Below are 57,671 nucleotides of genomic sequence, written 5' to 3'. Positions count from 1 at the left end.
GCCGCAGCTTGCTTGAAGAAAAATTGCGGGATGAAGTAAATCCTAAAAATATACTGATGATCGGCCCAACTGGAGTCGGAAAAACTGAAATTGCGCGCAGAATGGCTAAATTGGTCGGTGCCCCATTTATTAAAGTGGAGGCAACCAAATTCACGGAAGTCGGATATGTGGGAAGAGATGTTGAATCCATGGTCAGGGATCTTGTGGAAACATCCGTCCGATTGGTTAAAGAAGAGAAGATGGCCAGTGTAAAGGAAAGAGCAGAAGAAAGTGCCAACCGCCGCATCCTTGAACTGCTTGTGCCGGGTGCCAAAAAGGCAGCTAACTATAAAAATCCTCTCGAAATGCTATTTGGCGGAGGTAATGATCAGCAGCAGGATACGTATCAGACAGAAGATTTAAACCTCCAGGAAAAGCGCAAGATTGTAAAAGAGAAGCTTGCACTTGGCGAATTGGAAAATGAAGTTATTACCGTTGAAGTAGAGGAGCAGCAGCCTTCCATGTTTGACATGCTGCAGGGCTCAGGTATGGAGCAAATGGGCATGAATATGCAAGATGCTCTGAGCAGCCTTATGCCGAAAAAAAGGAAGAAAAGGAAACTGACTGTACGGGAAGCAAGAAAGATCTTAACAAATGAAGAAGCCCAAAAGCTGATTGATATGGACGAAGTCGGCCAGGAGGCTGTATTCCGTGCTGAACAGTCAGGAATTATTTTCATTGATGAAATCGATAAAATAGCCAGCAAAAACAGCGGGGGTTCTTCAGCTGATGTTTCAAGGGAAGGTGTACAAAGAGACATTTTGCCAGTGGTAGAAGGTTCAACAGTAGTAACCAAATACGGTTCTGTAAAGACAGACCATGTATTGTTTATTGCTGCCGGGGCATTCCACATGGCAAAGCCTTCCGACCTGATTCCTGAATTACAGGGACGTTTTCCGATCCGTGTGGAGCTTACGAAACTAACTGTTGAAGATTTCTACAAAATACTCGTTGAGCCCGATAATGCATTAATAAAACAATATGAAGCATTATTGGTAACTGAAGGTATACAAATTGAATTTTCTGACGATGCTATTCGTAGGATTGCTCAATTTGCTTTCGAAGTTAACCAAAATACAGATAATATCGGTGCTAGGCGTCTTCATACTATCATGGAAAAACTGCTTGAGGATTTATCGTTTGAAGCACCGGATATCACAATGGAAAAAATCACAATTACCCCTCAGTATGTTGAGGAGAAACTGGGAGCCATTTCCCGCAATAAGGATTTAAGCCAGTTTATCCTATGACCCATAGTTTAAAGAACCATGTCATAGGGTACACGAGAAATGAATCTTAAATTTTTTACGAATGTTCATGAAGTAATAAGTTATTTAATCTTAACAAAATATATGTTTATGGGTTGTAGCAAATAGGAGGAAATACAATGGATTTATTAACAAAAACAAGAAAAATTAATGCAATGCTTCAAAGAGCGGCCGGAAAACCGGTTAACTTCAAGGAAATGTCAGAAACACTAAGTGATGTAATCGAAGCAAATATCTTCGTAGTGAGCCGCAGAGGCAAACTGCTTGGATTTGCTGTAAACCAGCAAATTGAAAATGAGCGCATGAAGCAAATGCTGGCAGATCGTCAATTCCCTGAGGAATACACTAAAAATTTATTTAACATCCAGGAAACTTCATCAAATCTGGATGTAGAAAGTGAATATACTGCATTCCCGGTTGAAAACAAAGATCTTTTCGAAAGTGGTTTGACTACAATTGTTCCTATCATCGGCGGCGGTGAGCGTCTGGGTACATTAATTCTTGCCAGATTGCAGGAACAGTTCCATGATGATGATTTAATTCTTGCTGAATATGGTGCTACTGTTGTTGGTATGGAAATCCTTCGTGAAAAAGCGGAAGAAATTGAAGAAGAAGCACGCAGCAAGGCAGTTGTACAAATGGCAATCAGTTCTCTTTCATACAGTGAGCTGGAAGCGATCGAGCATATCTTTGAAGAGCTTAACGGCAACGAAGGGCTACTTGTAGCATCAAAAATTGCTGATCGTGTAGGCATTACGCGCTCTGTAATCGTAAATGCCCTAAGAAAACTGGAAAGTGCAGGAGTTATTGAATCCCGTTCTTTAGGTATGAAAGGTACTTATATCAAAGTTCTTAACGATAAGTTCCTGGTTGAATTAGAAAAACTTAAATCAAACTAATATAGCCGCTAAAAAACCCGTCCTTTAAAGACGGGTTTTTTTTACAAATAGATTACATATTTTATTGGTAAATTTATGTATTTTTATCATTTTTTATAAGGATTTTAGTCTTATATTACATAATTAGTTATTGCGGTGTTTATATTGAATGATCCAAATTACCTACCAGTGAAATATATAATAAAATTAGATAGGAGAACGAATTCTTGTATTATTGGTAATTATTAGAAAAAACATTATAACTTTCAGCATATTTAAAAGATTTGTCGAAAATAGGACAAAAGAATCATTAAAATTAACCTTATGTTCATAGACATATTATTTCATATTCATTACAATAATGTTTATGATGACATAATTTGTCCATTATCACCAAATTTCTACAATAATTACCAAAATAAAATTGTTTTTATATGAGGTGTTATGATTGAAACTGTTTTCAGGCACTATATCAACTTTAGAACAAGCATTGGATTACTCTTCGCTTAAGCAAAAGGTAATATCTCAAAATATTGCGAATGCGGATACTCCAAACTATAAAGCAAAAGATGCAAGCTTTAAAGAGGCTTTTCAGAGCGCTCTAAATGGATCAATGGAAGCAAACAAAAGTGATTTCAGGCATTATGACTTTAAGTATGGATCTACCTCAGGACAAGGTGTAGTTACAAAACGCAATGCTTCGTACAATCATAATGGCAATAGCGTAGATGTAGATAAGGAAATGGCTGATCTGGCTGCAAATCAGATTTATTATAATGCAGTGATTGAACGAGTAAGCGGTAAGTTTTCTAGTCTGCAAAATGTATTGCGGGGAGGCAAATAGTAATGTCTATGTTTCATAGTATGAATAATACAGCATCGGCTCTTACTGTCCAAAGGCTCCGCATGGATGTGATTTCTTCGAATATGGCCAATGCGGACTCTACCAGAAGTGTGAATGGAGATGGACCCTACAGAAGGAAGTCAGTAGTATTGGAACCGAAAGAAGGTCAATTTTCTTCTTTTTTAAATATGGCAATGAGCCGAAAAGGCGGAAGCTCTGCAGGAAACGGTGTAAAAGTGTCAAGAATTGTAGAAGATCGAGAGACGCCAACTAAAATGGTTTATGATCCAACACATGTCGATGCTAATGAGAATGGATATGTTGAAATGCCAAATGTGGATCCTTTAAGAGAAATGACGGATCTAATGAGTGCAACAAGATCTTATGAAGCCAATGTAACTGTTTTTAATGCCTCTAAAGGCATGATGATGAAAGCTTTGGAAATCGGCAAATAAGGAGAATGTTAAATGAATACTGTAACTTTTATGCCAGTGAATGCTTTAATGCCTGCTGAAAATCAAAAGACTCATACATATACAGCATTCGATGCTCAGCAAAGTTTTTCGTCCGTTTTAAAGCAATCAATTGAAAAAATAAATAATGCGCAGATTCAGTCAGATGTTATGACTGAAAAGCTTGCAAAGGGAGAAAACGTCGACCTTCACCAGGTGATGATTACATCACAGAAAGCGAGCATTACAATGCAGGCTGCGCTGGAAATTAGAAATAAAGTAATTGAAGCCTATCAGGAAGCGATGAGAATGCAAGTCTAATTCTTTAATTTTAAAAAAATTGAAAGAATCCACTGAATGGTGAGGTTTTTTCAATTTTTTAATGAATGAAAATGATTAAAGCTAAAAACTAGTTAAGGCGGTTATTAGCTTAGACAGAATAACCGGAGGATTGTGATGAATGAGACACTACAGAGATATATAGGTAAAGTGAAAGAATACTGGGGCAGCAGGACAAAGAAACAGAAGACGGTTATGATTGGTGCTGCTGCAATATGTATATTGCTGATTGCGGCTGCCGCGATCCTAAGCACCAGGACTACTCTCGTTCCACTATACAGCAATTTAACACCCTCTGAGACTGGGACGATAAAAGAAAGTCTAGATACCAGGGGCGTTGTATCGGAAATCGCAGATGGCGGAACAACGATCAAGGTTCCTGAAGAGGTAGTAGATACTCTGAAAGTAGAACTGGCAGCAGAAGGAATTCCGAAATCCGGAAGCATTGATTATTCGTTTTTCAGCCAAAATGCTGGCATTGGCATGACTGAAAATGAATTTAATGTCCTAAAGCTGGAAGCAATGCAGACTGAACTTGCGAATTTGATGAAAGGGATCGATGGAGTAAACGATGCCAAGGTAATGATAAACCTTCCAGAGAAAGGCATTTTTGTAAATGATTCTTCTGAGGAAGCATCTGCCTCTATTGTTCTTAACACCAAACCAGGATACCAATTTGAAGAATCGCAAATCCAGGCGCTTTATCACCTGGCTGCGAAAAGTATACCAAATCTTCCCACTGATAATATCGTCATTACTAATCAGTATTTTGAGTATTTTGACTTAAAAAATAAACAAAATTCTTCACCTGAAAGCACCTTTGCAGCACAGCATGATATTAAAAAAGAGATAGAACGCGATGTACAGCGGCAGGTGCAGAATATGCTGGGCACTTTAATGGGGCAGGATAAGGTTGTTGTATCTGTAACCGCCGATATTGACTTTACCCAGGAAAACAGAGAAGAAAACCTCGTTACACCTGTTGATGAAGAAAATATGGAAGGTATAGCTATTAGTGCTCAAAAGATTACGGAAACGTTTACTGGCAATGGCGATGCTGCTGGAGGATTTACTCCGGCTGGCGGCAGCGATGAACCTGCAGGCACTGATTCGGCTACTTATCAGGAAAGCGGAAATTCTAATGGGGATTATGAACGGATAGAAGAGACTATTAATAATGAAGTAAATAAAATCCGCAGGGAGATTGTCGAAAGTCCTTATAAAGTCAGGGACCTGGGCATTCAGGTTATGGTGGAACCGCCGACAGCTGATGATCCTGCATCACTTCCGCAGGAAAGAATTAATGATATTACACAAATACTTGGGACTGTTATTCGTACAACCATTAATAAGGATGCTTCATCCGATGCTGAATTAACAGATGAAGCAATTCAGGATAAAATTGTCGTCTCCGTACAGCCTTTCAATGGTAAAGTTGAGTTTTCTAATGAGACTAGCACCAGAATTCCTTGGTGGATATATGCAATCGGCGGCGTACTGCTTTTAATCATTGCTCTATTAATCTTCCTTTTTGTTAAAGCGAGAAAGAAGCAGAAGAAAGAAGAAGAGATGGAAGCACAAACTGCAGAGACATTCAATCTTCCGGATGTAAATGACGAGCATGAAACAGAAAGTACAATGAGACGCAAGCAGCTGGAAAAAATGGCGAAGGAAAAGCCTGAAGACTTTGCAAAACTGCTTCGCACTTGGATCGCAGAAGACTAAGGAGGATGAAAAATGCCAAAAAAAGAGCAAAGAGAACTAACAGGTAAACAAAAAGCGGCAATTCTTCTTATTTCACTCGGTCCTGATGTTGCATCCTCTGTTTATAAACATTTAAGCGAGGAAGAAATTGAGAAATTGACTCTGGAAATCTCCGGGGTCAGAAAAGTTGATTCGTTTGCTAAAGAAGAAATACTTGAAGAATTCCATCAAATTGCCCTGGCACAGGACTATATCACTCAGGGCGGGATTGGTTATGCAAAAACAGTTCTCGAGAAAGCACTCGGTACCGAGCAGGCTTCGGCCATTATTAACAGACTGACGTCTTCTCTGCAGGTAAGGCCATTCGATTTTGCCAGAAAGGCAGATCCGGCACAAATCCTGAATTTTATTCAAAATGAGCATCCTCAAACAATCTCATTGATATTGTCCTATCTTGAGCCAGCGCAGGCCGGGCAAATCCTGTCAGAGCTGCCGCAGGAAATGCAGGCGGATATTGCAAGAAGGATTGCCGTTATGGATAGCACATCTCCTGAAATTATCAATGAAGTTGAACAGATTCTTGAGAGAAAGCTGTCTTCTACTGTAACACAGGATTATACTCAGACCGGCGGCATTGAATCGGTTGTGGATGTTCTTAATGGGGTTGACCGGGCGACAGAAAGGACTATTCTGGATGCACTGGAGATTCAGGATCCAGAGCTTGCTGAGGAAATCAAGAAGAGAATGTTTGTATTTGAGGACATCGTTACCCTTGACAGCCGCGCCATACAGCGTGTTATCCGCGACTGTGAAAGTGAGGACCTCATGCTTTCATTGAAAGTGTCCAGTGATGAAGTTAAGGAAATCGTCTTTAAAAATATGTCATCCAGAATGGTTGAAACCTTTAAGGATGAGATGGAATACATGGGTCCTGTGAGATTAAGAGATGTTGAGGAAGCCCAATCAAGAATAGTCGGCATTATCCGAAGATTAGAAGAATCAGGAGAGATCATCGTCGCTCGCGGCGGAGGGGATGATATTATTGTCTAGGCTTATTAAATCATATTCTTCCGCAGTGCCAAAAGAAGAAAAGAAAGTCATTTCTATCAGACTGCTGCAATGCAATTTAAACCATATTGAAGATGCATCTGAGCAAAACGCGGCTAGAACAGATGTAGAGCTTCAAGCCATGCTGAACAGTGCCCGTGAGGAAGCTGAGAGGATTGTAAATGCTGCGAGAATAGATTCAGAAAATAAAACTCGGCAAATGGACGAGCAGCTCGAAGCGCTGAAACAGGAAAAACAAAAGGTTCTTGAGGAAGCCCGCTCTGAAGGATTTGCTGCTGGCGCTGATGAAGGCAGACAAAGCGGTCTCCGGGAATACAGTGAACTGATCCATATGGCAAGAGAAGTTGTAAACTCAGCCAAACATGATTACCAGCAGCATATCGAATCATCAGAACAGACCATTCTAAATTTGGGATTAAAGGTTGCAGGAAAAATTCTTGGAGAAGTGCTTGATCAAAATAGTGACCAATTCCTTTCCATTGTAAAAAGAGCACTAAAGGAAGCGAGAGAGTACACTGAGATTCAGCTCCATGTACACCCTATGCATTATGATTTGATTCTATCCCATAAGGATGAACTAATCCGGGTATTTCCAAAAGAGACAGATTTATATATTTATCCAGATGAAGAACTAAGCGATACAAGCTGCATAATTGAATCAGGAAATGGACGAATTGAAGCCAGTGTTGACAGCCAGCTTGAAGAAATAAAAAGAAAACTCTTTGAGATGCTGGAGAGTGAGCCAAATTGAAACTTGAACAGCTGATCAATGAGGTGGATAAAATTGATAGCTTTAAGCGTTTTGGAAGAGTAAAAAGAGTAGTCGGTTTGATGATTGAGTCTCAGGGCCCGGAAAGTTCTATTGGGGATGTATGCATTATTCATATAGGCAAAGGACGCACAAGAAGGATCCAGGCGGAAGTAGTCGGCTTTAAGAATGAGAATGTGATTCTTATGCCTTTTACAGATGTACAGGATATTTCACCAGGCTCTCTTGTCGAGACAACATCTAGACCTCTTGAGGTGAAAATTGGTCCAGCTCTTATTGGACAGGCAATAGACTCACTGGGACAGCCTCTCGATGAGGCGAATTTGCCAAAGGGTTTGACGCCAGTCCTAACTGAACAAACGCCTCCTAATCCGCTGAAAAGGCCGCCAATCTCAGAACCTATTGAAGTAGGAGTAAGGATGATCGACAGCCTGCTGACAGTAGGAAACGGGCAGCGGGTCGGGATATTTGCCGGAAGCGGTGTAGGGAAAAGTACACTTCTTGGAATGATAGCCCGGAATACCAATGCAGATTTAAATGTGATCGCTCTTATTGGCGAGAGGGGCAGAGAGGTAAGGGAGTTTATTGAGAGGGACCTCGGACCGGAAGGTTTGAAGAGATCCATCGTAGTTGTAGCTACGTCAGACCAGCCGGCACTCATGAGAATTAAAGGGGCATACACGGCCACAGCAATTGCTGAGTATTTCAGGGACAAAGGCTTAAATGTCATGTTAATGATGGATTCAGTAACCCGGGTGGCTATGGCCCAGAGGGAAGTCGGCCTCGCAGTCGGTGAACCGCCAACAACAAAAGGGTATACGCCTTCTGTTTTCGCGGTCCTTCCTAAGCTGCTTGAAAGAACAGGAACAAACGAATATGGCTCTATAACTGCATTTTATACCGTATTGGTCGACGGTGATGACATGAATGAACCAATCGCTGATACAGTCAGGGGAATACTGGATGGACACTTTGTTCTGGATCGTACATTAGCGAACAAAGGACAATATCCGGCTATAAATGTCCTGAAAAGTGTAAGCCGGGTTATGAACCATATTGCAGATGCCTCCCATATAAAATCAGCTGAAAAAGTAAGGGAAATGCTGAGCACATATATTAATGCAGAGGATTTAATTAATATTGGAGCTTATAAGCGCGGGTCATCGATAGAAATAGACGAAGCCATTCGATTATATCCTTCGATTATCTCTTTCTTGAAACAGGAAACGAATGAAAAAATTTCTATCTTGGAAAGCATTGGACAATTAAAAGGATTAGCTGGAAAAGGGGAATAAAAATTGCAGTATCAATTTAAGTTCAATAAAATCCTGAAGATAAAAGAAAGAGAAAAAGATCAGGCGATTGATGTATACAATCAGGCTGTCAAACGATTTGAAGAAACTGCCAGGAAACTGTACGAACTTCTCAAAAAGAAAGAAGATCTGGAAGAATATCAGCAATCAAGGCTGGCTGAAGGTCTTCCGGTTCAGGAAATCAGGCATCATCAGCATTTTGTGAGCAGCCTTGAGAAGACAATTGACCATTATCAAAAGATGGTCGCCAATGCACGTACTCAAATGAATTTCCAGCAGGAAAAACTAATGGAAAAGAATATTGAAGTAAAGAAATATGAAAAAATGCAGGAAAAAGATTTAGCTGGCTTTTTGGAAAGCATGAAGCAAGCAGAAGGAAGGCAAATGGATGATATCTCGATTCAGCTGTATATGAATCGAGGAAATTAGGTGGTTAAATGGAAAGAATGCCAGAAGAACAAGAGACACCCAAAACAAGCAGGTTTCAATGGTTTATATTCGCTTTCTTGATCCCGATCCTTTTTGGAATAACTGTAGCCCTGCTCGTTTTCACATTATCAGGAAACAACATTTTTGAAACAGCCAGAGAATATAGCCAAAAGGTGCCATTTTTAGCTGCCATTTTTGATGAGAAAAACTCCCGTTCACAGGAAGTGATGGAGGAGCAGCTTATCGGACTGCAGGCAGAAGTTAAAGATCGTGAAGTAAGGATATCTCAGCTGGAAAGCCAGCTTGACAGCAAAGACTTGGAAATTGAGAGAGCAGGTCTTGAAAAGCAGAGGCTGGAAGACGAAATCAGCGAGCTAACGGCTATAAAGGAAGAAAACAAGCGGGCATTTAAAGATATCGTAAAGACCTATGAAAATATTTCCGCTAAAAAAGCAGCACCCATTTTAACTGAGATGAAGGATGAGGAAGCTGTAAAAATATTATCAAATGTTAATTCTGACGCGCTGGCTGCCATTATGGAGAAGATGAACCCGGAAGATGCCGCACGGTATACAGCACTCCTGACCGCAGCCAAAGAAAAAAGCGGATCGGATGATTAACACCAAGTTTTGAGAGGAGGTGAAACTAAGTGCAAATTGGAGGATTAGGATTTATTCAGTCACAATATTCATCCGAAGATAAAATATCTCTGCAAGATACAGGCAGCACTGGTTTTGGAAGTCTCTTCTTTGCTTTAACCGGTACCGCCAAACGGCAAGCAGAAAGCTTACCTGCAGCAGCTGATGGGGAGAAGAACGAACAGTTAAAAGAAATAATGGAGTTTCTTAAAGTGAGTGAGATCACCGAATTAGAAAACGGAAGAGAGCTGCTGGAGAAGATTTCCTTTCAAACAGAAACTGACATCATAGAGGTCATTTCAGAGCAGCTGAATCTTTCACAGGAAGAATTGGTGCAGATGCTAGAGGGTTTTATTGACCAGGTTCTGCCAGGTGTAAAGCTTGAAGATGTATATTCTATAGAAGATTTAGAAGATGTTGACAAAATCCAATTATTAATTTCAGCAATCTCAAATTTTGATCATAAAGAAGGTATGATCCTTCAGGGTAAAGATACTATCGGAGCATTAAAAGCTTTGAAATTGTATGACATTCTGTCTGCAAAGAAGGATTTTTTCAGCAGCAAAATAAATCTGAAGGAATTTCTAAATCATGTACAAGTAAAAGTTGAGGGGCTAATAAACAGTATTTCTGTTGATAAAGGCAGTATTATACAAAAAGTTTTTACCCCGCTAGCAAAGGAATTAAACACTATAAACCAACAAAATAACTCTGCTAATGAAATCTCGAGTCAGGCAGCCTCTAAAATCAATAACAGAGCAGAAACTGGTTTGCAGGGATTTATTCAGTTTCAATCATTCTCAAAATCGGAGCAGATGGCTCTGCTGAATCCGCTGGGAAGGACAGTAAGCGCAGATCAGCTTATGCAGCAATTTGAAAACATTTTATCCAAGAGCAGCTTTCTCAAAACGGGAGGAACACAAAAGTTATTTATCAAGCTGAATCCCGACCATCTTGGAGCGCTGCGCATAGAGCTTATTCAAAAGGAATCTGCGATGATTGCCAGGATACTTACATCAACTGGCTCAGCCAAAGAAATTCTTGATTCACATATAAATGGTCTAAAGCAGGCCTTCAGTTCACAAAACATTCAGATTGAGAGAATTGAAATCTCTCAGCAAATGACGCAGCAGGATCGCTCCTTTAACAGGGATCCCCAGCAGCAGGAACAGAGGCAGCAGCAGAACAAGGATGAAAATAATCCGCAGCCTGAGAGAGAATTTAACAGCTCGTTTGAAGAAGCTCTTCTTAATACAGAAGCATAGGAGTGATAGTAATTGGCAAACATAATAGATTCTTCCCTAATGCTATCAAACTACCAAAGCCAAACTCGAAAAACCGGCTCAGATATATTAGGCAAAGATGATTTTCTTAAGATTCTAATGACACAGCTGCAAAACCAGGATCCAATGAATCCTATGCAGGACAAGGACTTTATTGCGCAGATGGCAACCTTTTCGTCTTTGGAGCAGATGACTAATATGAATAAGACGATGGAGAAATTATTGGCTTTTCAGGAGCAGAACCAGCTAATGACTTACAATAACTTTTTAGGCAAAAATGTCACCTGGCATAAATTGACTGAATCAAGTGAACCAAACCAGGATCCAATTATTGAAGAAGGAACTGGAAGAGTAGTTTCTATCCAATATAAGAATAATTCAGCAGTATTTATTTTGGATGATGGAACGAAGCTTGAACCTGCAAATATTTCTCAACTAAATGAATAAAAGGAAGTGAGTGGGTGGATAAACTTATTTTTCGTCCGATCCACACCCAGCCGGTAATTACACCAAAAGGGAATGCAGTTCAAACTTCTAAGCAATCACATACTAAATTCTCTGCCCACCTCCAAACAGCCTTGCAGACTGAAGGCAATTTAATTGTCAGCAAACATGCAAAGCAGCGGCTTGAACAGAGAGGTATACATATAAGTGCAGAGCGGTGGAAGCAAATTGAAGATAAGTTACAGGAAGCCAAGGAAATGGGTGTTAAAGAATCCTTGGTATTGCTCGATAACGCAGCACTTGTAGTCAGTGTTAAGAATAATACAGTAATCACTGCGATGGATCGTAAAGAATCTCGAACACAAATATTCACTAATATTGATGGAACTATAATTCTGGATCAATAAAAACAATGGCTGGACCTTTTTAAGGAAGCCTTAGCTGCCGACTGACAGAAGCAGCATAAAAGAGAGGAGCAAAATTAATGCTACGTTCAATGTATTCAGGTATAAGCGGGATGAAAAACTTCCAGACAAAGCTGGATGTTATTGGGAATAATATTGCAAATGTAAATACATTTGGATATAAAAAAGGTCGCGTGAATTTTAAAGATATGGTAAGTCAGACTATTTCAGGTGCAACAGGAAGTGGAGATAACTCGGGCGGTATAAATCCCAAGCAGGTAGGTCTTGGTTCGCAATTATCCTCTATAGATACAATTGATACACAGGGGAGTCTGCAAACCACTGGCCGTGTATTGGATATAGGGATTCAAGGGGATGGCTACTTGATGGTTCAGCGAGGGAATAACACCTATTATACCCGCGCTGGAAATCTGTATCTTGATGATGATGCTAATCTCGTTACGGCATCAGGAGATAAAGTAAAAGGAGCTGATGGGGCAGCTATCCAATTAAACGGTGGGGATGCTACCGTTATTAAGAGCTTAAGTATATCGAATGACGGAACTATAAACTTCTTAATAGACGGGAACGATACACTGCAGTCTGCCGGACCAATTGGAATAGCACGCTTTAATAATAATGGAGGTCTTGAAAAAATTGGAGACAATCTATATAAGGACACTGTAAACTCAGGCGATGCAGTCCCATTAACCCCTGGAGAAGACGGTGCAGGAGTACTGGTTTCTGGGACCCTGGAAATGTCCAACGTAGACCTATCAGAGGAATTCACTGAAATGATTACAGCACAGCGCGGGTTTCAGGCAAACACACGGATCATTACAACATCAGATGAAATCCTGCAGGAGCTTGTTAATTTAAAACGATAATCTAAAGGAGGGTCAGGGCTGGAGGCACAGGATCTTTAGCCCTGAAAATGAACATTGATTAAAGTATCTCGCCTGAACGGCAAATCTTTTGTATTAAATGCTTTGTACATAGAAACAGTAGAGTCTTTTCCAGATACGACGATTACGCTCACTAATGGAAAGAAGTATGTTGTAAAGGAATCTGAAAATCAAGTCATGCAATCGATTTTAGGATTCTATCAATCTGTTAATCTTCTGGGGCAGCAGCTGGCGGAGGGAAATGAAAATGAAGAACAATAAGCTGTTAATGATAATGTTAATGATGCTTGTAGCGATCACACTTGTAGGAGCTATTGCCCTGGTGATTGTAATGAAATTTTCGGGTGATGATGAAACAAAAGAGCCAACCATTGATGAAGTGCTGGAGGCCTCTGTTGATATCCCGCAAGTTACAGCCAATTTAGCGAGTGATGATTATATCAGGATATCTTTTAAAATCCAGACTGAAAACAAAAAAGCTAAAGAGGAATTACAGAAAAGAGATTTTCAGGTGAAAAATCTCATCATTCAGGAATTGTCTGAAATGAAAGCAGAGGATATACAGGGGAAAGAAGGCCAAATCAAGCTGCAGGAAGATTTGAAAACCAAGATAAACGGTTTAATGCAAGAAGGAAAGATCGTTCAGGTGTACATTACTGAATCTCTCCTCCAGTGATAACCAATTAACTAACTGCAATAGATGGAGGTGAGGATTCATGTCAGGTGAGGTTTTATCGCAAAGCGAGATTGATGCACTGCTTTCCGCTCTATCTACCGGAGAAATGGATGCAGATGAACTGAAAAAAGAACAAACAGAGAAAAAAGTAAAAGTTTATGATTTTAAGAGAGCATTAAGATTCTCAAAAGATCAAATTCGCAGTTTAACAAGAATACACGAGAATTTTGCCAGGCTCTTAACCACCTTTTTTTCTGCCCAGCTGAGGACATATGTGCAGATATCGGTTGCTTCTGCAGATCAGATACCATATGAGGAATTTATCCGGTCCATCCCGAAAATGACAATACTTAATGTAATTGAAGTGCCGCCTCTGGATGGAAGAATTCTAATGGAAGTGAATCCAAATGTCGCATATGCCATGATGGACAGGCTGATGGGCGGCAGGGGGACAAGCATAAATAAAGTTGATAATTTAACAGAAATTGAAACAAAAATCATGTCTGCTACTTTTGAAAGGGCATTTGAAAACCTAAGGGAAGCCTGGAGCACAATCGCGGATATTGATCCGCTTTTGGCTGATTTTGAGGTGAATCCGCAATTTCTGCAAATGGTCTCTCCAAATGAAACAGTCGTAGTTATTTCATTAAATACGACCATTGGGGAAACGAGCGGGATGATTAATATATGTATACCTCACGTCGTTCTCGAGCCCATTATTCCCAAGCTGTCTGTACATTATTGGATGCAGACGGACAAAAAGGAAAGGGAGCCGGAGGTCATTGCCCGGCTTGAACGAAATATTCATAAAGCGGAAGTTCCAGTCATATGTGAACTCGGCAGTTCCGACATAGCCATTCAGGATTTCTTATCTCTTGATGTTGGAGATGTCATTGAGTTAAATCAGGGGATTGACCAGGCGCTCACAGTAAAAGTCGGGAATATTCCAAAATTCATCGGACAGCCAGGAAAAATGAACAAAAAAATGGCCGTGCAAATTTTAGACACTGTGAAAGGGGGAGATGAGGATGATGAGTGATGATATGCTTTCGCAAGATGAAATTGATGCTCTGTTAAGGGGAGCAGCTGACGACAGCGATGAAACAGAAAGTTATAATGAGGCATTTTTTCAAACTGAAGATTATCTGTCACATATGGAGCAGGATGCGTTAGGGGAAATCGGCAATATCTCATTTGGGAGCTCTGCAACAGCATTATCTACTTTATTGAATCAGAAAGTTGATATCACAACTCCAGCTGTTTCAGTTGTTTTGCGTCAGAAATTAGCTGAAGAATTCCCACATCCTTATGTAGCAATTCAGGTGAATTATACGGAAGGTTTCTTCGGAAGCAATTTGCTTGTAATTCAGCAGTCGGATGCAGCCATCATTGCTGACTTGATGCTTGGGGGAGATGGAACCAACCCGGCTGATCTAATGGGTGAAATTCAGTTAAGCGCGGTTCAGGAGGCAATGAACCAGATGATGGGTTCTGCAGCAACTTCGATGTCAACCATCTTTGGAAAAAAGGTTGATATTTCACCCCCTGCAATCGATATTCTTGATTTGCCGCAGGGAGAAGGTGCTGATCGAGTTCCTGCTGATGACATGCTTATAAGGATTTCGTTCCGATTAAAAATAGGAAGTCTGATCGACTCAAATATTATGCAGCTGCTTCCTCTGGAATTTGGCAAAAGCCTAGTAAATGAATTATTAAATCCTGGTCAGGAGCTTCCAGCAGATAGCGCTGTTTCAGAAGAGAAGCCAGCAGCGCAAAGACAGCCCGATTATCAGGAAAGCCATCTTTCGTTTGATAAGAAAACTGAAGGACACTCAAGCGGATTTGACCAGCCACACACTCAAACAGGTTATTCCGGAGAGCAGCCGGCATATTCACAGCCGGTTATGAATCAGGCATCAAACCTTCAAAGCTATATACCGGCTCAAAACCAGGCACAGCAATCCGGTCCACAGCATTTCGGAGGCTCTTATTCAAATGGAGTGCAGCCGAATGTACAGCCTGCAGCCTTTTCGAGCTTTGAACCATACCACATGCAGGAACATGAAACAAAGAATTTAGATATGCTTTTGGACATACCGCTTCAGGTAACGGTCGAACTCGGAAGAACCAAACGTTCCGTTAAGGAAATTCTTGAACTGTCTTCAGGATCGATTATTGAACTGGATAAACTTGCTGGTGAACCTGTTGACATTCTGGTGAATAGCCGATTAATCGCCCAGGGGGAAGTGGTTGTCATTGATGAAAACTTTGGTGTGAGGGTTACAGATATTATCAGCCAGAGCGACCGAATAAAAAAACTAAGATGATAAGCGGGGGTTATTAAAGTGGCACATAAAATTTTAATAGTTGATGATGCAGCTTTTATGAGAATGATGATAAAAGATATTTTATCCAAGAATGGCTATGAGGTAGTGGGTGAAGCTGCTGACGGTGCACAAGCTGTTGAAAAATATAAGGAAACTCAGCCTGATCTTGTCACAATGGATATTACTATGCCGGAAATGGATGGAATTACAGCTCTAAAAGAAATCAAAAAATTAAATCCGAGTGCAAAAGTCATTATGTGTTCTGCTATGGGCCAGCAGGCAATGGTTATTGATGCCATTCAGGCTGGCGCTAAGGATTTTATCGTAAAACCTTTCCAGGCTGATAGAGTTCTTGAGGCAATTGGCAAAACTTTGGGCTAGTGATTATTCTTTTTAGAGGGTGCAAAATGGTGTTGAATGTAAAGAAAGTGATTTCTTTGCTGCTGTTGTTTTCAATTGTTCTGCCGGGCGTGCAGCCGCTGGCCCAGGCAGAGCAATTGAATAATAGTGTTAAAGAATGTATGGAAAATCCTAATGAATGCGAGAAGCAGGAAACAAAGGAATCAAAAGATTCAAAGACAGACGAAGGGCAGACTCAACAGGATGAAAGCGGCACAATTGGTCTTACTTTTTGGGACTTTATAAAGATGATTTTAGCAACAGGCTTCACTATTGGACTTTTGTATGCTCTTTTAAAGTTCATTAACAAAAAAAGTAAGGTATATAACAGGTCGCAGTTAGTTGAAAACCTCGGCGGTACAGCTTTAGGTGCGAACAGGTCAGTTCAGCTGATAAAAGTGGGAAATCGCATTTTTGTAGTAGGGGTTGGAGAAAATATTCAGCTGTTAAAAGAAATAGACGATTCGGAAGAATACAGTCAAATCATCAAAGAGCATAATGACAACCTGGAACAGCTTATCCGTCCAAGCGATATTGTGACAAAGGTGATGAAAAGAACACAGCAAACAGTAGGAAGCAAGCAAGGCAGCCCAAACTTCAGCACGCTGCTCGGGATTCAGCTGGATGATATCAAAAAGGGCAGAAAAAAACTGTTTGATGAGTTAGAAAGAAAGGGCCAGAAGAAAGATGAATGAATTCATGGAGTTTTTTAATAGCAGTTCTCCTGAAAATGTATCTGCATCTGTGAAGCTTTTTTTATTGCTGACGGTACTTTCTCTCGCGCCCAGTATTCTAATTTTAATGACGTGCTTCACAAGGATTGTCATCGTTCTTTCCTTTGTCAGAACGGCGCTGGCTACTCAGCAAATGCCGCCGAATCAAGTTTTAATCGGCTTATCCTTGTTCCTGACATTCTTTATAATGGCACCTACGATGCAAGAAGTGAATGATCAGGCTTTAACACCTTTATTTAATGAAGAAATAAATCTGGAAGAAGCTTATGAAAAAGCTTCAGTCCCTTTTAAAGAGTTTATGAGTGCCCATACAAGACAGAAAGATTTGGCTTTATTTCTTGAATATTCCGGGGCGGAAGCTCCAGCTTCCATTGAAGATATCCCGCTTACGAGTCTTGTTCCGGCATTTGCCATAAGTGAAATCAAAACAGCTTTCCAAATTGGATTTATGATTTTTATTCCATTTCTCGTAATCGACATGGTTGTAGCCAGTGTATTAATGTCCATGGGGATGATGATGCTTCCTCCGGTCATGATTTCTTTGCCGTTTAAAATATTATTATTTGTACTTGTAGACGGCTGGTATTTAGTAGTTAAATCCCTTTTACAAAGCTTTTAAGCAGGTGAACATTCAGAATGACTCCAGAAACAGTTATATCCATTGCAGAAAGAGGGATTATCACCGTACTTTTGATTTGCGGTCCCTTGCTAATTCTTGCTCTAGTAGTCGGCTTGGTTGTCAGCATCTTTCAGGCAACAACTCAAATTCAGGAACAGACGCTGGCTTTTATTCCTAAGATCGTAGCGGTCCTTGTAGGCGTTGTTTTCTTTGGGCCATGGATGCTTAGTCATATGCTCTCTTATGCAAATGAAATTTTCTCTAATTTGACCAGGTTTGTTGGCTGATGACATGTTAGATTTTCTGCCTTCTTTTCCTGCCTTTTTACTAATTTTTGTAAGGGTGACATCTTTCTTTTTAATGATGCCCCTTTTTTCATACAGATCCATCCCTGCGGCACATAAAATTGGCCTTGGCTTCTTTCTGGCATGGATAATGTTCTTGGGAATGGATGTGCCGGTGCTTGAAATTGACGGCACTTATTTTCTTTTAATAATCAAAGAAGCATTAGTAGGGCTGATGGTCGGATTTATTGCGTATTTGATTCTTTCTGCGATTCAAATTGCGGGGGGATTCATTGATTTCCAGATGGGTTTTGCCATTGCAAATGTCATTGATCCTCAGACAGGTGCGCAAAGTCCATTAATGGGACAGTATTTGTATACGATAGCTCTCTTTTTTCTATTAACTGTCAATGGGCACCATTTAATGCTTGATGGAGTGTTCTACAGCTACCATTTTATCCCTCTGGATCAGGCATGGATTTCTTTCGGGGATGAAAATATGGCTGAATATGTAATAAAAGCCCTGAATACGATGTTCGTTATTGCCTTTCAGATGTCCATTCCTGTTGTCGGCAGTCTATTTCTTGTAGATGTCGCATTAGGGATTGTTGCCAGGACAGTTCCACAGCTAAATGTCTTTGTCGTCGGCCTGCCTTTGAAAATTGGCGTTAGTTTTATTGTTCTAATCATTGTTATGAGCGTGTTAATGTATGCTGTCTCCCTTGCGTTTGAAACGATGCTGCAGACAATGAGAGGGCTTATGGAGCTTATGGGAGGTTCTTAGAATGAAGTTATTTCTCTCTTTAGATCTCCAGCTTTTTTCCGGAGAAAAAACAGAAAAAGCCACACCGAAAAAGAGGCAGGATTCCAGAAAAAAAGGACAAGTAGCAAAAAGTCAGGATGTAAATACAGCCATCGTCCTTCTTGCGGTGTTTCTGTTTTTGCTGTTTGCCGGATCCTACTTGAAGAATATCATCCTATATATTTTTACGCACTCATTTAATGATTATATGATGATGCCGCTGACAGAAGCGAATATACAGGTAATCTTTCTCGATGTCTTAAAAGAATTGGTACTTTTTTTAGGTCCAATCATGCTGGTTGCCATGCTGGCAGGTATTGCTGCTAACTTCATGCAGGTGGGCACTCTTTTTTCAACAGAAGCTATACAGCCTAAATTGGAGAAAATGGATCCAATAAAAGGATTCAAGCGGATTTTTTCCATGAGAGCGATTGTGGAGCTGCTGAAGTCGATGCTCAAAATTGCTTTTGTGGGTGTCGCTGCGTTTGCTGTTTTATGGTTAAGAATAGACGAAATATTAATTCTTTCTCAAAAATCGGTTGGAACGGCGATGGTCACACTTGCCAGCCTGACCGTTCAAATGGGTTTAATTGCTTCGGCGGCACTCCTGTTTTTATCCGTCCTGGATTATCTATATCAAAAATATGATTTTGAAAAGAACATCCGAATGTCAAAACAGGATATTAAAGATGAGCACAAAAATATTGAAGGGGATCCATTAATTAAATCCAAGATTAAACAGAGGCAGCGGGAAATGGCGATGAGAAGGATGATGCAGGAAGTCCCTAAAGCGGATGTGGTCATCACCAATCCAACTCATTTTGCCATAGCCCTGAGCTATGATGAATCCAAAAGTGATGCTCCCATTGTAGTAGCAAAAGGCGTTGACTTTGTTGCTCAAAAGATTAAATTAATCGCAAAGGAACATGATGTGATCTCTGTTGAAAACAGGCCGCTTGCCAGGGCTTTATATAGCCAGGCGGAAATAGGGCAGGCCATCCCTGAAGAATTTTTTAAAGCTGTCGCAGAGATATTAGCTTATGTGTACAGAACAAAAAACAAAATTTAGCCAGAGAAATATTTATTAGAAATAGCTAGTCTTAGGAAGCTGATGAATGGCTGCCAAGGCGTTTCCGCTTTTTGTAAAATAAGAAAGTATTGATCTTTGAACTGTGATAACTGTCTAGCTCCAGCGCCTACCCCCTCGAGGTCACAAGCCAATCCTCCCAAAAAGGCAAAGAACACCTTTCCGGGAGGCTCGTCTTGTGCTTGTCGGGGGTGAGCAAGGCGCTTGCGCTTTTCTTGTAAGGAGAGAGTTTCGATGCAAGTAAGAGACTTATCGGTATTGATGAGTGTAATTTTAATAGTAGCCATGCTGATAATACCTTTTCCACATTGGCTTTTAAGTGTACTGATAATCATTAATATTGCGCTTTCACTCATGGTTTTACTGACAGCTATGAATATGAAAGAGGCGCTCGAATTTTCCATTTTCCCTTCGCTAATATTATTGATGACATTATTCAGACTTGGGCTGAATGTTTCTACAACCAGATCGATTCTGTCAGAAGGAGATGCAGGAAAAGTTGTTGAAACTTTTGGCTCTTTCGTAACGGGGGGAAATGTTCTTGTCGGGCTGGTTGTCTTCCTAATCCTCATCATTATTCAGTTTATCGTTATTACGAAGGGATCTGAGAGAGTCTCTGAAGTAGCAGCGCGTTTTACACTTGATGCTATGCCGGGTAAACAGATGAGTATCGATGCAGACTTGAATGCAGGGATGATTTCTGAGCACGAAGCCCGTGAACGCAGAGAAAAAATAAGCCGAGAATCCGATTTTTACGGTGCCATGGATGGTGCCAGTAAGTTTGTAAAAGGGGACGCCATTGCTGGAATCATCATTACGATAATTAACCTTTTATTTGGTGTGGTCATTGGGATGATGCAGATGGGGCTTCCCTTTGCAGAGGCAGCCATGAAATATTCAACATTAACAGTCGGGGACGGTCTCGTCAGCCAAATCCCGGCACTCCTAATTTCCACTGCAACGGGTATTGTGGTTACAATGGCAGCATCTGATGGAAATATTGGTAAAGATATTACTTCCCAGCTGTTTGCTTATCCGAAAATGCTATATGTCACTGGCGGAACTATTATTCTTTTAGGTTTACTGACACCAATCGGGCTCGTGCTGACTTTGCCGATTGGCGGCTTAATGATTTTCGGAGGTTACACGATTGCAAAGACTCCCCAGCCTGATAAGGAACAATTGCTGGAGATGGAAGAAGAAATTGAAACCGATGAAATGAAAAGTCCTGAAAGTGTGGTTAATCTTTTAAATGTAGACCCAATTGAATTCGAGTTTGGCTATGGGCTAATCCCTCTTGCCGATACGAATCAGGGAGGTGACCTTCTGGACAGGATTGTTATGATCAGAAGGCAGCTGGCGATCGAATTGGGGCTTGTCATACCTGTGGTAAGGATACGTGACAATATTCAGCTGCAGCCGAATGAATACAGATTGAAGATTAAAGGAAATGAAATGGCACGCGGCGAGCTTCTGCTCGATCATTATTTAGCCATGAGTCCTGGTATTGAAGATGATAGCATCGAAGGTATTGATACGATTGAGCCATCATTTGGTCTGCCGGCAAAATGGATAACAGAAGAAATGAAAGAGCAGGCAGAAATATTTGGCTATACAGTCGTTGACCCTCCATCTGTTGTTTCTACTCATATTACAGAAGTAATAAAAAGCAATGCCCATGAGCTATTAGGCCGCCAGGAAACAAAACAGCTGATTGACCATGTCAAGGAAAGCTATCCAATCCTTGTTGAAGAGGTGACACCAAATCCGTTGTCAGTGGGTGAAGTTCAAAAGGTACTTGCGAAATTATTAAGGGAAAACGTTTCAATCCGGAATTTGCCGGTTATTTTTGAAACGCTGGCTGATTTCGCAAAATCTACAAGTGATACTGACCTGCTAACCGAGTATGCCCGTCAGGCTTTGGCCAGACAAATTACCAACCAGTTTTCACAGCAGGGTGACTCCATAAAAGTCGTAACCCTGTCAGGGAAGGTCGAGAAATTGGTTGCAGAAGGTGTTCAGCAGACAGAGCATGGCAATTATTTATCCATGGACCCAACAGTATCGCAGAATATCCTGGAATCCATTGCTTCCCAGGTGGAACAGCTTTCACTGTTGGAACAGACTCCAATTGTCCTTTGTTCTCCAGCGGTAAGAATGTATGTAAGGCAATTAACAGAAAGGTATTTTCCGCAAATACCGATTCTTTCCTATAACGAACTGGAAGCAAATGCGGAAGTTCAAAGTGTCGGGGTGGTGAATATTGATTGAAGGTAAAAAAGTTTATGGCAGCATCGATGCCTGATGCGATGAAACAAATCCGTGCGGAGCTAGGCAAGGATGCTGTAATTCTAAATTCAAGAGTAGTATATACCGGCGGAGTCCTAGGCTTTTTTAAAAAAAGGAATATTGAAGTGATGGCCGCGGTGGACTCGAGTCAGGAATTAGAGCAAAAGCCTGCAGTAAAGTCCGCAGCGGTCCCGGCTCCTTCAGACCATACCAAGGGGAATGCAGGAGAAGCTCGATTTTCCAGCTTGAAAACTTCAGATGAGCTGATTAGAGAGATAAGCAGCCTGAAACAGATGATGTCCTCTTTGGCCAGTTCACACCAGGCAAGTCCTGTTTACCCGGAAGCGATAAGAAAAGTCCTGCTCATTCTTGATGAACAGGAAATTGAAAAGTCCGTTCAGGATCAGGTGCTTCAAGCATTGCTTGAAAAGTGGTACCTGTGCGGTGCGAACGCTAAGGATTCTGAAATAGAGGCCTGGCTGCACGATGAACTTATAAAGCAAATTGAGGATATTCCATTCGGCGGGATTTCTTTCAGCAAAAAATATATCAATGTAGCAGGCCCAACAGGAGTTGGAAAAACCACTACATTGGCGAAAATGGCAGCAGAGTGTGTAATTAAACATAAAAAAAAGGCTGCATTTATCACAGCTGACACTTATAGGATAGCAGCAATCGATCAATTAAAAACCTATGCAAGTATCCTGAATGTACCTTTGGAAGTTTGCTATACAATAGAAGATTTCAGACATGCAGCCGATAAACTGAAAGAATATGACGTGGTTTTAATTGATACAGCAGGGCGGAATTTTAGAAACCAACAGTATGTAGATGATTTAAAGAATGTCATTGATTTTGAGAATGAGATGGAAACCTTTTTAGTGCTTTCGCTTACCGCGAAACAAAAGGATATGGAAGATATATATAACCAGTTTTCCATTATTGACATAGATAAGCTTATCTTTACAAAGGCAGATGAAACGGCAACTTATGGTTCCATGTACAACATAATTCATAAATACAAAAAAGGTGCCGCTTATATTACAATCGGACAGGATGTTCCTGATGATATCCTGATGGCAGGGCCAGAGGTTATTGTTAAACAACTAATGGGGAATAAGAAATGAACGATCAGGCTGAAAGGCTAAGAGCCAGGCTGAAAGAAGAAGACAGCCGAAATCATCAAGTTAAAACAATAGCAGTTGTAAGCGGAAAAGGGGGAGTAGGGAAATCCAATTTCTCATTGAATTTTTCCATTTCCCTATGCAAAACCGGCCAAAGGGTATTGTTATTCGATTTGGATATTGGTATGGGGAATCTTGAGATTCTAATGGGAAGGTCGGCTAAATATTCAATTGCTGACTTTTTAGAAAAGAATATCCCGCTGAAAAATATTATTTCTGAGGGGCCTCATGGACTTGACTATATTGGCGGAGGGACTGGCCTTTCGCATTTTGTGAAACTGGATGATGAGCAAATTTCAAGATTCACAGGAGAACTTGCTGATCTCATCCAAAAATATGATTATATCATCTTTGATATGGGTGCAGGCATTACAGAAGAATCGGCGAAGTTCATACTCTCAGTCCAGGAAATTGCGGTTATTACTACACCTGAACCAACGTCTATCACTGATGCATACTCTGTAATGAAGCATATACATCTTTTGGATGCTAAGATTCCATTTCATTTGGTCATTAATCGATCTGAAGGAGAGAGAGAAGGGCAGGAAACGTATAAGAGGATTTCTGCTGTCGTATCAAAATTTTTAGGGAGGGAGGCTGACCTCTTAGGAATCATTCCTGATGATCGCAGCATACAGCAGGCTGTTAAACGGCAAATCCCTTTCATTCTGCATCAAGGGAATTCAGCGGCTTCAAAAGCAATTCGGAATATGACTGAGAAAGTTGGCGGCAGGCCTGTCAGCCATACTGGTGAACTCCATTCTGCCCAATTTATTTCAAAACTGAAAAAATTTCTTTTTAATAGGGGGTGAATCAGCATGAAGACAGTCAGAGTGCTCGTAGTAGATGATTCAGCCTTTATGAGAAAACTGATAGCGGATTTCCTTGCTGAAGATGACAGAATTCGAGTTGTCGGCACAGCCAGAAACGGGGAAGAGGGACTAAGGAAGATAAAAGAATTAAATCCTGACGCCGTAACCATGGATGTTGAAATGCCGGTTCTAAATGGCCTGGAAGCTCTCAAAATTATCATGAAAACCATGCCGGTCCCTGTTGTGATGCTTTCAAGCACAACGAAGGAAGGTGCTGAAAACACCTTCACAGCCATGGAATATGGTGCAGTTGATTTTATTGCCAAGCCATCCGGGCCAATCTCACTGGACCTGCATAAAATAAAGACTGAATTAACAGAAAAAATTGTGCAGGCGAGCAATGCAAATATGAAAGGTCTGGTTAAATTTTCAGCTATTGGAAAAAAATCTGCTGTAATCCAGCAAAATTATAGTAAAATAGAACCAGGAAAATCCGTTCAGTCCAGCCGTTCTGCTGCCAAATCGAGCCCAAATCTCAGACAGTTAATTTGCATAGGTACTTCCACAGGCGGACCGCGGGCTCTTCAAAAAGTGCTAAGTGACCTCCCTGGAAATCTTAACGCACCGGTACTGATTGTTCAGCATATGCCTGCCGGATTTACGAGATCGCTGGCCAGCAGACTAAACGGTTTATCAGATTTATCGGTAAAGGAAGCCGAGGAAGGGGATATTCTTCAGAACGGCACGGCATATATAGCTCCAGGAGGCTTTCATCTGACAGCAGCAAGATCAGGCGAGGATCTTGTAATTCATCTGGATAATTCACCGCCAAGGAACGGACACAGGCCTTCGGTTGATGTGATGTTTGAGTCCTTAGGTGAAATTAATGGGATTCAAAAAATTGCTGTGATCATGACAGGAATGGGAGCAGATGGAAAAAATGGCCTGATGGCAATGAAGAAAAACGGTCAAGTAAAGGCCATTGCTGAATCAAAAGAAACATCGATTGTATTTGGAATGCCGAGAGCAGTGATTGAGTCTGGTCTGGCAGATGATGTGCAGAAAATTGAACGTATAGCAGAATCCATATTGAAATTTGTTTAAAGCCGAGGGGGGCAGGCACATGGAGATGAATCAATATTTAGAGGTATTTATTGAAGAAAGCAAGGAGCATTTGCAGGCGTGCAATGAACAGCTACTTGAATTAGAGAAAAATCCTGAAGATATTAAAATAGTTAATGAGATATTCAGGTCAGCGCATACACTGAAAGGCATGTCAGCCACCATGGGATATGAAGATCTGGCAAATCTAACCCATCAAATGGAAAATGTGCTTGATGCAATCAGAAATCAGAAAATTAAAGTAAATGCTGAAATTCTGGATGTCGTTTTTCTGGCTGTTGATGATCTTGAAGCAATGGTCCAGTCAATTGCAGAAGGCGGTGACGGCAAAAGGGATGTTTCTGAAGCAGTAGAAAAATTAATGCTGATCGAAAAAGGGGAAAGTCCGGCGCAGTCTTCAGCAAGAGCTGAAACGGCAGCAGCAATTGCAGAACCGCAAGGACTGATCAAGAGTACATATGATGATTTTGAATGGACAGTTATTCAGCAATCGAAGGAGCAGGGCTTTGAGTCCTATGAAATATCAATAGCATTGCGGGCAGATTGTCTGCTGAAAGCTGCCAGAGTATATATGGTTTTTGAAGTACTTGAGAAGAGCGGGGAAGTGATCAAAGCAACCCCTTCAGTTGAGCAGCTCGAAGAAGAGCAATTTGATCAGGGATTTTCCGTAACAATTGTGACAAAAGAAACAATTGAAGATATCCGTCAGAAACTTTTGAATGTATCGGAAGTGGAAAGAATAGAAGTGCTGCCGCTATCAATGGGGAACTACAGCCCTCAGAAAGCTGCGAAAGTGGAAGAAGCTGCACTGCCTGCAGCGGAAGAGTCCACAGAGGCTGCTTCAGATATGCCAAAAGAGGAAAAGAAAGCCCCGGCAGCAAAGCAAGTCAGCAATAAAACGATTAGGGTGAATATCGAAAGATTGGATATCCTTATGAATCTGTTTGAAGAATTGGTGATTGACAGGGGACGGCTTGAACAAATATCAAAGGAATTAAACAATCAGGAACTGCATGAAACGGTTGAGCATATGTCAAGGATCTCAGGAGACCTTCAGAATATTATTCTGAATATGCGCATGGTCCCAATTGAAACGGTATTTAATCGTTTTCCAAGAATGGTCAGACAATTGGCAAGAGATTTAAATAAAATGATCAATCTCGAAATTGTCGGGGCAGAAACTGAACTTGACCGGACAGTTATTGATGAAATTGGCGATCCGCTTGTGCACTTAATCCGAAATGCACTGGACCATGGGGTTGAAACGCCGGAAGTCCGCAAAGAAAATGGAAAAAGTGAAGAAGGAAATGTCGTATTAAAGGCATATCACAGCGGCAATCATGTGTTCATTGAAATAGAGGACGATGGTGCAGGCATAAACAAAGAAAAGGTTATAAAGAAAGCACTGAAAAACGGCATCATTACTGAGCAAACGGCTTCCACTCTAACGGACAAACAAGCTTATGAACTGATTTTTGCTTCTGGCTTCTCGACTGCGGATAAAATCTCAGATGTTTCCGGGCGGGGTGTGGGTCTTGATGTTGTAAAGAATACAATTGAATCATTGGGAGGATCAGTTTCAATTGATTCAAAAGTGGGACAGGGATCCATTTTCTCCATACAGCTGCCATTAACCTTATCCATTATTTCAGTCATGCTCATTGAGATTGAAAAGGAAAAATACGCAATCCCTCTATCGTCTATTATTGAAACAGCTATTATCAGAAAAGAAGACATCTTAAGTGCACATAATCAAAAGGTGATTGATTTCAGAGGAAAAGTGGTTCCGCTCCTTTCTTTGAAGGAAATCTTTGAGGTGCCATCAGAGAGTCATGAAGACGAATTCATTTCCGTTGTCATCGTCAGAAAAGGGGAAAGGATGGCCGGGCTTGTTGTCGATTCCTTTATTGGACAGCAGGAAGTGGTTTTAAAATCCCTTGGAAACTACTTAACCAGCGTGTTTGCCATTTCCGGTGCAACTATTTTAGGTGATGGACAGGTGGCCCTGATAGTGGACTGCAATGCATTGATTAAATAAATTTATTTTGATGTTTATAAAGGAGTGAACAGGATGACTGAGACGGCAGCCGCGGATTTTAAATTGATTGTATTTCAGCTGAAAGATAAAGAATATGCGATTCCGGTTAATCAGGTGCGTTCAATTGAAAAGGTTGAACATATAACCCGGGTTCCACGAACAGCAGGCTTTGTAAAAGGAGTAATCAATTTACGGGGTATTGTGACGCCGATCATTAGTCTCAGAAGCAGATTTAATCTGGAAGAGGCTGAATATAATGAGCATTCACGAGTAATTATCGCGGTATTGGATGATATGGAAGTTGGGCTGATTGTAGATTCTGCAAATGATGTCATTGATGTTGCCTTTGAATCTATTGAACCCCCGCCGGAGGTAATCGGTTCTGAAGAGTCCAATTTTATCAAGGGTGTAACGAAAATCGAAAAGCGATTATTTATCCTGATAGATTTGGAAAGAGTCCTGAATCCTGAAGAATTGACAGCCCAGGATGGACGAGGGATAGCAGGATGAATTTTTTAGACAAGAATATCAGCAGCTTGAAATTGGATATTCTTAAAGAAATCGGGAATATTGGAGCAGGGCATGCGGCGACTGCATTATCAACGCTTCTCAATAAAAAAATTGATATGTCTGTGCCGGATGTAAAAATTGTTTCTTTTGATGAAATGATCGATATGGCTGGAGGGGCAGAAAATGTAGTGGCCGGGGTATTTCTGAGGATAGAAGGAGACGCCCCTGGCAGCATGTTTTTTGTCCTGCCTCTTGAACAGGCTGAAATATTCATTCGTGAACTGCCTGGAAACATACCTTTCTGTGCAGATGAATTGCCATATGATGAACTTGCCCTATCCGCACTGCAGGAGCTTGGAAACATTCTCTCAGGTTCTTATTTATCTTCTTTATCTGATTTTACCAAACTATCACTTTCTCCTTCAGTGCCGATGCTATGCGTTGATATGGTGGGAGCAATAATTGGCACAGGGCTGCTGGAAATTTCACAGGTGAGCGATTACGCCATCGTCATTGACACAGCTTTAAATGAAGAACTTCAAAATACGGATGCTGTAAATGGCCACTTTTTTTTGCTTCCAGATCCTGAATCATTTCAAATCATTTTTAAGGCCTTGGGAGTCCCAGATCATGAATAGTCTTCTTGAAATTGTAAAAGTTGGCATCGCAGATATGAATATTGTTAAAACTCCCGGCTTAATCAGGACATCAGGACTTGGTTCCTGTGTCGGTGTGGTTCTCTATGACCTTAGTGCAGAAATTGCCGGGCTTGCACATATTATGCTGCCCGATTCATCTCTTGCCAAAGGTACGAGCTTTAATTCAGCTAAATATGCTGATACTGCTATCAGGGACTTAGTGAGCCTTCTGTCGAAAAGTGGTGCAAGACCAACAGGATTAAAAGCGAAGATTGCCGGTGGAGCTCAAATGTTCAAGTACTCCTCCGGAAGTGATTTAATGAGGATTGGCCCAAGGAACGTAGAGGCGGTAAAACAGGAACTTTCATCCTTGAAAATTGCTATTTTAGGTGAAGATGTGGGGGGCCACAGCGGCAGAACAATCGAATTCAACCCTCAATCAGGCGAACTGATGATTCGGGCTGTAAACAAAGGTCAAGTGATTATTTAAGCGCCTGTTTTAAAGAATCAGCTTTTTTATTCCGGCTTTAAAAAATCTGTAAGCAAAATTCGCAAATTACAAGATTATCACCGCCAGCCATAAAAGCTGATTTTTCTCCGGATTATTTATAAATCTCTCCAGCCTCTTCGAAGAACAAGTCCCCTCTTTATTGGTTAATAGTGAGCGGTGAAGACGGAAGTTAATATTTTTATAGGAAACATTTTGATATACTGACAATAGTTAATAGAAATGGAAACGTTTGAGGAGGATGGCCATGGCAGACCTGATAACAGAAGAAAGCACATACTGGGCTAAATGGGTCGACTCTCGTGATGCTCAAGCGGGGAATTTTCTTGTGAAAAAATATTTGCCTCTTGTAAGCTATCATGTACAGCGGATATCCGCTACCCTGCCGAAGAATGTTTCAAGAGATGATATTCGAAGCCTGGGGTTAATGGGGTTATATGATGCGCTGGAAAAATTTGATCCTGCAAGAGATTTGAAATTTGATACATATGCTTCTTTTCGCATTCGCGGTGCAATTCTGGATGGATTAAGAAAAGAAGATTGGCTTCCCCGAAGTACGAGGGATAAAGCAAAAAAAATTGAAGCTGCCATTGAGAAGCTGGAGCAGCGGCTGATGCGCAATGCAACTTTGCATGAAATTGCTGAAGAAGCAGAGATGCAGGAAGATGAAGTGTATTCTGTTATGAACGAACATTTTTACGCAAACATCCTTTCAATTGATGAACAGCCCGATGCGGAAGAAAAAGATGGAAGCTACTCCATTAAGGATGAAAAAGCAATTATTCCAGAAGAAAAGGTATTAAAGAATGAAATTTTGGAAGAAATGGCTGAAAAAATCTTACAATTAAATGAAAAAGAGCAGCTGGTGCTAAGTTTATTTTATAAAGAGGAATTAACACTGACAGAAATTGGCGAAGTAATGGGCTTATCTACCTCCCGTATATCTCAAATACATTCAAAGTCAATTTTTAAGCTGAGGCAGCTGCTGGAAAAAGCAATATAACCTTATGTCATTTCTTTCTACAGAGGAAGGAATCAGCATGGAAAATCAATTTCAAATTATAGTCGATGCTCAACGCTTAGCTGCATTGATTCAGCCGTTAGATATTAATAAGCTGGATGAAGCCGTCCACCCTGAAAATTTGTACAAACTGCTTGCTGACGAAAAGATCACACTTGGTGTGAGTGAAGAAATAATCCAGAGAATCTGCAAAGATCCTTTCTCAGTGGAATATCCCATTCTATTGGCAAAAGGAATTCCTGCAGAAAACGGCTGTGATGCATACCTATTAAATGAAGTCACTTTTGACCAGCAAACGAGGAGAAAGGGATTTAATTTTAGAGATGTTCTTCATATTCCTTCTGTTAAACAGGGACAGCTCCTGGCATCTGTTATTCCTTCTACCCCCGGTGCTCCCGGAAAAGATATTTTTGGACAGTCCGTACCGGCAAAGAATGGAAAATCTTTAAGAGTCAAAGCAGGAAAGAATGTATTTGTAAATGGCGACAAATATTATTCGCTATTGGATGGTCAGGTTAGTTTTACTCCAAACAGCATTTCTGTAAATCCGGTATTTGAAGTGATTGGCGACCTTGACTTGAAAACCGGGAATATAAATTTTGTTGGGAATGTTATAATACGCGGCAATGTTCCTGCCGGTTATGAAATTAAAGCTGGAGGCGACATCATAGTTACCGGTCTTGTGGAAGGCTCTTTCTTGCAGGCGGATGGCAATGTGCTTATTTCTGGCGGAATTTCCGGCAGTCATAAAGGTTCAGTTGTATCGGGAGGTTCTGTTCAGGCAGCATATCTAAATCAGGCAAAAGTAACTGCTGAACAGGACGTAATAATAACAAAATCAATCCTCCACAGTCATGTGCATGCTGGCGGAGCGATCAGGTGCAGCGGCGCATTGGTCATTGGAGGTAAGCTTCTGTCCGGCTCTGATATGGAGATAAAAGAGCTGGGCAATCACTTATTCACTAAGACGGAGCTTTTTGCAGGGATGAACTCCAATTTGGATAAGGCCGAAAAAGATCTCATAAACGAATCAGCCAAACTGCAGGAAACAATCAAAAAGCTGGAAAGTATTGAAGGAAGACTGACAGAAATGGCCAGGCTTACAGGAAAGCTGTCGGAAGAGCAAAGAACCATTATACTCAAACAAAGGGCCACAAAAGCTCATTTGCAGGATAAATTGACCAAAATAAATGAAGAGCTTGCCGAACTGGATAAAGAAAAAGAAGAAAAAATGAATGCTTCCATTCTTATTTATGGGAAGGTCTATCCAAACACTTCTATGCATTTTGGAAAATATTCAAAAGTGATCCGGCAGACAGTCAAATCTTTTAAGTTCCATTTTTCAAAGGGAGAAATAAGAAGTGATCCTTTAGAAACAGCTAAAAACGATCCTTTATTAAGGAAGTGATCTGGGATGAGTTTAAAATCAATAGAACTGCAGATAGCACTGCCAAGAACGTTAGACGCAGGGAAAATCCAGGATCAGCTTCAGCAGAGGGGACAGACAATCAGCGGATTTGCTGCTGAAAGTACACGGAAAAATGCTGAAAAGCAGCGGACGGCCGTGATAAAACATGAGCAGAAACAAAATGTCAATCTTGGCAATGATGACAGCGAACCCCAAAAAGAGGCCGGGGGACATAATCGGAAAGAAAATCAGAAAAAAGACAGCAATGACAAACAGAACCATCCGTACAAAGGGAAGGTTATTGACTACAGCGGATAGAGGGATATCATGACAGCTTTTCTATTAGCTATTAGCCTGCTGCTGAATATTGTAGCGTTATTAGCCATAATTTTGCTGTTTCTGCGTCAGAATAGATTAATGGAAACAGAGAAAAAACAGGAAAAAGTGCTTGTTGAAATGGAAGAGGTTATATCTTCTTACCTTATTCAAATGAAGGAAGAAAACGATGATTTTATTAACAAATTTTCGCAGATAAATGCTAAAAACCAAATATCTGTAAAAGAAAAAAGTATCCGGTTAAATACGGAAAGAAAAAGTGATGAGCATATAGCTAGAGCTGATGAGAAATCAATGCGATTTGCCAGAGCATCCATATTCCAGGCATCTAAAGCCTACAAAAATAATTTAAGAGCTTCAGAGGAAGAATTGAATGAAACAGAAGGTTTAACATCTTTAAAGGAAGCTGAATCTGTAATGCAGTCAGAAGACAGTCAGCCGGTTAAAACAGCGATTTTTTCATCAATGGAAGATCAAGTGTTTGTGATGAAAAAACAGGGAATGAATGTGGAGGATATTGCAAAAAAATTAGGAAAAGGGAAGACTGAAATCGAGTTAATGCTTAAATTTCGTCAAAATCAGCAAGAATAGCTTGATTGTGAAAAACACTTATGCTATATTAACAAATGGTGTTAATACACACGCTTATGGATTTAGCCGGATGGTGCTGTTCTCATACAGTTGCCGGCTGAAAATGATATGAGCGGAGGAAATAAAAACCATTAGGAGGAAACACAAATGTCAGTAATTTCAATGAAGCAATTGCTTGAAGCTGGTGTACACTTCGGACACCAAACACGCCGCTGGAACCCTAAGATGAAGAAGTACATCTTCACTGAGCGTAACGGCATCTACATCATCGACCTTCAAAAGACTGTTAAGAAGGTAGAAGAAGCTTACAACTTCGTTAAGGAGCTTGCTGGAAACGGCGGTACAATCCTTTTCGTAGGTACTAAGAAACAAGCTCAAGATTCAGTTAAAGAAGAAGCAATCCGTTCTGGTATGTTCTTTGTAAACCAGCGCTGGTTAGGCGGAACTTTAACAAACTTTGAAACAATCCAAAAGCGTATTGCACGTTTAAAGGATATCGAAAGAATGTCTGAAGACGGAACTTTCGAAGTTCTTCCTAAAAAAGAAGTTGTTCAATTAAAGAAAGAGCAAGAGCGCTTAGAGAAGTTCTTAGGCGGAATCAAAGACATGAAGAGCCTTCCAGATGCTCTATTCATCATTGACCCGCGTAAAGAGCGCATTGCTGTTGCAGAAGCACATAAATTAAACATCCCTATCGTTGGCATCGTTGATACAAACTGTGATCCGGATGAAATTGATGTTGTAATTCCTGCAAACGATGATGCTATCCGTGCTGTTAAATTGTTAACAGGCAAAATGGCAGATGCTATCCTTGAAGCTAAACAAGGTGAAGAAGTTACAACTGCTTAATAGAAAAGCGGAGGCGCCTTGGAGCGCGGGAGCTGTATTGCTCTAAGGTGCTTTTTTCTTGATTTAAAGAAGGTGATAAGAGGGAGCACCCTTTATCACCTTTTTTTAAAGAAAAGGCAAAGTTTAGTTTTCCATACAGCTATATATGGTAAAGATATTATTACATAACTCATTAAGGAGGATCTCATAATGGCAATTACTGCTCAAATGGTTAAAGAACTTCGTGAAAAAACAGGCGCAGGCATGATGGACTGCAAAAAAGCACTTCAGGAAACTGATGGTGATATGGAAAAAGCAATCGACTTCCTTCGTGAAAAAGGAATCGCTAAAGCTGCTAAGAAAGGTGACCGTATTGCTGCGGAAGGTCTTACTTCTGTTAAAGTTGACGGAAACGAAGCTGTTATCCTTGAAGTAAACTCTGAAACAGATTTCGTTGCCAAGAACGAAGGATTCCAAACTCTTGTAAAAGAAATCGCTGAACACTTGCTTGCTAATAAGCCGGCTTCTGTAGAAGAAGCAGCTGGCCAGACAATGGCTAACGGTGCAACTTTAGAATCTCACATCAACAGTGCGATTGCTAAAATCGGAGAAAAGCTTTCTCTTCGCCGCTTCGAAATCAAAACAAAAACTGACAGCGATGCTTTCGGTGCTTACCTTCACATGGGCGGACGCATTGGTGTGTTAACAGTTATTGAGGGAACAACTGACGAAGATGCAGCGAAAGATGTTGCAATGCATATTGCTGCCCTAAACCCTAAATATGTTTCTCGTGATGAAGTATCACAGGACGAAGTAGAGCGCGAGCGTCAAGTATTAACTCAGCAAGCTCTTAACGAAGGCAAGCCTGAGAATATCGTTGCTAAGATGGTTGAAGGACGCCTAGGAAAATATTTCGAAGATGTTTGCGTAAACGACCAGGCTTTTGTTAAAAACCCTGATCAAAAAGTAGGCAAATTCGTTGAATCTAAAGGCGGAAAAATCCTTGAGTTCGTTCGCTACGAAGTTGGAGAAGGAATCGAAAAGCGTGAAGACAACTTCGCTGAAGAAGTAATGAACCAGGTTAAGAAGTAATTTTTGAATATTAATTAATTCAGCTATGATTCAGGGAACACTTTGTGTTCCCTGTTTTTCAAGAATGAGATAAAATTAAAGAAGCTTGGTGAGTTTTTATACTACATATGGAGGTTCTTATGAGCAGCCCTAAATACAAACGCGTGGTCTTGAAATTAAGTGGAGAAGCTTTAGCAGGAGAGCAAGGTTTCGGAATTAATCCTTCAGTGATTAAATCAATTGCTGCACAGGTTAAGGATCTGGCTGCATTAGGTGTTGAGGTTGCCGTTGTTGTCGGCGGCGGAAACATCTGGCGCGGAAAGATCGGAGAAGAAATGGGTATGGACAGAGCAAATGCCGACTATATGGGAATGCTTGCTACTGTCATGAACTCATTGGCGCTGCAGGATAGCCTCGAGAATCTCGGAGTAGAGACGAGAGTTCAAACCTCAATCGAGATGAGGCAGGTCGCTGAACCGTACATCCGCAGAAGAGCCATCCGCCATCTTGAGAAAAAGCGGGTTGTGATCTTTGCTGCAGGAACCGGAAATCCTTACTTCTCTACTGATACAACAGCAGCATTGCGAGCTGCAGAAATTGAAGCAGAAGTAATTTTAATGGCGAAAAACAATGTAGATGGCGTTTATTCAGCTGACCCTCGCATTGATAAAAATGCTAAGAAATATGATGAGCTTTCCTATCTTGATGTATTGAAAGAAGGATTGGCTGTCATGGATTCTACAGCTTCATCTTTATGCATGGATAACAACATTCCATTAATTGTGTTCTCAATTATGGAAAAAGGCAATATTAACCGCGCCGTAATGGGTGAAACAATCGGAACAATCGTTAGGGGGAAAAAATAATGCCAAAACAAGTTATTGCAGATGCAAAAGAAAGAATGACTAAAGCAATTTCAGCTTATACAAGGGAGCTTGCGAGCATCCGTGCAGGTAAAGCAAATGCTTCATTGCTTGATCGCATCACTGTTGATTACTATGGTGCGCCGACTCCTGTAAATCAGCTTGCCGGGGTGTCTGCTCCAGAAGCACGCCTTTTAGTCATTACTCCTTATGACAAATCCATTCTTGGAGAAATTGAAAAAGCCATCCTTAAATCTGATATCGGCTTAAATCCGTCAAATGACGGCAGTGTTATCAGACTGGCTATTCCTCAGCTTACTGAAGAACGCCGTAAAGAGCTCGTAAAGGTTGTCAAAAAAGAATCTGAAGACGCCAAAGTTGCTATCCGGAATGTTCGCCGCGATGCCAATGATGACCTTAAAAAGCTTGAGAAAAATGGGGAGATCACAGAAGATGATCTTCGCGGTTTTTCTGACGACATTCAAAAACTTACTGATGACCACATCAGTAAGATTGACGAATTAACAAAAGAAAAAGAAAAAGAAATTCTTGCAGTCTAATGACTCTATACTGAGAACCCTCTATCAATAGGGGGTTCTTTTACTCTTTGGGAGCATACATTATCAGATCGTGTGTTTAAGCACTGACTTAGCTGAAACATGCGCAGAAGGCTAGCATTCCTATCCTGAATTTAGTTTCTGGCAACATACTCTTTTATAGAGATATATTTAATTATTTTTGGTATGATATTATCATGCGGAAAGAGGCAATATCATAATTTTACCATTAGAATAATCTCTAAAAGATACTAAGACTGAATATCAGCTATCAATCAGCGGGGGACCCCCCCAATGACTGAAGTTTCACTTTATCTTTTATCGGAGGATTAACCTATTTTAAAGGAGCAGACTTATGTTTGATAAAATGAAGTTATGGAAGTCCCAAAACAGTTCTTCCGATCTCCGAGAGAGAGTTGAAAAAATAAAAGAATTGCAAATTCCTGAGCATGTTGCCATCATTATGGATGGAAATGGAAGATGGGCGAAAAAAAGAGCTCTTCCAAGAGTTGCCGGCCATCATGAGGGAATGAAGGTTGTCCGAAAAATCACCAGATTTGCAAGCGATATTGGAGTACAGACCTTAACTTTATATGCATTCTCTACAGAAAATTGGAAAAGGCCTAAAATGGAAGTGGACTTTCTTATGAAACTTCCTGAAGAATTTCTGGGAAATTTCCTTCCAGAACTGATAGAAGAGAATGTGCAAGTAAGAATGATTGGTTATTTTGACCACTTGCCTGCCCATACCCGTAATGCAGTTTCCAAAGCGATGGAAGAGACAAAAAATAACACCGGCCTGGTGTTGAACTTTGCACTTAATTATGGAAGCAGAGCCGAAATACTCGAAGCCGTCAAGCATGTCTTAAATGATTGCAAAAGTGGTATAATGGATGAAAATGAATTGAATGAAGAAAAATTCTCATCCTACCTCATGACGGGCGGGCTGAAGGATCCCGATCTGCTGATTCGTACAAGCGGTGAAATCAGATTAAGCAATTTTATGCTTTGGCAGCTTGCATACACAGAATTCTGGTTTACGGATGTATTATGGCCGGATTTCAATGAAGAGCAAATGCTAGAAGCAATCGAGGTATTCCAAAGCCGCCAAAGGCGTTTTGGGGGAATACAATAAAGGTGTTGAAAAATTGAATGAAGCAGCGTATTATCACAGCAATTATATTTGGTGCAGTCCTCTTGCCAGTCATTATCTATGGAGGCATGCCAATCATCATCCTGGCATACTTGCTGGCATCCATTGCACTATATGAACTATTGAAAATGAGAAATTTGAGCTTATTCTCGATTCCAGGCATTATTTCTTTACTATTATTGTGGACTTTCCTTTTGCCTAAAGAATTTCAGTCAATCCTGGATGATTTGAATTATACAAAAATTGAGGTAGCTCTTTTTGGGGTGCTTCTTTTCTTAACGTATACAGTCGCAACAAAAAATAAATTTACTTTTGATGATGTGGCTTTTTCGATTATGTCTACTTTATATGTTGGCATTGGGTTTTACTATTTTATGGAGACCCGCTTCGCAGATCAGGGTCTGACATATCTCTTTTTTGCATTATTCCTTATTTGGGCAACAGATTCAGGTGCCTACTTTATAGGGAAAGCGATGGGAAAGAAGAAGCTTTGGCCTGAAATCAGCCCGAATAAGACTGTGGAAGGGTCACTTGGTGGTGTAGTCTGTGCTCTTGCAGTGGCGGTATTATTTATTATCTTCACAGATATTGATGAGTCCATGCTGGGGTTATTAGTGATTACAGCCATCTTGTCAGTGTTCGGGCAAATAGGGGATTTAGTGGAATCAGCTTTAAAGCGTCATTATAATGTAAAGGACTCAGGAAATATTCTGCCTGGCCATGGCGGGATTCTGGACCGTTTTGACAGCTTATTATTCGTCCTGCCATTGCTCCACTTTTTTCACTTGCTGTAAAGCAATAGGCAGAGAGCAGCTTACGAATATTAGATAACTGCCTAACTCCAGCTCCTGCCCCCTCGAGCTGTCGGGGATGGGCACCAAGGAATGCTGCCTTGGATTAACTTCGCAGGAACAAGTGATCTTTACTTGTTCGGAAGGCGCTTCCGCTTTTCTTATAGGAGGAGACTATGAAAAATATCAGTTTAATGGGTGCAACAGGGTCGATTGGGACACAGACCCTTGATATCATTAAGGAACACCCAGAGGAATTTAAGCTGGCAGCCATGTCTGCAGGCAGAAATATAGATCTTGCCCGGAAAATTATCTCTGACTTTCAGCCAGAACTTGTCTCACTATCAGAAAAAAGTTCTGCAGATATTCTTAAAGCTGAGTTTCCTGGCATAACATTTACATATGGACATGAAGGTTTGATAGAAGTAGCTGTTTACCCAAAATCTGAAATACTGGTTAATGCAGTTTTAGGCAGCGTAGGACTTGATTCCACATTGCAGGCGATTGAGGAAAAGAAGACAATCGCCATTGCAAATAAGGAAACCCTTGTGACTGCTGGCCATCTGGTCATGGAAGCAGCAAAGCGAAACGGTGTAATGCTTCTTCCAGTAGACAGTGAACACTCAGCTATTTTTCAATCCCTGCAGGGGGAAAAAGAGAAAAATATTGAAAGGCTCATTTTGACAGCTTCTGGAGGAAGCTTCAGAGACCGCTCCCGCATGGAATTAGAAAATGTGACAGTTGAAGAGGCGCTTAATCATCCGAATTGGTCAATGGGAGCAAAAATCACCATCGATTCTGCCACTATGATGAATAAGGGACTTGAAGTAATTGAAGCACATTGGCTTTTCTCCATGGATTACCGTAAAATAGATGTCCTTCTTCATAAAGAAAGCATTATCCATTCCATGGTGGAATTTCATGACAGCAGTGTAATCGCACAGCTTGGCACCCCGGATATGAGAGTACCAATTCAGTATGCTTTAACTTATCCTGACAGGCTCCCTCTCCAATCAGCAAACCGGCTGAATCTTGCTGAAATTGGCAAGCTCCATTTTGCAGAAATGGACTTTGAACGCTTTCGCTGCCTGAAGTTTGCCTATGAAGCCGGTAAAGCTGGCGGATCAATGCCAGCTGTATTAAATGCAGCAAATGAAGCTGCTGTTGCTGCATTCTTAGATGGAAAGATTACCTTCCTGCAAATAGAAGATTTCATCGAAAGAGCACTGGGCAGCCATGACATTATCTCAAATCCAAGTCTTGATGAGATCCAGGAAACAGATTTGGAGACGAGGAAATATGTTAACTCGCTTCTATAAGCTTGCGTTCAAATGCATGGTGGAAGCAGCAATAAATTATATAATACTCACCAGCGCATTTGAACAACCTCTAAAAAAAGGTGGTTAAAACTTGAGTACAGTAATAGCCTTTATTGTTATTTTCGGGGCACTGGTATTTTTCCATGAACTTGGACATTTAATATTTGCAAAAAGAGCAGGAATTCTCTGCCGCGAGTTCGCTATTGGATTCGGCCCTAAAGTGTTTTCCTTTAAAAAAGATGAAACAGTTTATACGATTCGTCTATTGCCAATAGGCGGTTTTGTGCGCATGGCCGGTGAAGATCCCGAGATGGTGGAAATTAAACCTGGCTACCGCATTGGCCTGATCCTTAATGACAACGAGGAAGTAAGCAAAATTATTTTAAATAATAAAGATAAATATCCAAATGCAAGAATAGTTGAAGTTGAAGATGCTGATATTGAGCATGCCCTTGAAATAAAAGGATATGTTGAGGGCGAAGAGGAAGAGTCAATTCAAATTTTTAAAATCAGCCGTTCAGCCGTACTGGTTGAGGATGGAACAGAAACACTCATTGCCCCGTATGACCGTCAATTTGCATCAAAGACATTAGGCCAGAGAACTATGGCGATTTTCGCAGGCCCTATGATGAATTTTGTTCTTGCTTTTATCGTTTTTGTTCTAATAGCGTTATTGCAGGGAATTCCAACTAATGAACCTTCACTGGGCAAGCTGACCCCTGATGGTGCAGCTTATGAAGCTGGGCTTAAGGAAGGCGATTTAGTTCAAAGTGTTGATGGAGCAGAAATTTCCAGCTGGTCAGATGTGGTAGAAATCATTAGACAGAATCCAAGTGAAGAATTGGAGTTTTTGGTGGAAAGAAACGGCCAGGAATATACAATACCGGTTACTCCAAAGGTTCAGGATGTTGAAGGCGAAAAGATTGGAATTATAGGCGTATATAGTCCAATGGAGAAATCACCTTTAAAGGCCATTACCTATGGAGCTAAGGAAACCTATTTCTGGACTAAAGAGATTTTTGTCATGCTGGGCAAGCTTGTCACTGGACAGTTCTCAATTGATGCATTATCAGGCCCGGTAGGAATCTATGTTTCAACAGATACAGTTGCCAAATCCGGCATCTATTACCTAATGAAATGGGCAGGAATCCTAAGCATAAATCTGGGAATTATGAACCTGCTTCCAATTCCGGCTCTCGATGGCGGAAGATTAATGTTCTTTGCTGTTGAAGCTGTAAGAGGGAAGCCGATTGACCGCCATAAAGAGGGGATGGTCCACTTTATTGGGTTTGCCCTTTTAATGCTATTAATGCTAGTGGTCACTTGGAATGATATTCAGAGATTTTTCCTGTAAAAACTTAGCAGAGCTGCATGCAGAAGAAGTGGAAGGGCTCTGGTCTCAGGAAGCTATTAGCTTTTCCTGAAGGCCGGGAGACCCTTCTTTTATTGAAAAAGGAGATTCAATACATATTTTTAATTGAGGTGCAAATAAATGAAACAGAGCATGACGCTTATTCCTACATTAAAAGAAGTGCCAGCAGATGCGGAAACAAGAAGCCACCAATTATTGCTTAGAGCTGGTTTTATCCGACAGAACGCAAGCGGAATTTATAGCTATATGCCTTTAGCGAAAAAAGTTTTGCAAAAGGTTAAAGCGATTATCAGGGAAGAAATGGACAATGCAGGGGCTGCCGAGCTTCTGATGCCAGCCCTTCAGCAGGCTGAACTTTGGCAGGAATCCGGGCGCTGGTATACATATGGACCTGAACTGATGAGAATGAAGGATCGCCATGAGCGAGAATTCGCTCTGGGTGCCACTCATGAAGAAGTGATTACCAGTCTGGTTCGTGATGCCGTAAAATCATATAAGAAATTGCCATTGGCTCTTTATCAGATTCAGACAAAATTCCGTGATGAGAAGCGTCCTCGCTTTGGGCTTCTTCGCGGGCGTGAGTTTATCATGAAGGATGCTTATTCATTTCACTCAAATCAAGAAAGTCTTGATGAAATGTATGATAAACTTTTTACAGCTTATTCCAATGTATTCCGACGCTGCGGACTGAATTTCAGAGCTGTCATTGCTGACTCGGGTGCAATGGGCGGTAAAGATACACATGAATTCATGGTTCTTTCGGAAGTTGGAGAAGATACGATCGCTTACTCAGATGCTTCCGACTACGCTGCCAATATTGAAATGGCCCCAGTCATTGTACAATACTCAAAGAGCAATGAGGAACCTAAGGAATTGGAGAAGGCAGCAACAGAAAACCAAAAAACGATTGAAGAAGTTTCATCTTACCTGAACGTGGCTAAAGTGCAGTGTATAAAGACGCTTCTTTTTAAAGCTGATGAAAAATATGTTCTTGTCCTTGTCCGCGGAGACCATGAAGTAAATGACATCAAGCTTAAAAATCTGCTTGAGGCCGCTGCCGTGGAGCTTGCTGGTGCCGAAGAGACGAAGCAAATTCTCGGCTGTGCTGTTGGTTCTTTGGGACCTATTGGAGTGAAGGATATTGATATCATTGCCGATTATGCAGTGGAAGCCATTGTGAATGGTGTATGCGGAGCCAATGAAGAAGGAATTCATTATATTAATGTTAATTCAGAGCGTGATTTCAATGTAACCAAATATGCAGATCTCCGTTTCATTCAAGTGGGCGACCCTTCACCAGATGGACAAGGAACGATTCAATTTGCCAAAGGAATTGAAGTTGGACATATCTTTAAGCTGGGCACTCGCTATAGTGAAGCGATGGAAGCGGCTTATTTAGATGAAAATGGAAGAACACAGCCAATGATTATGGGCTGCTATGGCATCGGAGTTTCCCGCGCTATGGCTGCCGTTGCCGAACAGTTCAATGATGAGAATGGTTTTATCTGGCCGCGCTCAATGGCTCCATTCGACTTGCATCTCATCCCTATTAACATGAAAGACGAAGCTCAGGCTGCAGTTGCTGAGGAATTATATAAAATGTTAAAGCGGGATCGCTATGAAGTATTAATGGATGACCGCCAGGAACGTCCAGGTGTCAAATTTGCAGATTCCGACCTTATTGGCTTGCCAATACGCATAACTGTCGGCAAAAAAGCTTCTGAAGGCATCGTCGAAGTGAAAGTAAGAAAAACAGGTGAAATGCATGAAATCCACAAAGATCAGCTAGCCGAAAAAATTTCCGAATTGATATCGGCACTATAAAAAAATACGGGAATTGTTCCTTTTGATGTAGACGAAAAAACGGGTTCCAAATTGGAATCCGTTTTTTCAATCACTATATGATTCGATATGGTATAATTAAGTCCGTCTGTCTATTTATAATTTCATAACTAAAAAACTTAGACTTATTAATAGAAACAAAGTTTATTGGATGGGAGAGAGAAAGATGAGCGAACCTTCTAGATTTCAGCTCTTGCTCCAGCAGATGCAGCTAACTGAAGATGCCTTTGTGCAGCACTTTCATGATGCCCAGATCGAAAGGGTCATAGTCGAAAGACAGTCACGGAAATGGCATTTTTATTTTGCCTTTCCAAAGATTGTGCCTTGCAGTGTATATAGCCGCTTCACAGATCAGCTGGAAAAGACATTTTCCCATATCGCAGAAATTTCTTACAGCATAACTGTGAAAAATCAGGATTTTACTGAAAAGCTTGTACTTGAATACTGGCACAACTGCATCAAAGAAATGGATGGCATGGCGCCGCCGCTCATAAAGCTTTTGAATGAACAGGTTCCATCTGTACAGGGAAACAAACTTATCATTAAGGTCCGAAATGAATTGGAAGGATTGTCTATCAAGAAGAAGTACGCCGGCACTATTTCGGATGTTTTTCAAGTCTTTGGCTTTCCGGCCTTAACAGTTGATACAGAAGTATCTTCTGAAGGGTCCAATGAAGAATATGAAAAATTCATGGAGGCCAAACGCAAAGAAGACCAGGAGCGCGGTCTCCAGGCTGCAATCGAGATGCAGAAGAAAGAGGCCGAAGCAGAATCAGCAGATTCTTCAGCACCTCAGGGGCCGCTTACAATTGGTCTTACCATTAAAGACGATGCAGATTACCGTAAATTGATTGATATAGTTGATGAAGAGCGCCGAGTAGCCGTTGAAGGCTATGTATTTGCTGCTGAAACGAGAGAGCTCCGCAGCGGCCGGACACTCTTAACTTTCAAAATTACTGATTATACCAGCTCCATTCTTGTAAAAATGTTCTCGCGGGACAAAGAAGATGCTGCTTTATTTCAGTATGTTCAAAAAGGTATGTGGCTAAAGGTCCGAGGCAGTATACAGAACGATACATTTGTCCGTGACCTGGTAATGATCGGGAACGATATCAATGAAATTAAACCCATTCAAAGACAGGATACATCGCCTGCTGAAGAAAAAAGGGTTGAACTTCATCTTCATACACCGATGAGCCAGATGGATGCAGTTTCATCTGTCAGTGCACTGGTTTCACAGGCGAAAAAGTGGGGACACAAAGCTGTTGCCATTACAGACCATGCTGTTGCTCAATCATTCCCTGAAGCCTATGGTGCCGGGAAAAAGAATGATATAAAGATCTTATACGGAATTGAAGCGAACCTTGTCGATGACGGTGTGCCGATTGCCTATAATGATGCGCATCGCAAGCTTACCGATGATACCTATGTTGTATTTGACGTTGAGACAACCGGCTTATCAGCTGTATATGATACTATCATTGAGCTTGCTGCAGTTAAGATTCATGATGGGGAAATCATTGATCGGTTTGAATCCTTTGCAAACCCTCATCACCCTCTGTCGGCAACAACGATCAATCTGACTGGAATCACAGATGATCTGGTGGAGAATGCACCGGAAGTGGAAGAGGTTCTGAAGAAGTTCAATGAATGGACAGGAGATGCTGTTTTAGTAGCCCATAATGCTTCCTTCGACATGGGTTTCCTTAATGTCGGCTATAAAAAAATGGGCATAGGCAAAGCTCCTAATCCTGTTATTGATACTCTTGAACTCGCACGCTTTTTATATCCGGACATGAAAAATCACCGTCTGAATACGCTTGCCAAAAAATTTGATGTTGAACTCACCCAGCATCACCGTGCCATATATGACGCGGAAGCAACGGGTTATCTGCTTCTTAAAATGCTTAAGGGTGCAGATGAAAAAGGGATCGAATATCATGATCAATTCAATGATAATATGGGACAGGGAAATGCCTATCAGCGGGCAAGACCGGCGCATTGCACCCTGCTTGCACAGACAGAAGAAGGTTTGAAAAATATCTTTAAACTCGTATCCATCTCACATCTTGAATACTTTTACAGAGTGCCGCGCATTCCGAGGTCAGTCCTGCAAAAGCATCGTGAAGGTATTCTGGTTGGATCGGGATGTGACAAAGGCGAAGTTTTTGAAGGCATGATGCAGAAATCTCCAGATGAAGTGGAAGATACAGCGCAATTCTATGATTATCTTGAAGTGCACCCAAAAGCCGTCTATGCACACCTTTTGGAGCTTGAACTTGTAAGAGATGAAAAAGCGCTTGAAGAGATTATCGGCAATATTGTAAAACTGGGGGATAAGCTTGATCTGCCGGTAGTCGCGACCGGCAATGTCCACTACCTGAATCCAAATGATAAAATCTATCGAAAAATCCTTGTTAATTCACAGGGAGGCGCGAATCCTCTGAATCGCCATCAGCTTCCAGATGTTCACTTCAGGACTACCAATGAAATGCTTGATGCTTTTTCATTCCTTGGAAAAGAAAAAGCGAAGGAAATTGTGGTAGAAAATACGAACAAAATAGCGGATATGATTGAAGAAATTAAGCCGATTAAAGACGATTTGTATACGCCAAAAATTGAAGGCGCAGATGAAGAAATGCGCAGCATGAGTTACGGAATGGCAAGAAAAATATATGGTGATCCGCTTCCTGAGATCGTTGAAGCCCGCCTTGAAAAAGAACTTAAGAGTATTATCGGGCATGGGTTCGCGGTTATCTATCTGATCTCTCATAAGCTTGTAAAAAAATCATTGGATGATGGCTATCTTGTTGGTTCCCGTGGATCAGTCGGCTCCTCTTTTGTTGCGACGATGACCGAAATAACTGAAGTAAATCCGCTGCCTCCGCATTACGTTTGCCCGGAATGCAAGACATCCGAGTTTTTCAATGACGGGTCAGTTGGCTCCGGTTTCGACCTGCCTGATAAAGACTGCCCGAACTGCGGAGCCAAATATAAAAAAGATGGACATGATATCCCGTTTGAAACGTTCCTTGGTTTCAAGGGAGATAAGGTTCCCGATATTGACTTGAACTTTTCGGGGGAATACCAGCCGAAGGCCCATAACTATACAAAGGTGCTATTCGGGGAGGATTATGTATACCGTGCAGGAACAATCGGTACTGTGGCAGACAAAACAGCTTATGGTTACGTCAAAGCATACCAGCAGGATAATAATCTTCAAATCAGGGGTGCCGAAATTGACAGGCTGGCTTCCGGCTGTACAGGGGTAAAGCGGACAACCGGACAGCACCCAGGCGGTATTATTGTTGTGCCGGATTACATGGATATTTATGATTTTTCGCCTATTCAGTTCCCTGCTGACGACCGGACATCTGAATGGAAAACGACCCATTTTGACTTCCATTCAATTCACGATAATCTATTAAAACTCGATATACTGGGGCACGATGATCCGACCGTCATCAGAATGCTTCAGGACCTTAGCGGAATTGATCCAAAAACGATTCCGACGGATGACCCTGAAGTAATGAAAATCTTCAGCGGGCCGGAATCGCTTGGTGTGGCAGAAGAGCAAATCATGTGTAAAACCGGAACACTAGGCATACCGGAATTTGGTACGCGATTTGTCCGCCAGATGCTTGAAGATACAAAGCCGACCACTTTCTCAGAACTTGTCCAGATTTCAGGTCTTTCTCATGGTACGGATGTTTGGCTCGGAAATGCCCAGGAATTGATCCATAATAATATTTGTAACTTAAGTGAAGTAATCGGATGCCGTGATGATATAATGGTTTATTTAATCTATCAGGGTCTGGAGCCTGCTTTTGCTTTTAAAATTATGGAATCGGTCCGTAAGGGTAAAGGCCTGAGCGATGAGATGGAAGCGGAAATGAGAAAGAATGAAGTGCCGGAATGGTATATTGATTCCTGCAAAAAGATTAAATACATGTTCCCTAAAGCCCATGCGGCTGCCTACGTATTAATGGCTGTCCGGATTGCGTACTTTAAAGTGCACCATCCGCTTCTTTACTATGCAGCATATTTCACTGTCCGCGCAGAGGACTTTGACGTTGATGCCATGGTTAAAGGATCCCAGGCGATACGTGCGCTCATCGAAGAAATCAATGCAAAGGGACTTGATGCTTCTACGAAAGAAAAAAATCTATTAACTGTAATGGAGCTGGCTTTGGAAATGAACGAAAGGGGCTTTAACTTCCAAAAGGTGGACTTATACCGCTCAAGCGCAAGTGAGTTTATCATTGAAGGAAATTCTTTGATCCCGCCGTTTAATTCCATTCCAGGATTGGGTACAAACGCAGCATTCAATATTGTTAAAGCAAGAGAAGAAGGAGAATTCCTATCCAAAGAAGATCTGCAGCAGCGCGGAAAAGTGTCCAAGACAATTATCGAGTATCTGGATAACCACGGCTGCCTGGAATCCCTTCCGGAACAAAATCAGCTTTCTCTATTCTAAAAAAGAGAGCAGCCATATGTTCCAAACCCTTCTGCTGACAGCTATTCCATTTGCATAAAAAAATTGGTTATGGTATAGTTTTATTGGAAATACTAAGAATAACTCTCGCAAAAGGAAGAGTGGGGCAACCCACTCTTTCGTGTTGTGTACGGTTTTTTCCTAATATCGGATCTATGTTAAAACTATATGTTAATTAAAGTTTAGCAGAGCCAATATCTAATTTATTAGTGTAAAACATGAGCTAAGAATCCAGCAAAAAGGAGGGAAATGAATGAGCAAAGTGACTGAAACGGTGGAACAACTGGTCACCCCTATTGTGGATGAACTTAATTTAGAATTAGTCGACATTGAATATGTAAAAGAAGGGAAAGACTGGTTCCTTCGCGTATTTATTGATAAAGAAACTGGTGTTGATATCGAGGAATGCGGAATGGTCAGTGAAAGGCTAAGCGAAAAGCTTGATGCTGAAGATCCGATTCCTTACAACTATTTCTTGGAAGTTTCATCGCCGGGAGCTGAACGCCCTCTAAAGAAAGACAGTGATTTTGTTAAAGCAGTCGGCAAGAATGTTTTCGTTAAAACATACGAGCCGATTGATGGAGAAAAGACGTTCGAAGGTGTGTTAACCCAATTTGACGGAGAGACCGTTACGGTTGAAGTGAAAATCAAAACAAGGAATAAAAGGATCGAAATTCCTTATGAGAAGGTAGCGAATGCCCGTTTAGCCGTTGTTTTCTAATGACGGCTGATTGCGGGCTTGCTTATTAATAAAAGCAAATTGCTACTTTTAGCGTTGATCATTTTTATAAGAGAAATAAAGGGGGATATAAATCTCATGAGCAGTGAACTTTTGGATGCTCTGACATTGCTTGAGAAAGAAAAAGGCATTTCTCGCGATGTGATTATCGAAGCAATTGAAGCTGCATTGGTGTCAGCCTACCGCAGAAACTTTAACCAGGCACAGAATGTGCGCATTGATTTAAACCTAGGAAACGGAACGATGAGAGTCTTTGCACGCAAAGAGGTAGTGGATGAAGTATTTGATCCGCGTCTTGAAATCTCAGTTGAAGATGCTCAAAAGATCAACCCGAACTACCAGGTGGAAGATGTCGTTGAAATGGAAGTAACTCCTAAGGACTTTGGGCGCATCGCTGCCCAAACGGCCAAACAGGTTGTTACACAGCGTGTCCGTGAAGCGGAGAGAGGCATCATTTATTCTGAATTTATCGACCGTGAAGAAGATATTATGACGGGAATTGTTCAGCGTACAGATCCTAAGTTCATCTATGTGAGCCTTGGAAAGATTGAAGCGATCCTTCCGGCAAACGAACAAATGCCAAATGAGCGTTATCAGCCCCATGACCGCATTAAAGTCTTTATTACAAAAGTAGAAAAGACAACAAAAGGACCACAAATCTTTGTCAGCAGAACGCATCCTGGCCTGCTGAAGAGATTATTTGAAATTGAAGTGCCTGAAATTTATGATGGAACTGTTGAAATCAAATCAGTTGCCCGAGAAGCAGGGGACCGTTCTAAGATCTCCGTTCATTCAGACAATGAAGAAGTAGATCCGGTAGGTTCATGTGTAGGGCCTAAGGGCACACGCGTACAGGCGGTAGTAAATGAGCTTAAGGGCGAAAAAATTGATATTGTAAAGTGGTCTTCTGATCCGGTAGTTTTCGTTGCCAATGCACTAAGTCCTTCTAAGGTGCTTGACGTAATCGTAAATGAAGATGACAAAGCGACAACAGTTGTAGTCCCAGACTATCAGCTATCCCTGGCAATCGGAAAGCGCGGCCAGAATGCAAGACTTGCAGCCAAGCTTACAGGCTGGAAAATTGACATCAAATCAGAAACAGATGCCCGTGAAGCCGGAATTTATCCGCGGGATGAAACACTGTTGAACTTTGATAATGATGATTATGAAAACGAAGACTACGAAAATGAGGCAGACTTCGATTTTCAGGATGAGCTTTTAGAGGGAAAAGAATAGGGAAGAGGTGAATGATCGTGAACAATCGTAAAAAAGTTCCTTTGCGAAAATGTGTCGCTACCGGTGAAATGAGGCCGAAAAAAGAACTCGTTCGCATCGTTCGCTCCAAAGAAGGGGAAGTATCTGTAGACCCGACCGGAAAAAAATCAGGGCGCGGGGCTTATCTTTCCAAAGAAAAGGAAGCAGTTTTGTTAGCAAAGAAGAAGAATATCTTAGCCAATCATTTAGAAGTTTCCATAGATGATGCTATCTATGAAGAACTCTTGATGTTAATAGAGAAGGAGAAACGGCAATCCAAATGAACTCAAATCAATGGATGTCATTGCTTGGCTTAGCCAATCGGGCACGGAAAATTACTTCGGGAGAAGAGCTTGCTGTTAAAGAGATCAGAAACGGCAAAGCAAAGCTTGTTTTGCTGTCTGCAGATGCATCCGCAAATACGGCAAAGAAAGTTACAGATAAATGTAAATCATTTGGGGTTCCTTATAAGCTGATTCAAAACCGGGAAATGCTCGGTAAGGCTATAGGGAAGGAAGCCCGTGTTGTTGTGGCAGTGTTAGATGCCGGATTTGCAAAAAAGCTGTTAACGTTGCTCGATTAATACTAGCGGGGGTGAAAGTATGAGTAAAATGCGCGTATATGAATATGCGAAAAAACATAACATTTCAAGCAAGGATGTTATTACAAAATTAAAAGACATGAATATTGAGGTTTCCAATCATATGACTACGATTGAGCCGGCTGCAGTTCAGAAACTTGACGGCATCTTTATCAAGAATGACAGCCAGTCTCAAAAGCAGAGCAAGCCTCAAAATCAGCAAAAACCGCAAGGAAATCAAAAACCGGCTTCAAATAATAGTGCTGCCAATTCAACAGCTGCTAAAAGCAAGCCTCAGAATAAATCAGGTGAAAACAGAAACCAGGGACAGGGCAGCCAGTCCGGCAAAAGCTTCTCCGGCAATAACCGAGGCAATAGCAACAATAGAAACAATAATAACAACAACCGAAACAATAACCGAAACAACAATAAGAATAAAAACAGCAAAGGCAAACAGCAGCAGCAGACTCATGTGGCCCCAGCTCCTAAAAAGGTGAAGGAGCTTCCTTCAAAAATTACTTTCAGCGAATCACTGACTGTACAGGAACTGGCAAAGAAGCTGCACCGCGAACCTTCTGAAATCATTAAAAAGCTATTCATGCTGGGTGTTATGGCAACTATTAACCAGGATCTTGACAAAGATGCCATTGAGCTGATTGCAGGTGAATACGGTGTGGAAGTAGAAGAAGAGATACTGGTTGATACAACTGATCTTGAAGTATACTTTACAGAAAATGAAAATGCTGAACTAGTGGAACGTCCATCTGTTGTAACCATCATGGGACACGTTGACCATGGTAAAACAACATTGCTTGACTCCATCCGCAACACGAAAGTAACAGCAGGAGAAGCAGGCGGAATCACTCAGCATATCGGAGCTTATCAGGTTGAAGAAAACGGCAAAAAGATTACTTTCCTTGATACTCCTGGACACGCTGCGTTCACGACTATGCGTGCCCGCGGTGCGAAAATTACCGATATTACAATTCTCGTTGTTGCAGCAGATGACGGTGTTATGCCGCAAACGGTTGAAGCAATCAACCATGCAAAAGCAGCAGAAGTTCCAATCATTGTGGCTGTTAACAAAATGGATAAGGAAGCAGCAAATCCTGACCGTGTTATGCAGGAATTGACTGAACATGGCCTAGTTCCAGAGGCATGGGGCGGAGACACAATCTTTGTTCCAATCTCAGCTATTAAAGGCGATGGAATTGATGAACTGCTTGAAATGATTCTTCTTGTGGGCGAAGTGGAAGAATACAAAGCAAATCCTGACCGCAATGCCGTTGGTACAGTTATCGAAGCACAGCTTGACAAAGGACGCGGTTCAGTTGCGACCCTGCTTGTGCAAAACGGTACATTGAAGGTAGGAGATCCAATCGTTGTCGGTAACTCATTTGGACGTGTCCGTGCAATGGTTAATGATCTTGGCCGCCGTGTGAAAACTGCCGGACCTTCAACACCTGTTGAAATTACAGGTCTTAACGATGTTCCCCAAGCCGGTGACCGCTTCGCTGTCCTTGATGATGAAAAGACAGCCCGCCAGATTGGTGAAGCCCGTGCCCAGCAGGCATTGCAGGCCCAAAGAAACGAAAAGACAAGAGTAAGTCTGGATAACTTGTTTGAACATATGAAACAAGGGGAAATGAAAGACTTAAACATCGTTGTTAAAGCGGACGTTCAAGGTTCAGCGGAAGCATTAACTGCTGCCCTTCATAAAATTGATGTAGAAGGTGTTAATGTTCGTATCCTTCATACAGGTGTCGGTGCCATTAACGAGTCTGACATCACTTTAGCTGCAGCTTTTAATGCTATTGTGATCGGATTTAATGTCCGCCCTGACAATAATGCGAAACGTGCAGCAGATGCAGAAAATGTTGACATCCGCTTGCACCGCATCATCTACAAGGTAATCGAGGAAATTGAATTGGCGATGCAGGGTATGCTTGATCCTGAGTTCGAAGAAAAAATCATCGGCCAGGCAGAAGTACGCCAGACGTTCAAAGTTTCCAAAATCGGTACAATTGCAGGTTCGTATGTCACAGACGGAAAAATCACTCGTGACAGCGGTGTCCGCTTAATCCGCGATGGAGTTGTTATTTTTGAAGGGGAAGTTGACGCTCTTAAGCGATTCAAAGATGATGCTAAAGAAGTAGCCCAAGGCTATGAGTGCGGAATTACCATCAAAAACTTCAATGACGTTAAAGAAGGCGACGTTATCGAAGCATATATTATGGAAGAAGTGGAACGTTAATGATAATTGGGCTTGCAGCCTGTGAATGTATCATTTATGACACACATTCTTTGAAGGAAAAACGGGCTGTTTTGCAGCGGATTTTAACCCGGCTGAAGCAAAGATACAATGTATCTGTATCTGAGGTGGACTATCAGGACCTATGGCAGCGGACAAAAATTGCCATTGTGGCCGTTTCGTCCAGCCAGGTTTCAACGGAACACGAGCTGCAAAATGCGCTGAAGATGATTGATTCGTTCCCGGAAATTGAACGGACAATTACAGATTTAGAGTGGCTTTAAGAAGAGGTGATATAGAATGAGCCTTAGAGCAAATCGAGTTGGAGAACAAATGAAAAAAGAACTGGGCGAAATCATCGGCCGGAAAATAAAGGATCCGCGGGTTGGATTTGTAACAGTCACCGATGTTCAAGTTACTGGGGATCTCCAGCAGGCAACCGTATTTATTTCTGTTCTGGGTGATGAGGAACAGAGGGAAAATACGCTTCGCGGGCTGGCTAAAGCAAAAGGCTTTATCCGATCTGAAATTGGCCAGCGAATCCGGCTGAGAAAAACGCCGGAAATTCTATTCGAATTTGATGAATCAATTGACTACGGAAACCGTATAGAATCATTGCTCCATCAAATTCAGGACGAAGGCCGTTCCAAAGATGAGGAACGCTCCAAAGAAGAAGAATAATGGAATGGATAGACATTTTGTCTATCCATTTTTTTCTAATCAGACAAGAAAATATAACTTTGAAACGTTGATAACTGTCTAGCTCCAGCGCCTGCCCCCTCGAGGTGGCGAGGTGGGCAAGGCGCTTGCGCTTTTCTAATTACAAAGACAAGGTGGTACATAATATGGAAGGAATTTTACCGCTTTTTAAACCAAAAGGAATGACATCCCATGATTGTGTCTTCAGGCTGCGGAAAATTTTGCGGATGAAAAAAATCGGCCATACCGGCACACTCGATCCTGACGTAACTGGGGTACTCCCAATCTGCCTCGGGAGAGCAACAAAGGTGGCTGAATACATAACAGATGCAGGAAAGTCTTATGAGGGAGAAGTCAAAATAGGCTTTTCTACGACAACAGAAGATGCATCAGGAGAGGTGGTGGAGAGTAAAGATGTTGCAGCACCTATTGCCAGAAATCAGATAATGGAAGTTCTTCAAAGCCTGACCGGGGAAATTACGCAGACACCTCCTATGTATTCAGCAGTAAAAGTGAATGGGAAACGCCTCTATGAATATGCAAGACAGGGAATAGAAGTGGAACGGCCGTCCAGGAAAGTTACTATTTACTCTATCGAATTGCTCGATGACAGGGAAATGTTTGAGGGTGAGAATATTGCCTTTCGGTTCCGAGTAGCCTGCAGCAAAGGAACATATATCCGTACGCTTGCTGTCATGATTGGGAGTGAACTGGGATACCCCGCTCATATGTCTGAGCTGGTTAGAATCCAATCTGCCTCATTGAAACTTGATGACTGTCTGACTTTTGAAGAAATAGAAGACAGAGTAGAGAAGGGGACAATGGCCGAGGTTCTCCGACCTATGGAAGCTGCGCTCTCTCATTTGCCGAAATTTCAAATAAGTGATAAAGTAGCAGAGAAAGTAAAAAATGGGGCTGTATTAACTATCCCTGATCATTTACTCGACACCAAGGGCCCAATCGCATTAGAAGCAAAGGAAGGCCTTATTCTGGCGATTTATGAGCACCACCCCCGCAAACCTGGGTTAATGAAGCCAGTAAAGGTGTTAAGGAATGATCAATAAGCACTCGTTAGAAAGCTGTGCATTTTTATAGGTCCAGGCTCTGTAGAGAAAAGGTGAAATAATAATATGGAAGTTATTCATATACATCATCCCCACCGATTGGATAGAACCGACATGCCTGAAATGGCAATAGCACTTGGATATTTTGATGGTGTTCATTTGGGTCATCAGAAAGTCATCCGTGAAGCAAAATCTATAGCTGAACAAAAAGGATTAAAAAGTGCTGTAATGACATTTGACCCGCATCCATCGGTTGTTTTGGGGAAAAGCGTTCAGCATGTGGAGTATATTACGCCTATTGAGGATAAAATTGCTATCATGGCTGATCTGGGCATAGATTATTTGATTATCATCAATTTTACAAGGGAATTTGCAAATCTTCTGCCGCAGGAGTTTGTTGATCAATACCTGATTGGTCTTAATGCAAAGCATGTCGTAGCAGGCTTTGATTATTCCTATGGGCGGATGGGGCGCGGCACAATGGAAACATTGTTGTTCCATTCGAGGGATCAATTTGAATATTCGGTGGTTGCAAAGCTTGCAAAAGAAGATGAAAAAATCAGCTCTACGCTAATAAGGAAATACATCAGGGAAGGGAAAACAGCTGAACTGCCTGACCTTTTAGGAAGATATTGTAAAACATCAGGAATCGTTATCCATGGCGATAAGAGAGGCCGTACAATCGGCTTTCCTACGGCGAACGTGGATGTTTCTGATGACTGCATCATTCCTCCGCCCGGTGTATATGCTGTGAGATTCTCAGTAGATGGCAGCTGGTATGAAGGTGTCTGCAATGTTGGCTACAAACCTACCTTTAATAAGGAAAAAGGGGACAGGCCATCTGTTGAAGTCCATATTTTTGATTTCTCTTCAGATATTTATGGCAGGAAAGTTACTATTGAATGGCATAAACATCTTAGAAGCGAAAGGAAGTTTGCTGGCGTTCAGGAATTAATCGCCCAAATTGAGAAGGATAAACAGCAGACTGAGCAATATTTTGAGAAAAACAGGGTTTAGCCTTGCTTTTTGTCATAAAAAGTTGTATTCTAAGTAACGTACCAAATGAACCTTTGCTTGGCAAGTCGAGTCACCGACGCTTGCTCAGTAACAGGGGATTGAAAATTTAGGAGGTGAACCGGATGGCAATCACTAAAGAACGTAAAAATGAGCTAATCAATGAGTTTAAAACTCATGAAAGCGACACTGGATCTCCAGAAGTTCAAATCGCTGTCCTTACTGAAGAAATCAACAATTTGAACGACCATTTACGTACTCACAAGAAAGACCACCATTCACGTCGCGGTCTTTTGAAAATGGTTGGTAAGCGCCGTAACCTATTAACTTACCTTCGCAACAAAGACGTTGCTCGTTACCGTGAGTTAATCAATAAGCTTGGCTTACGTCGATAATCAACAGAAGCGGGATTTTTTCCCGCTTTTTTATTAGCTTTAAAAACTTGAATTTTGTTCCTAATCATGTACATACATAAGTAATTCTTATTTTAGCAAACGGAAAAATTGTGCATACTATAAGATGCCTAATTTTATTATGATTAAAGAGCATTTCATGCTTTTATATAAAACTGGACTGCAGGCAGTGCAGAGTTCATATGCCTCTGCTGCTGTCATGGCAGGATTATCTGCAGCTTATGCAGGTTAAATAACAATTGAACGGACCAGGCAGAATTGACGCCTGTCCTTAAGTGAAAGCAGAGAGGGGTACAAATATGGGACAAGATAAACATGTCTACAGCCTTGAGTGGGCTGGGCGCAAATTGACCGTTGAGATTGGCCAGCTGGCTAAACAGGCTAACGGTGCGGTTTTAGTGCGCTATGGCGATACTGTAGTATTAAGTACTGCTACAGCATCAAAAGAACCGAAAAATCTGGATTTCTTTCCGCTGACAGTTAACTATGAAGAACGTTTATATGCTGTTGGTAAGATTCCGGGCGGTTTTATTAAGAGAGAGGGCCGTCCAAGTGAAAAAGCGATTTTGGCCAGCCGATTGATTGACAGGCCAATCCGTCCATTATTCGCTGACGGTTTCAGAAATGATGTACAGGTTGTAAGCATGGTGATGAGTGTGGATCAAAACTGCTCATCTGAAATGGCTGCAATGTTTGGCTCATCATTAGCCCTTTCTGTGTCGGATATTCCATTTGGCGGACCGATTGCAGGGGTCAGCGTAGGGCGCATCGATGGAGAATTCATCATTAATCCATCTGTGGAACAGGCTGAAAAGAGCGATATCAGCCTTGTTGTAGCCGGTACAAAAGATGCGATTAACATGGTAGAAGCAGGTGCAGATGAAGTGCCTGAAGAAACAATGCTTGAAGCGATTATGTTTGGCCATGAGGAAATCAAACGCCTTATTGCTTTCCAGGAAGAAATTGCATCTGAAATCGGCAAAGAGAAAATGGAAGTTGTTTTATACCAGGTTGACCAGAACCTTGAAGCTGAAGTTCGCGGCATCTGTGAGAAAGATATGATTCAAGCAATCCAGGTGCAGGAGAAGCATGCCCGTGAAGCTGCCATTAAAGCAGTTAAAGAAGAAATTACAGCTAAATATGAAGATGAAGAAGCAGACGAAGACAAGCTGAAGCAAATCAGGCAGATCCTTGATAAAATTGTTAAAGCTGAAGTGCGGCGTCTAATCACAGAAGATAAAGTTCGCCCGGATGGACGTGGATTGGATGTTATCCGCCCGCTATCATCAGAGGTAGGCCTTCTTCCGCGCACACATGGTTCCGGTTTATTTACCCGCGGACAAACTCAGGCTTTGAGCATTTGTACCCTGGGAGCTCTTGGCGATGTACAGATTCTTGATGGGCTGGGAATTGAAGAAGAAAAGAGATTCATGCACCACTACAATTTCCCTAACTTCAGTGTAGGTGAAACTGGGCCAATCAGAGGGCCAGGACGCCGCGAAATCGGGCATGGAGCTCTTGGAGAACGTGCTCTTGAGCCGATTATTCCATCTGAAAAGGATTTCCCTTATACAATCCGTCTTGTATCTGAGGTATTGGAATCCAATGGTTCAACTTCACAGGCAAGTATTTGTGCAAGTACATTGGCTATGATGGATGCCGGTGTGCCTATTAAAGCGCCAGTTGCCGGTATAGCAATGGGTCTTATTAAATCAGGCGAGTATTATTCAATTCTGACTGACATTCAGGGTATGGAAGACCACCTTGGCGACATGGACTTCAAAGTGGCGGGTACTTCCAAGGGTGTTACTGCCCTCCAAATGGATATCAAAATTGAAGGCTTGTCACGTGAGATTCTTGAGGAAGCATTGCAGCAGGCGAAAAAAGGCCGCATGCAGATACTTGATTCCATGCTGAGCACTATTGGGCAGCCAAGAAAAGAGCTGTCTGAATATGCACCTAAGATTCTGATGATGTCAATCAACCCTGATAAAATCCGCGATGTTATTGGGCCAAGCGGAAAGCAGATCAATAAGATCATTGAAGAAACAGGCGTTAAGATTGATATCGAACAAGATGGAACAGTATTCATCTCATCTGTAGATGAAGAGATGAATCAAAAAGCCAAGAAGATTATTGAAGATATCGTACGTGAAGTGGAAGTTGGACAAATGTATCTTGGCAAGGTGAAACGAATTGAGAAATTCGGTGCATTTGTTGAAATCTTCTCCGGTAAAGATGGATTGGTTCACATATCTGAACTTGCTGAAGAGCGTGTAGGAAAAGTGGAAGATGTTGTATCCATCGGTGACGAACTTCTAGTAAAAGTTACTGAAATCGATAAGCAAGGCCGCGTAAACCTTTCCCGCAAAGCCGTATTGCGTGAACAGCGTGAGCAAAAGGAAAAAGCACAGCAATAATACTAACCTCTATTTAGGAGAGAAGCATTTTGCGGGGCGAAATTTCCTAAAAGCCAGGGGAAACCCTGGCTTTTTACATACACGAATATCCATGGGCGGTTGCCCTATACTGCATACCTTTGTAATATGCTTCCGTTCTACCTTGTCCCTTTGAATCATACTATGAATTGAAGGAGGCATGAAGAATGAGAAAGTCTATCCATATTGCTATCATGTTTGTTATAGCACTTGCTTTTATCAATAATCCTTTTACTGATCAGTATGTATCAGGCCTCAAACAGGAGACGGGAGCCGTAACTGTTTTCAAGGCTAAGGATTCGCTTTATGAAGAGATTGCAGCAAAAAAAGAGGAGTACAGCATTCCTGCACAGGATGCAAAAATAGATCGTGTATGGAAAGCCATTCCTGGCCTTAACGGAATTGAAATAGATGTTGAGGCATCTTATAAAAAGATGAAATCAGAGAAAGAGTTCAATGAAGATAAGCTTGTATTTAAACAAATTGAACCGAAGGTGAAGTTAAAGGACCTCCCTCCGTCACCTGTATATAAAGGCCATCCGGATAAACCAATGGTCAGTTTCATTATTAATGTGGCATGGGGAAATGAATACTTGTCAGGTATGCTGGCCACTTTAAAGGAACATAATGTGTCAGCAAGTTTTTTTCTTGAAGGAAGATGGGTAAAGAATAATCCGGAACTTGCCAGAATGATTACCGATGCAGGACATGAAGTGGGCAATCATTCGTACACTCATCCGGATATGAAAGTGATTTCTTCGGCTAA

General features: G+C 41.4%; 59 protein-coding genes (2 of these 59 running past the window's edge). All 59 read left to right on the top strand.

What is annotated here, in order from left to right:
* Positions 1 to 1,289 carry the 3' portion of an HslU--HslV peptidase ATPase subunit gene (gene hslU / locus QUF73_08360; protein ID MDM5226224.1) on the top strand. It extends 115 nt beyond the left edge of the window, so 1,289 of the gene's 1,404 nt are visible here — the last part of the coding sequence; its start codon lies beyond the left edge, outside the window; its stop codon occupies positions 1,287 to 1,289.
* A 137-nt stretch (positions 1,290 to 1,426) separates the two neighbouring features.
* Positions 1,427 to 2,206, top strand: coding sequence for a GTP-sensing pleiotropic transcriptional regulator CodY (gene codY / locus QUF73_08355; GenBank protein ID MDM5226223.1), 780 nt, complete (start codon positions 1,427 to 1,429; stop codon positions 2,204 to 2,206).
* A 427-nt stretch (positions 2,207 to 2,633) separates the two neighbouring features.
* Complete coding sequence (gene flgB, locus QUF73_08350) at positions 2,634 to 3,029, top strand: flagellar basal body rod protein FlgB (GenBank protein MDM5226222.1); 396 nt, start codon at positions 2,634 to 2,636, stop codon at positions 3,027 to 3,029.
* A gap of 2 nt (positions 3,030 to 3,031) precedes the next feature.
* Entirely contained in the window at positions 3,032 to 3,484 is a 453-nt protein-coding gene (flgC, locus tag QUF73_08345) for a flagellar basal body rod protein FlgC (protein ID MDM5226221.1), read from the top strand.
* Between the two features lie 12 nt (positions 3,485 to 3,496).
* Positions 3,497 to 3,802, top strand: coding sequence for a flagellar hook-basal body complex protein FliE (gene fliE / locus QUF73_08340; protein ID MDM5226220.1), 306 nt, complete (start codon positions 3,497 to 3,499; stop codon positions 3,800 to 3,802).
* Between the two features lie 135 nt (positions 3,803 to 3,937).
* Positions 3,938 to 5,545, top strand: a complete 1,608-nt coding sequence (gene fliF, locus QUF73_08335) for a flagellar basal-body MS-ring/collar protein FliF (GenBank protein ID MDM5226219.1) — start codon at positions 3,938 to 3,940, stop codon at positions 5,543 to 5,545.
* Between the two features lie 12 nt (positions 5,546 to 5,557).
* Positions 5,558 to 6,574 carry a flagellar motor switch protein FliG gene (gene fliG, locus QUF73_08330; protein MDM5226218.1) on the top strand — a complete coding sequence of 339 codons (1,017 nt, stop codon included), beginning with the start codon at positions 5,558 to 5,560 and terminating at the stop codon, positions 6,572 to 6,574.
* Positions 6,558 to 7,343: a flagellar assembly protein FliH gene (gene fliH / locus QUF73_08325; GenBank protein MDM5226217.1), complete on the top strand. Its 786-nt coding sequence runs from the start codon at positions 6,558 to 6,560 to the stop codon at positions 7,341 to 7,343. Before fliG ends, fliH begins: the two co-directional genes overlap by 17 nt.
* Positions 7,340 to 8,656 carry a flagellar protein export ATPase FliI gene (gene fliI / locus QUF73_08320; GenBank protein MDM5226216.1) on the top strand — a complete coding sequence of 439 codons (1,317 nt, stop codon included), beginning with the start codon at positions 7,340 to 7,342 and terminating at the stop codon, positions 8,654 to 8,656. Before fliH ends, fliI begins: the two co-directional genes overlap by 4 nt.
* Before the next feature lie 3 nt (positions 8,657 to 8,659).
* Positions 8,660 to 9,103, top strand: coding sequence for a flagellar export protein FliJ (fliJ, locus tag QUF73_08315; protein MDM5226215.1), 444 nt, complete (start codon positions 8,660 to 8,662; stop codon positions 9,101 to 9,103).
* An 8-nt stretch (positions 9,104 to 9,111) separates the two neighbouring features.
* Positions 9,112 to 9,723, top strand: coding sequence for a hypothetical protein (locus QUF73_08310; GenBank protein MDM5226214.1), 612 nt, complete (start codon positions 9,112 to 9,114; stop codon positions 9,721 to 9,723).
* Between the two features lie 29 nt (positions 9,724 to 9,752).
* A complete protein-coding gene (locus tag QUF73_08305; protein ID MDM5226213.1) occupies positions 9,753 to 11,006 on the top strand; it encodes a flagellar hook-length control protein FliK in 1,254 nt (417 codons plus the stop codon).
* Positions 11,007 to 11,018: 12 nt separating this feature from the next.
* Positions 11,019 to 11,471 (top strand): flagellar hook assembly protein FlgD, encoded by a 453-nt coding sequence (gene flgD, locus QUF73_08300; GenBank protein MDM5226212.1) that lies wholly within the window; start codon positions 11,019 to 11,021, stop codon positions 11,469 to 11,471.
* 14 nt (positions 11,472 to 11,485) lie between these two features.
* On the top strand, positions 11,486 to 11,875 hold the full coding sequence (locus tag QUF73_08295) for a TIGR02530 family flagellar biosynthesis protein (protein MDM5226211.1): 390 nt from the start codon (positions 11,486 to 11,488) through the stop codon (positions 11,873 to 11,875).
* Positions 11,876 to 11,952: 77 nt separating this feature from the next.
* The gene (gene flgG / locus QUF73_08290; protein ID MDM5226210.1) at positions 11,953 to 12,759 is read left to right on the top strand and encodes a flagellar basal body rod protein FlgG; all 807 of its coding nucleotides are present in this window, start codon (positions 11,953 to 11,955) and stop codon (positions 12,757 to 12,759) included.
* Positions 12,760 to 12,813: 54 nt separating this feature from the next.
* Positions 12,814 to 13,038, top strand: coding sequence for a flagellar FlbD family protein (locus QUF73_08285; protein ID MDM5226209.1), 225 nt, complete (start codon positions 12,814 to 12,816; stop codon positions 13,036 to 13,038).
* Entirely contained in the window at positions 13,025 to 13,453 is a 429-nt protein-coding gene (gene fliL, locus QUF73_08280; protein MDM5226208.1) for a flagellar basal body-associated protein FliL, read from the top strand. The genes QUF73_08285 and fliL overlap by 14 nt, the downstream gene beginning before the upstream one ends.
* 40 nt (positions 13,454 to 13,493) lie before the next feature.
* Positions 13,494 to 14,492: a flagellar motor switch protein FliM gene (gene fliM, locus QUF73_08275; GenBank protein ID MDM5226207.1), complete on the top strand. Its 999-nt coding sequence runs from the start codon at positions 13,494 to 13,496 to the stop codon at positions 14,490 to 14,492.
* Entirely contained in the window at positions 14,482 to 15,780 is a 1,299-nt protein-coding gene (fliY, locus tag QUF73_08270) for a flagellar motor switch phosphatase FliY (GenBank protein MDM5226206.1), read from the top strand. Before fliM ends, fliY begins: the two co-directional genes overlap by 11 nt.
* A gap of 18 nt (positions 15,781 to 15,798) precedes the next feature.
* Positions 15,799 to 16,161, top strand: a complete 363-nt coding sequence (locus QUF73_08265; GenBank protein ID MDM5226205.1) for a response regulator — start codon at positions 15,799 to 15,801, stop codon at positions 16,159 to 16,161.
* Positions 16,162 to 16,187: 26 nt separating this feature from the next.
* A complete protein-coding gene (locus QUF73_08260; protein ID MDM5226204.1) occupies positions 16,188 to 16,874 on the top strand; it encodes a flagellar biosynthetic protein FliO in 687 nt (228 codons plus the stop codon).
* On the top strand, positions 16,867 to 17,532 hold the full coding sequence (fliP, locus tag QUF73_08255; protein ID MDM5226203.1) for a flagellar type III secretion system pore protein FliP: 666 nt from the start codon (positions 16,867 to 16,869) through the stop codon (positions 17,530 to 17,532). Before QUF73_08260 ends, fliP begins: the two co-directional genes overlap by 8 nt.
* A gap of 17 nt (positions 17,533 to 17,549) precedes the next feature.
* Positions 17,550 to 17,819 carry a flagellar biosynthesis protein FliQ gene (gene fliQ / locus QUF73_08250; protein MDM5226202.1) on the top strand — a complete coding sequence of 90 codons (270 nt, stop codon included), beginning with the start codon at positions 17,550 to 17,552 and terminating at the stop codon, positions 17,817 to 17,819.
* Positions 17,820 to 17,823: 4 nt separating this feature from the next.
* Complete coding sequence (fliR, locus tag QUF73_08245; GenBank protein ID MDM5226201.1) at positions 17,824 to 18,600, top strand: flagellar biosynthetic protein FliR; 777 nt, start codon at positions 17,824 to 17,826, stop codon at positions 18,598 to 18,600.
* A gap of 1 nt (position 18,601) precedes the next feature.
* A complete protein-coding gene (gene flhB, locus QUF73_08240) occupies positions 18,602 to 19,687 on the top strand; it encodes a flagellar biosynthesis protein FlhB (protein ID MDM5226200.1) in 1,086 nt (361 codons plus the stop codon).
* A gap of 252 nt (positions 19,688 to 19,939) precedes the next feature.
* A complete protein-coding gene (gene flhA / locus QUF73_08235; protein MDM5226199.1) occupies positions 19,940 to 21,976 on the top strand; it encodes a flagellar biosynthesis protein FlhA in 2,037 nt (678 codons plus the stop codon).
* The gene (gene flhF / locus QUF73_08230) at positions 21,973 to 23,121 is read left to right on the top strand and encodes a flagellar biosynthesis protein FlhF (GenBank protein ID MDM5226198.1); all 1,149 of its coding nucleotides are present in this window, start codon (positions 21,973 to 21,975) and stop codon (positions 23,119 to 23,121) included. The genes flhA and flhF overlap by 4 nt, the downstream gene beginning before the upstream one ends.
* Positions 23,118 to 23,990, top strand: coding sequence for a MinD/ParA family protein (locus QUF73_08225; GenBank protein ID MDM5226197.1), 873 nt, complete (start codon positions 23,118 to 23,120; stop codon positions 23,988 to 23,990). Before flhF ends, QUF73_08225 begins: the two co-directional genes overlap by 4 nt.
* Positions 23,991 to 23,996: 6 nt before the next feature.
* On the top strand, positions 23,997 to 25,094 hold the full coding sequence (locus QUF73_08220) for a chemotaxis response regulator protein-glutamate methylesterase (protein ID MDM5226196.1): 1,098 nt from the start codon (positions 23,997 to 23,999) through the stop codon (positions 25,092 to 25,094).
* Positions 25,095 to 25,113: 19 nt separating this feature from the next.
* On the top strand, positions 25,114 to 27,150 hold the full coding sequence (locus QUF73_08215; protein ID MDM5226195.1) for a chemotaxis protein CheA: 2,037 nt from the start codon (positions 25,114 to 25,116) through the stop codon (positions 27,148 to 27,150).
* A 33-nt stretch (positions 27,151 to 27,183) separates the two neighbouring features.
* Positions 27,184 to 27,660 (top strand): chemotaxis protein CheW, encoded by a 477-nt coding sequence (locus QUF73_08210; GenBank protein MDM5226194.1) that lies wholly within the window; start codon positions 27,184 to 27,186, stop codon positions 27,658 to 27,660.
* On the top strand, positions 27,657 to 28,298 hold the full coding sequence (locus QUF73_08205; GenBank protein MDM5226193.1) for a chemotaxis protein CheC: 642 nt from the start codon (positions 27,657 to 27,659) through the stop codon (positions 28,296 to 28,298). The genes QUF73_08210 and QUF73_08205 overlap by 4 nt, the downstream gene beginning before the upstream one ends.
* A complete protein-coding gene (locus QUF73_08200) occupies positions 28,291 to 28,788 on the top strand; it encodes a chemotaxis protein CheD (protein MDM5226192.1) in 498 nt (165 codons plus the stop codon). Before QUF73_08205 ends, QUF73_08200 begins: the two co-directional genes overlap by 8 nt.
* Before the next feature lie 265 nt (positions 28,789 to 29,053).
* The gene (locus tag QUF73_08195) at positions 29,054 to 29,809 is read left to right on the top strand and encodes a FliA/WhiG family RNA polymerase sigma factor (protein MDM5226191.1); all 756 of its coding nucleotides are present in this window, start codon (positions 29,054 to 29,056) and stop codon (positions 29,807 to 29,809) included.
* A gap of 37 nt (positions 29,810 to 29,846) precedes the next feature.
* On the top strand, positions 29,847 to 31,235 hold the full coding sequence (locus QUF73_08190) for a FapA family protein (protein ID MDM5226190.1): 1,389 nt from the start codon (positions 29,847 to 29,849) through the stop codon (positions 31,233 to 31,235).
* 6 nt (positions 31,236 to 31,241) lie between these two features.
* Positions 31,242 to 31,553 carry a hypothetical protein gene (locus tag QUF73_08185; protein MDM5226189.1) on the top strand — a complete coding sequence of 104 codons (312 nt, stop codon included), beginning with the start codon at positions 31,242 to 31,244 and terminating at the stop codon, positions 31,551 to 31,553.
* 9 nt (positions 31,554 to 31,562) lie between these two features.
* Positions 31,563 to 32,162 (top strand): hypothetical protein, encoded by a 600-nt coding sequence (locus QUF73_08180; GenBank protein ID MDM5226188.1) that lies wholly within the window; start codon positions 31,563 to 31,565, stop codon positions 32,160 to 32,162.
* A gap of 147 nt (positions 32,163 to 32,309) precedes the next feature.
* Complete coding sequence (rpsB, locus tag QUF73_08175) at positions 32,310 to 33,011, top strand: 30S ribosomal protein S2 (GenBank protein MDM5226187.1); 702 nt, start codon at positions 32,310 to 32,312, stop codon at positions 33,009 to 33,011.
* A 189-nt stretch (positions 33,012 to 33,200) separates the two neighbouring features.
* Complete coding sequence (gene tsf, locus QUF73_08170; GenBank protein ID MDM5226186.1) at positions 33,201 to 34,082, top strand: translation elongation factor Ts; 882 nt, start codon at positions 33,201 to 33,203, stop codon at positions 34,080 to 34,082.
* 119 nt (positions 34,083 to 34,201) lie between these two features.
* The gene (gene pyrH / locus QUF73_08165; protein MDM5226185.1) at positions 34,202 to 34,927 is read left to right on the top strand and encodes a UMP kinase; all 726 of its coding nucleotides are present in this window, start codon (positions 34,202 to 34,204) and stop codon (positions 34,925 to 34,927) included.
* The gene (frr, locus tag QUF73_08160; protein ID MDM5226184.1) at positions 34,927 to 35,484 is read left to right on the top strand and encodes a ribosome recycling factor; all 558 of its coding nucleotides are present in this window, start codon (positions 34,927 to 34,929) and stop codon (positions 35,482 to 35,484) included. The genes pyrH and frr overlap by 1 nt, the downstream gene beginning before the upstream one ends.
* 352 nt (positions 35,485 to 35,836) lie before the next feature.
* Positions 35,837 to 36,616 carry an isoprenyl transferase gene (locus QUF73_08155; protein ID MDM5226183.1) on the top strand — a complete coding sequence of 260 codons (780 nt, stop codon included), beginning with the start codon at positions 35,837 to 35,839 and terminating at the stop codon, positions 36,614 to 36,616.
* A gap of 17 nt (positions 36,617 to 36,633) precedes the next feature.
* The gene (locus QUF73_08150; GenBank protein ID MDM5226182.1) at positions 36,634 to 37,428 is read left to right on the top strand and encodes a phosphatidate cytidylyltransferase; all 795 of its coding nucleotides are present in this window, start codon (positions 36,634 to 36,636) and stop codon (positions 37,426 to 37,428) included.
* Between the two features lie 173 nt (positions 37,429 to 37,601).
* Entirely contained in the window at positions 37,602 to 38,744 is a 1,143-nt protein-coding gene (locus QUF73_08145) for a 1-deoxy-D-xylulose-5-phosphate reductoisomerase (protein ID MDM5226181.1), read from the top strand.
* 91 nt (positions 38,745 to 38,835) lie between these two features.
* Positions 38,836 to 40,098: an RIP metalloprotease RseP gene (gene rseP / locus QUF73_08140; protein MDM5226180.1), complete on the top strand. Its 1,263-nt coding sequence runs from the start codon at positions 38,836 to 38,838 to the stop codon at positions 40,096 to 40,098.
* A gap of 138 nt (positions 40,099 to 40,236) precedes the next feature.
* On the top strand, positions 40,237 to 41,940 hold the full coding sequence (locus QUF73_08135; protein ID MDM5226179.1) for a proline--tRNA ligase: 1,704 nt from the start codon (positions 40,237 to 40,239) through the stop codon (positions 41,938 to 41,940).
* 184 nt (positions 41,941 to 42,124) lie between these two features.
* Positions 42,125 to 46,435, top strand: a complete 4,311-nt coding sequence (locus QUF73_08130; protein MDM5226178.1) for a PolC-type DNA polymerase III — start codon at positions 42,125 to 42,127, stop codon at positions 46,433 to 46,435.
* A 271-nt stretch (positions 46,436 to 46,706) separates the two neighbouring features.
* Positions 46,707 to 47,174: a ribosome maturation factor RimP gene (rimP, locus tag QUF73_08125; GenBank protein MDM5226177.1), complete on the top strand. Its 468-nt coding sequence runs from the start codon at positions 46,707 to 46,709 to the stop codon at positions 47,172 to 47,174.
* Positions 47,175 to 47,270: 96 nt separating this feature from the next.
* Positions 47,271 to 48,428, top strand: a complete 1,158-nt coding sequence (gene nusA, locus QUF73_08120) for a transcription termination factor NusA (GenBank protein ID MDM5226176.1) — start codon at positions 47,271 to 47,273, stop codon at positions 48,426 to 48,428.
* A 17-nt stretch (positions 48,429 to 48,445) separates the two neighbouring features.
* A complete protein-coding gene (locus QUF73_08115) occupies positions 48,446 to 48,730 on the top strand; it encodes a YlxR family protein (GenBank protein ID MDM5226175.1) in 285 nt (94 codons plus the stop codon).
* On the top strand, positions 48,727 to 49,029 hold the full coding sequence (locus QUF73_08110; GenBank protein MDM5226174.1) for a YlxQ family RNA-binding protein: 303 nt from the start codon (positions 48,727 to 48,729) through the stop codon (positions 49,027 to 49,029). The genes QUF73_08115 and QUF73_08110 overlap by 4 nt, the downstream gene beginning before the upstream one ends.
* A gap of 19 nt (positions 49,030 to 49,048) precedes the next feature.
* Positions 49,049 to 51,280 carry a translation initiation factor IF-2 gene (gene infB, locus QUF73_08105; protein MDM5226173.1) on the top strand — a complete coding sequence of 744 codons (2,232 nt, stop codon included), beginning with the start codon at positions 49,049 to 49,051 and terminating at the stop codon, positions 51,278 to 51,280.
* The gene (locus QUF73_08100; GenBank protein MDM5226172.1) at positions 51,280 to 51,561 is read left to right on the top strand and encodes a DUF503 family protein; all 282 of its coding nucleotides are present in this window, start codon (positions 51,280 to 51,282) and stop codon (positions 51,559 to 51,561) included. Before infB ends, QUF73_08100 begins: the two co-directional genes overlap by 1 nt.
* Before the next feature lie 16 nt (positions 51,562 to 51,577).
* Positions 51,578 to 51,958: a 30S ribosome-binding factor RbfA gene (rbfA, locus tag QUF73_08095; protein ID MDM5226171.1), complete on the top strand. Its 381-nt coding sequence runs from the start codon at positions 51,578 to 51,580 to the stop codon at positions 51,956 to 51,958.
* Between the two features lie 164 nt (positions 51,959 to 52,122).
* Positions 52,123 to 53,040 carry a tRNA pseudouridine(55) synthase TruB gene (truB, locus tag QUF73_08090; GenBank protein MDM5226170.1) on the top strand — a complete coding sequence of 306 codons (918 nt, stop codon included), beginning with the start codon at positions 52,123 to 52,125 and terminating at the stop codon, positions 53,038 to 53,040.
* Between the two features lie 66 nt (positions 53,041 to 53,106).
* Positions 53,107 to 54,057 (top strand): bifunctional riboflavin kinase/FAD synthetase, encoded by a 951-nt coding sequence (gene ribF / locus QUF73_08085; GenBank protein ID MDM5226169.1) that lies wholly within the window; start codon positions 53,107 to 53,109, stop codon positions 54,055 to 54,057.
* Between the two features lie 122 nt (positions 54,058 to 54,179).
* On the top strand, positions 54,180 to 54,449 hold the full coding sequence (gene rpsO, locus QUF73_08080; protein MDM5226168.1) for a 30S ribosomal protein S15: 270 nt from the start codon (positions 54,180 to 54,182) through the stop codon (positions 54,447 to 54,449).
* A 317-nt stretch (positions 54,450 to 54,766) separates the two neighbouring features.
* The gene (gene pnp, locus QUF73_08075) at positions 54,767 to 56,887 is read left to right on the top strand and encodes a polyribonucleotide nucleotidyltransferase (protein MDM5226167.1); all 2,121 of its coding nucleotides are present in this window, start codon (positions 54,767 to 54,769) and stop codon (positions 56,885 to 56,887) included.
* A 185-nt stretch (positions 56,888 to 57,072) separates the two neighbouring features.
* Positions 57,073 to 57,671, top strand: the 5' portion of a protein-coding gene (locus QUF73_08070) for a polysaccharide deacetylase family protein (protein MDM5226166.1). Its footprint extends 418 nt past the window's final position; the window shows 599 of its 1,017 coding nt (coding positions 1-599); its start codon is at positions 57,073 to 57,075; its stop codon lies beyond the right edge, outside the window.

The organism is Cytobacillus sp. NJ13, assembly GCA_030348385.1.
Classification (GTDB): Bacteria; Bacillota; Bacilli; order Bacillales; family Cytobacillaceae; genus Cytobacillus.
Note: the sequence above shows the minus strand (reverse complement) of the source record. Positions and strands in the feature narration are given on the sequence as shown.

Bases quoted from the DNA above. Each gene is read 5' to 3' on its own strand.
- flhB (MDM5226200.1), top strand. From the start codon at position 18,602: ATGAAGTTATTTCTCTCTTTAGATCTCCAGCTTTTTTCCGGAGAAAAA.
- QUF73_08180 (MDM5226188.1), top strand. From the start codon at position 31,563: ATGACAGCTTTTCTATTAGCTATTAGCCTGCTGCTGAATATTGTAGCG.
- flgC (MDM5226221.1), top strand. From the start codon at position 3,032: ATGTCTATGTTTCATAGTATGAATAATACAGCATCGGCTCTTACTGTC.
- rpsB (MDM5226187.1), top strand. From the start codon at position 32,310: ATGTCAGTAATTTCAATGAAGCAATTGCTTGAAGCTGGTGTACACTTC.
- QUF73_08310 (MDM5226214.1), top strand. From the start codon at position 9,112: ATGGAAAGAATGCCAGAAGAACAAGAGACACCCAAAACAAGCAGGTTT.
- flhA (MDM5226199.1), top strand. From the start codon at position 19,940: ATGCAAGTAAGAGACTTATCGGTATTGATGAGTGTAATTTTAATAGTA.
- fliF (MDM5226219.1), top strand. From the start codon at position 3,938: ATGAATGAGACACTACAGAGATATATAGGTAAAGTGAAAGAATACTGG.
- fliM (MDM5226207.1), top strand. From the start codon at position 13,494: ATGTCAGGTGAGGTTTTATCGCAAAGCGAGATTGATGCACTGCTTTCC.
- QUF73_08200 (MDM5226192.1), top strand. From the start codon at position 28,291: ATGAATAGTCTTCTTGAAATTGTAAAAGTTGGCATCGCAGATATGAAT.
- nusA (MDM5226176.1), top strand. From the start codon at position 47,271: ATGAGCAGTGAACTTTTGGATGCTCTGACATTGCTTGAGAAAGAAAAA.
- rpsO (MDM5226168.1), top strand. From the start codon at position 54,180: ATGGCAATCACTAAAGAACGTAAAAATGAGCTAATCAATGAGTTTAAA.
- QUF73_08130 (MDM5226178.1), top strand. From the start codon at position 42,125: ATGAGCGAACCTTCTAGATTTCAGCTCTTGCTCCAGCAGATGCAGCTA.
- QUF73_08205 (MDM5226193.1), top strand. From the start codon at position 27,657: ATGAATTTTTTAGACAAGAATATCAGCAGCTTGAAATTGGATATTCTT.
- fliR (MDM5226201.1), top strand. From the start codon at position 17,824: ATGTTAGATTTTCTGCCTTCTTTTCCTGCCTTTTTACTAATTTTTGTA.
- fliY (MDM5226206.1), top strand. From the start codon at position 14,482: ATGATGAGTGATGATATGCTTTCGCAAGATGAAATTGATGCTCTGTTA.
- QUF73_08210 (MDM5226194.1), top strand. From the start codon at position 27,184: ATGACTGAGACGGCAGCCGCGGATTTTAAATTGATTGTATTTCAGCTG.
- QUF73_08195 (MDM5226191.1), top strand. From the start codon at position 29,054: ATGGCAGACCTGATAACAGAAGAAAGCACATACTGGGCTAAATGGGTC.
- rbfA (MDM5226171.1), top strand. From the start codon at position 51,578: ATGAGCCTTAGAGCAAATCGAGTTGGAGAACAAATGAAAAAAGAACTG.
- QUF73_08215 (MDM5226195.1), top strand. From the start codon at position 25,114: ATGGAGATGAATCAATATTTAGAGGTATTTATTGAAGAAAGCAAGGAG.
- QUF73_08150 (MDM5226182.1), top strand. From the start codon at position 36,634: ATGAAGCAGCGTATTATCACAGCAATTATATTTGGTGCAGTCCTCTTG.
- fliH (MDM5226217.1), top strand. From the start codon at position 6,558: ATGATATTATTGTCTAGGCTTATTAAATCATATTCTTCCGCAGTGCCA.
- QUF73_08190 (MDM5226190.1), top strand. From the start codon at position 29,847: ATGGAAAATCAATTTCAAATTATAGTCGATGCTCAACGCTTAGCTGCA.
- infB (MDM5226173.1), top strand. From the start codon at position 49,049: ATGAGTAAAATGCGCGTATATGAATATGCGAAAAAACATAACATTTCA.
- QUF73_08110 (MDM5226174.1), top strand. From the start codon at position 48,727: ATGAACTCAAATCAATGGATGTCATTGCTTGGCTTAGCCAATCGGGCA.
- truB (MDM5226170.1), top strand. From the start codon at position 52,123: ATGGAAGGAATTTTACCGCTTTTTAAACCAAAAGGAATGACATCCCAT.
- fliQ (MDM5226202.1), top strand. From the start codon at position 17,550: ATGACTCCAGAAACAGTTATATCCATTGCAGAAAGAGGGATTATCACC.
- fliP (MDM5226203.1), top strand. From the start codon at position 16,867: ATGAATGAATTCATGGAGTTTTTTAATAGCAGTTCTCCTGAAAATGTA.
- fliG (MDM5226218.1), top strand. From the start codon at position 5,558: ATGCCAAAAAAAGAGCAAAGAGAACTAACAGGTAAACAAAAAGCGGCA.
- frr (MDM5226184.1), top strand. From the start codon at position 34,927: ATGCCAAAACAAGTTATTGCAGATGCAAAAGAAAGAATGACTAAAGCA.
- pyrH (MDM5226185.1), top strand. From the start codon at position 34,202: ATGAGCAGCCCTAAATACAAACGCGTGGTCTTGAAATTAAGTGGAGAA.
- flgG (MDM5226210.1), top strand. From the start codon at position 11,953: ATGCTACGTTCAATGTATTCAGGTATAAGCGGGATGAAAAACTTCCAG.
- codY (MDM5226223.1), top strand. From the start codon at position 1,427: ATGGATTTATTAACAAAAACAAGAAAAATTAATGCAATGCTTCAAAGA.
- fliE (MDM5226220.1), top strand. From the start codon at position 3,497: ATGAATACTGTAACTTTTATGCCAGTGAATGCTTTAATGCCTGCTGAA.
- QUF73_08135 (MDM5226179.1), top strand. From the start codon at position 40,237: ATGAAACAGAGCATGACGCTTATTCCTACATTAAAAGAAGTGCCAGCA.
- QUF73_08145 (MDM5226181.1), top strand. From the start codon at position 37,602: ATGAAAAATATCAGTTTAATGGGTGCAACAGGGTCGATTGGGACACAG.
- QUF73_08185 (MDM5226189.1), top strand. From the start codon at position 31,242: ATGAGTTTAAAATCAATAGAACTGCAGATAGCACTGCCAAGAACGTTA.
- QUF73_08100 (MDM5226172.1), top strand. From the start codon at position 51,280: ATGATAATTGGGCTTGCAGCCTGTGAATGTATCATTTATGACACACAT.
- tsf (MDM5226186.1), top strand. From the start codon at position 33,201: ATGGCAATTACTGCTCAAATGGTTAAAGAACTTCGTGAAAAAACAGGC.
- fliL (MDM5226208.1), top strand. From the start codon at position 13,025: ATGAAGAACAATAAGCTGTTAATGATAATGTTAATGATGCTTGTAGCG.
- QUF73_08225 (MDM5226197.1), top strand. From the start codon at position 23,118: ATGAACGATCAGGCTGAAAGGCTAAGAGCCAGGCTGAAAGAAGAAGAC.
- QUF73_08220 (MDM5226196.1), top strand. From the start codon at position 23,997: ATGAAGACAGTCAGAGTGCTCGTAGTAGATGATTCAGCCTTTATGAGA.
- rimP (MDM5226177.1), top strand. From the start codon at position 46,707: ATGAGCAAAGTGACTGAAACGGTGGAACAACTGGTCACCCCTATTGTG.
- QUF73_08260 (MDM5226204.1), top strand. From the start codon at position 16,188: ATGGTGTTGAATGTAAAGAAAGTGATTTCTTTGCTGCTGTTGTTTTCA.
- ribF (MDM5226169.1), top strand. From the start codon at position 53,107: ATGGAAGTTATTCATATACATCATCCCCACCGATTGGATAGAACCGAC.
- pnp (MDM5226167.1), top strand. From the start codon at position 54,767: ATGGGACAAGATAAACATGTCTACAGCCTTGAGTGGGCTGGGCGCAAA.
- QUF73_08155 (MDM5226183.1), top strand. From the start codon at position 35,837: ATGTTTGATAAAATGAAGTTATGGAAGTCCCAAAACAGTTCTTCCGAT.